This window comes from Pseudomonas viridiflava, assembly GCF_003702045.1.
Classification (GTDB): domain Bacteria; phylum Pseudomonadota; class Gammaproteobacteria; order Pseudomonadales; family Pseudomonadaceae; genus Aquipseudomonas; species Aquipseudomonas viridiflava_C.
In genome coordinates, this window is sequence record NZ_RBTP01000015.1 from 1 (window position 1) to 57,671 (window position 57,671).

General features: G+C 55.4%; 46 protein-coding genes, 2 tRNA genes and 2 pseudogenes (1 of these 50 running past the window's edge). 18 read left to right on the plus strand and 32 right to left on the minus strand.

Annotated features, from left to right (window positions below):
* Window positions 1-222: 222 nt before the first annotated feature.
* The 3 genes from mksF to mksB are packed head-to-tail and all read right to left on the minus strand — an operon-like array spanning window position 223 to window position 5,007.
* Window positions 223-3,042 (minus strand): Mks condensin complex protein MksF, encoded by a 2,820-nt coding sequence (gene mksF, locus ALP40_RS06290; protein WP_122207453.1) that lies wholly within the window; start codon window positions 3,040-3,042, stop codon window positions 223-225.
* Window positions 3,039-3,740 carry an Mks condensin complex protein MksE gene (mksE, locus tag ALP40_RS06295; RefSeq protein WP_004879893.1) on the minus strand — a complete coding sequence of 234 codons (702 nt, stop codon included), beginning with the start codon at window positions 3,738-3,740 and terminating at the stop codon, window positions 3,039-3,041. The genes mksF and mksE overlap by 4 nt, the downstream gene beginning before the upstream one ends.
* Complete coding sequence (gene mksB, locus ALP40_RS06300) at window positions 3,730-5,007, minus strand: Mks condensin complex protein MksB (RefSeq protein ID WP_122207454.1); 1,278 nt, start codon at window positions 5,005-5,007, stop codon at window positions 3,730-3,732. The genes mksE and mksB overlap by 11 nt, the downstream gene beginning before the upstream one ends.
* A gap of 144 nt (window positions 5,008-5,151) precedes the next feature.
* On the opposite strand from mksB, the gene ALP40_RS06305 reads away from it, so the two are divergent.
* Window positions 5,152-5,961 (plus strand): energy transducer TonB, encoded by an 810-nt coding sequence (locus ALP40_RS06305; RefSeq protein WP_122207455.1) that lies wholly within the window; start codon window positions 5,152-5,154, stop codon window positions 5,959-5,961.
* Window positions 5,954-6,406: a ribosomal protein S18-alanine N-acetyltransferase gene (rimI, locus tag ALP40_RS06310; RefSeq protein WP_004879887.1), complete on the plus strand. Its 453-nt coding sequence runs from the start codon at window positions 5,954-5,956 to the stop codon at window positions 6,404-6,406. The genes ALP40_RS06305 and rimI overlap by 8 nt, the downstream gene beginning before the upstream one ends.
* A gap of 19 nt (window positions 6,407-6,425) precedes the next feature.
* Here rimI and ALP40_RS06315 read toward each other — a convergent pair whose 3' ends face one another.
* The gene (locus tag ALP40_RS06315; protein WP_122207456.1) at window positions 6,426-6,833 is read right to left on the minus strand and encodes a serine kinase/phosphatase; all 408 of its coding nucleotides are present in this window, start codon (window positions 6,831-6,833) and stop codon (window positions 6,426-6,428) included.
* A gap of 204 nt (window positions 6,834-7,037) precedes the next feature.
* Here ALP40_RS06315 and can point away from each other — a divergent pair, with 204 nt between their 5' ends.
* Entirely contained in the window at window positions 7,038-7,676 is a 639-nt protein-coding gene (gene can, locus ALP40_RS06320; protein WP_122207457.1) for a carbonate dehydratase, read from the plus strand.
* Window positions 7,677-7,729: 53 nt separating this feature from the next.
* Here can and ALP40_RS26100 read toward each other — a convergent pair whose 3' ends face one another.
* The 3 genes and pseudogenes from ALP40_RS26100 to ALP40_RS06330 form a co-directional block, all read right to left on the minus strand.
* On the minus strand, window positions 7,730-8,593 hold the full coding sequence (locus tag ALP40_RS26100; protein ID WP_409077507.1) for a methyl-accepting chemotaxis protein: 864 nt from the start codon (window positions 8,591-8,593) through the stop codon (window positions 7,730-7,732).
* Window positions 8,588-9,487 (minus strand): annotated as a pseudogene (locus tag ALP40_RS26105) (MCP four helix bundle domain-containing protein); the annotation flags it as partial. The gene ALP40_RS26100 and the pseudogene ALP40_RS26105, both read right to left, overlap by 6 nt.
* 38 nt (window positions 9,488-9,525) lie before the next feature.
* On the minus strand, window positions 9,526-10,185 hold the full coding sequence (locus ALP40_RS06330; protein ID WP_122207595.1) for an HD domain-containing protein: 660 nt from the start codon (window positions 10,183-10,185) through the stop codon (window positions 9,526-9,528).
* A 333-nt stretch (window positions 10,186-10,518) separates the two neighbouring features.
* On the opposite strand from ALP40_RS06330, the gene ALP40_RS06335 reads away from it, so the two are divergent.
* The 3 genes from ALP40_RS06335 to ALP40_RS06345 all read left to right on the plus strand — a co-directional run bounded on the left by ALP40_RS06335 (window position 10,519) and on the right by ALP40_RS06345 (window position 12,926).
* Window positions 10,519-10,857, plus strand: coding sequence for a zinc ribbon domain-containing protein YjdM (locus ALP40_RS06335; protein WP_122207459.1), 339 nt, complete (start codon window positions 10,519-10,521; stop codon window positions 10,855-10,857).
* Between the two features lie 85 nt (window positions 10,858-10,942).
* Window positions 10,943-11,386 (plus strand): thiol-disulfide oxidoreductase DCC family protein, encoded by a 444-nt coding sequence (locus ALP40_RS06340; protein ID WP_122207460.1) that lies wholly within the window; start codon window positions 10,943-10,945, stop codon window positions 11,384-11,386.
* Between the two features lie 328 nt (window positions 11,387-11,714).
* Entirely contained in the window at window positions 11,715-12,926 is a 1,212-nt protein-coding gene (locus tag ALP40_RS06345) for a sugar transporter (protein ID WP_122207461.1), read from the plus strand.
* A 50-nt stretch (window positions 12,927-12,976) separates the two neighbouring features.
* Here the strand turns inward: ALP40_RS06345 and pcsA are convergent, their stop codons facing one another.
* A complete protein-coding gene (gene pcsA / locus ALP40_RS06350) occupies window positions 12,977-13,696 on the minus strand; it encodes a phosphatidylcholine synthase (protein WP_122207462.1) in 720 nt (239 codons plus the stop codon).
* An 86-nt stretch (window positions 13,697-13,782) separates the two neighbouring features.
* Window positions 13,783-15,795: an alkaline phosphatase D family protein gene (locus tag ALP40_RS06355; protein ID WP_122207463.1), complete on the minus strand. Its 2,013-nt coding sequence runs from the start codon at window positions 15,793-15,795 to the stop codon at window positions 13,783-13,785.
* 278 nt (window positions 15,796-16,073) lie between these two features.
* Between ALP40_RS06355 and ALP40_RS06360 the strand changes: the two genes are divergently transcribed.
* Window positions 16,074-17,714 carry a methyl-accepting chemotaxis protein gene (locus ALP40_RS06360; protein WP_122207464.1) on the plus strand — a complete coding sequence of 547 codons (1,641 nt, stop codon included), beginning with the start codon at window positions 16,074-16,076 and terminating at the stop codon, window positions 17,712-17,714.
* 52 nt (window positions 17,715-17,766) lie between these two features.
* On the opposite strand, the gene ALP40_RS06365 is transcribed toward ALP40_RS06360, so the two are convergent.
* The 5 genes and pseudogenes from ALP40_RS06365 to ALP40_RS06380 all read right to left on the minus strand — a co-directional run bounded on the left by ALP40_RS06365 (window position 17,767) and on the right by ALP40_RS06380 (window position 21,690).
* Entirely contained in the window at window positions 17,767-18,195 is a 429-nt protein-coding gene (locus ALP40_RS06365; RefSeq protein ID WP_122207465.1) for a GNAT family N-acetyltransferase, read from the minus strand.
* Window positions 18,196-18,287: 92 nt separating this feature from the next.
* Window positions 18,288-19,484 carry a diguanylate cyclase gene (locus tag ALP40_RS06370; protein WP_122207466.1) on the minus strand — a complete coding sequence of 399 codons (1,197 nt, stop codon included), beginning with the start codon at window positions 19,482-19,484 and terminating at the stop codon, window positions 18,288-18,290.
* A gap of 178 nt (window positions 19,485-19,662) precedes the next feature.
* On the minus strand, window positions 19,663-20,727 hold the full coding sequence (locus tag ALP40_RS26110; protein WP_409077508.1) for a methyl-accepting chemotaxis protein: 1,065 nt from the start codon (window positions 20,725-20,727) through the stop codon (window positions 19,663-19,665).
* Between the two features lie 72 nt (window positions 20,728-20,799).
* Window positions 20,800-21,309, minus strand: a pseudogene (locus tag ALP40_RS26115) (MCP four helix bundle domain-containing protein); the annotation flags it as partial.
* 304 nt (window positions 21,310-21,613) lie between these two features.
* Window positions 21,614-21,690 (minus strand) — tRNA-Met (locus ALP40_RS06380).
* A gap of 1,544 nt (window positions 21,691-23,234) precedes the next feature.
* On the opposite strand from ALP40_RS06380, the gene ALP40_RS26120 reads away from it, so the two are divergent.
* The 4 genes from ALP40_RS26120 to ALP40_RS06400 all read left to right on the plus strand — a co-directional run bounded on the left by ALP40_RS26120 (window position 23,235) and on the right by ALP40_RS06400 (window position 28,337).
* A complete protein-coding gene (locus tag ALP40_RS26120; protein WP_409077509.1) occupies window positions 23,235-24,254 on the plus strand; it encodes a methyl-accepting chemotaxis protein in 1,020 nt (339 codons plus the stop codon).
* 274 nt (window positions 24,255-24,528) lie between these two features.
* Window positions 24,529-26,718, plus strand: coding sequence for a DUF7024 domain-containing protein (locus ALP40_RS06390; protein WP_122207469.1), 2,190 nt, complete (start codon window positions 24,529-24,531; stop codon window positions 26,716-26,718).
* A 288-nt stretch (window positions 26,719-27,006) separates the two neighbouring features.
* Window positions 27,007-28,002, plus strand: coding sequence for a glycosyltransferase family 2 protein (locus tag ALP40_RS06395; RefSeq protein WP_122207470.1), 996 nt, complete (start codon window positions 27,007-27,009; stop codon window positions 28,000-28,002).
* The gene (locus ALP40_RS06400; protein WP_122207471.1) at window positions 27,999-28,337 is read left to right on the plus strand and encodes a 4-amino-4-deoxy-L-arabinose-phospho-UDP flippase; all 339 of its coding nucleotides are present in this window, start codon (window positions 27,999-28,001) and stop codon (window positions 28,335-28,337) included. Before ALP40_RS06395 ends, ALP40_RS06400 begins: the two co-directional genes overlap by 4 nt.
* A gap of 87 nt (window positions 28,338-28,424) precedes the next feature.
* On the opposite strand, the gene ALP40_RS06405 is transcribed toward ALP40_RS06400, so the two are convergent.
* Window positions 28,425-29,390, minus strand: a complete 966-nt coding sequence (locus ALP40_RS06405) for a glycosyltransferase family 2 protein (protein WP_259640682.1) — start codon at window positions 29,388-29,390, stop codon at window positions 28,425-28,427.
* 519 nt (window positions 29,391-29,909) lie between these two features.
* On the opposite strand from ALP40_RS06405, the gene ALP40_RS06410 reads away from it, so the two are divergent.
* The 4 genes from ALP40_RS06410 to ALP40_RS06425 are packed head-to-tail and all read left to right on the plus strand — an operon-like array spanning window position 29,910 to window position 37,291.
* Complete coding sequence (locus tag ALP40_RS06410) at window positions 29,910-30,728, plus strand: ABC transporter permease (RefSeq protein WP_122207472.1); 819 nt, start codon at window positions 29,910-29,912, stop codon at window positions 30,726-30,728.
* A complete protein-coding gene (locus tag ALP40_RS06415; RefSeq protein ID WP_122207473.1) occupies window positions 30,718-32,067 on the plus strand; it encodes an ABC transporter ATP-binding protein in 1,350 nt (449 codons plus the stop codon). Before ALP40_RS06410 ends, ALP40_RS06415 begins: the two co-directional genes overlap by 11 nt.
* A complete protein-coding gene (locus ALP40_RS06420) occupies window positions 32,064-36,146 on the plus strand; it encodes a glycoside hydrolase family 99-like domain-containing protein (RefSeq protein ID WP_122207474.1) in 4,083 nt (1,360 codons plus the stop codon). Before ALP40_RS06415 ends, ALP40_RS06420 begins: the two co-directional genes overlap by 4 nt.
* A 14-nt stretch (window positions 36,147-36,160) precedes the next feature.
* Window positions 36,161-37,291 (plus strand): glycosyltransferase family 4 protein, encoded by a 1,131-nt coding sequence (locus ALP40_RS06425; protein WP_122207475.1) that lies wholly within the window; start codon window positions 36,161-36,163, stop codon window positions 37,289-37,291.
* A gap of 115 nt (window positions 37,292-37,406) precedes the next feature.
* Here ALP40_RS06425 and ALP40_RS06430 read toward each other — a convergent pair whose 3' ends face one another.
* The 17 genes from ALP40_RS06430 to ALP40_RS06510 form a co-directional block, all read right to left on the minus strand.
* Window positions 37,407-38,360: a GDP-mannose 4,6-dehydratase gene (locus ALP40_RS06430; RefSeq protein WP_122207476.1), complete on the minus strand. Its 954-nt coding sequence runs from the start codon at window positions 38,358-38,360 to the stop codon at window positions 37,407-37,409.
* Between the two features lie 76 nt (window positions 38,361-38,436).
* Window positions 38,437-39,468 (minus strand): GDP-mannose 4,6-dehydratase, encoded by a 1,032-nt coding sequence (gmd, locus tag ALP40_RS06435; RefSeq protein ID WP_122207477.1) that lies wholly within the window; start codon window positions 39,466-39,468, stop codon window positions 38,437-38,439.
* A 268-nt stretch (window positions 39,469-39,736) separates the two neighbouring features.
* On the minus strand, window positions 39,737-41,128 hold the full coding sequence (locus ALP40_RS06440) for an FAD/NAD(P)-binding protein (protein WP_259640683.1): 1,392 nt from the start codon (window positions 41,126-41,128) through the stop codon (window positions 39,737-39,739).
* A gap of 5 nt (window positions 41,129-41,133) precedes the next feature.
* On the minus strand, window positions 41,134-41,724 hold the full coding sequence (gene cysC / locus ALP40_RS06445) for an adenylyl-sulfate kinase (protein ID WP_122207597.1): 591 nt from the start codon (window positions 41,722-41,724) through the stop codon (window positions 41,134-41,136).
* 384 nt (window positions 41,725-42,108) lie between these two features.
* Window positions 42,109-43,551, minus strand: a complete 1,443-nt coding sequence (locus tag ALP40_RS06450) for a mannose-1-phosphate guanylyltransferase/mannose-6-phosphate isomerase (RefSeq protein WP_122207479.1) — start codon at window positions 43,549-43,551, stop codon at window positions 42,109-42,111.
* Window positions 43,552-44,015: 464 nt separating this feature from the next.
* Window positions 44,016-44,954, minus strand: coding sequence for a glycosyltransferase (locus ALP40_RS06455; protein ID WP_122207480.1), 939 nt, complete (start codon window positions 44,952-44,954; stop codon window positions 44,016-44,018).
* A gap of 35 nt (window positions 44,955-44,989) precedes the next feature.
* A complete protein-coding gene (gene rfbA / locus ALP40_RS06460; RefSeq protein WP_122207481.1) occupies window positions 44,990-45,880 on the minus strand; it encodes a glucose-1-phosphate thymidylyltransferase RfbA in 891 nt (296 codons plus the stop codon).
* Window positions 45,877-46,782, minus strand: a complete 906-nt coding sequence (gene rfbD, locus ALP40_RS06465) for a dTDP-4-dehydrorhamnose reductase (protein ID WP_122207482.1) — start codon at window positions 46,780-46,782, stop codon at window positions 45,877-45,879. Before rfbD ends, rfbA begins: the two co-directional genes overlap by 4 nt.
* Entirely contained in the window at window positions 46,782-47,855 is a 1,074-nt protein-coding gene (rfbB, locus tag ALP40_RS06470; RefSeq protein ID WP_122207483.1) for a dTDP-glucose 4,6-dehydratase, read from the minus strand. The genes rfbD and rfbB overlap by 1 nt, the downstream gene beginning before the upstream one ends.
* Window positions 47,856-48,118: 263 nt before the next feature.
* On the minus strand, window positions 48,119-49,219 hold the full coding sequence (ychF, locus tag ALP40_RS06475) for a redox-regulated ATPase YchF (RefSeq protein WP_122207484.1): 1,101 nt from the start codon (window positions 49,217-49,219) through the stop codon (window positions 48,119-48,121).
* A 21-nt stretch (window positions 49,220-49,240) separates the two neighbouring features.
* A complete protein-coding gene (gene pth / locus ALP40_RS06480) occupies window positions 49,241-49,825 on the minus strand; it encodes an aminoacyl-tRNA hydrolase (protein ID WP_004879811.1) in 585 nt (194 codons plus the stop codon).
* 165 nt (window positions 49,826-49,990) lie between these two features.
* Entirely contained in the window at window positions 49,991-50,602 is a 612-nt protein-coding gene (locus tag ALP40_RS06485; RefSeq protein WP_122207485.1) for a 50S ribosomal protein L25/general stress protein Ctc, read from the minus strand.
* A 138-nt stretch (window positions 50,603-50,740) separates the two neighbouring features.
* Window positions 50,741-51,682: a ribose-phosphate pyrophosphokinase gene (locus ALP40_RS06490; RefSeq protein ID WP_002552145.1), complete on the minus strand. Its 942-nt coding sequence runs from the start codon at window positions 51,680-51,682 to the stop codon at window positions 50,741-50,743.
* 45 nt (window positions 51,683-51,727) lie between these two features.
* Window positions 51,728-51,802: transfer RNA gene (locus tag ALP40_RS06495), tRNA-Gln, on the minus strand.
* Window positions 51,803-51,839: 37 nt separating this feature from the next.
* Window positions 51,840-52,688 (minus strand): 4-(cytidine 5'-diphospho)-2-C-methyl-D-erythritol kinase, encoded by an 849-nt coding sequence (ispE, locus tag ALP40_RS06500; protein ID WP_122207598.1) that lies wholly within the window; start codon window positions 52,686-52,688, stop codon window positions 51,840-51,842.
* A 2-nt stretch (window positions 52,689-52,690) separates the two neighbouring features.
* A complete protein-coding gene (gene lolB, locus ALP40_RS06505; protein WP_122207486.1) occupies window positions 52,691-53,308 on the minus strand; it encodes a lipoprotein insertase outer membrane protein LolB in 618 nt (205 codons plus the stop codon).
* A gap of 4 nt (window positions 53,309-53,312) precedes the next feature.
* Window positions 53,313-55,040, minus strand: coding sequence for a tetratricopeptide repeat protein (locus ALP40_RS06510; protein ID WP_122207487.1), 1,728 nt, complete (start codon window positions 55,038-55,040; stop codon window positions 53,313-53,315).
* 226 nt (window positions 55,041-55,266) lie between these two features.
* On the opposite strand from ALP40_RS06510, the gene hemA reads away from it, so the two are divergent.
* The 3 genes in view from hemA to prmC are tightly spaced (each overlapping or abutting the next) and all read left to right on the plus strand, a layout consistent with a single transcriptional unit that may run on beyond the window.
* A complete protein-coding gene (gene hemA, locus ALP40_RS06515) occupies window positions 55,267-56,544 on the plus strand; it encodes a glutamyl-tRNA reductase (RefSeq protein ID WP_122207488.1) in 1,278 nt (425 codons plus the stop codon).
* Entirely contained in the window at window positions 56,541-57,623 is a 1,083-nt protein-coding gene (gene prfA, locus ALP40_RS06520; protein ID WP_122207489.1) for a peptide chain release factor 1, read from the plus strand. The genes hemA and prfA overlap by 4 nt, the downstream gene beginning before the upstream one ends.
* Window positions 57,624-57,671, plus strand: the 5' end (the start) of a protein-coding gene (gene prmC, locus ALP40_RS06525; RefSeq protein ID WP_122207490.1) for a peptide chain release factor N(5)-glutamine methyltransferase. 786 nt of this gene lie beyond the right edge of the window; the window shows 48 of its 834 coding nt (coding positions 1-48); it begins with the start codon at window positions 57,624-57,626; the stop codon falls past the right edge of the window.

Genomic DNA, 57,671 nt, shown 5'->3' on the forward strand with positions numbered 1-57,671 from the left:
GGTTTTGTCTTTTTGGCGTTTATAAACCATCGGTTGATTAGCCCCCTATCGTTAACCGCTTATTCATGGCTTTGGCTGACAAAAGTCCACTAACCACGTGAGCACGTGAAGGGAAGTGCATAAGCAAGTTGGAAGGGCCTGTCGCAACCCGCCATGCCCCTAAACGCGCCCACAAAAAAAGGCCGCATTCACATGCGGCCTTCTCGATACAACGTTTCAGAATTATGAAGCCAGCTCGGGAACGACCTCTTTCACCTCGTCACGACGCTGAATGTACTTCCAGTCTGCCTCATCAATGTAGATACCATTAGGCCCGCTACCGCCTTCCAGATCGATAGCCACATGGGCTGAGACCTGTGGCTTGACGCTCGCCAGGATAGGCACAAAGCCCAGCTGCAGGCTGGTTTCCAGAAGTGCCGCCTGGTTCTTCTCATCAATGTCTGCGGCTTCGTCCAGGTAGTAAGGCAAACGCACGCGTCCTGCCTGATCACGGTCCATCAAGTGCAGCAACAGGTACATGTTGGTCAGCGCTTTGATGGTCATGGTTGTACCGTTGGACGCTGCTCCATCGATGTCCGTGTGAATGACAGGTTGGCCATTGACCTTGGTAATCTCGAAGGCCAGTTCGAACAGATCCTTCAAGCCCAACTGGTTATGGTTGGCAGCCACCAGACGGGCCAGGTACTCCTTGGCCTCTTCGTTCTTGTTGTCCTGCTCGGCGCTTTGGCTCAGGTCGAAGACTGACAGTGTCTCGCCTTCCTCGTACTGACCTGCACTGTGGATAATCTGATCGATGTGTTTCAACGCTTCCTTGTTGGGTGCGAGAACGATACGGAAGCTCGCCAAGTTGGAAACCTGACGCTTGTTGATCTCGCGGTTGAACAGGGCAAGTTGATGCTCAAGGCTGTCGTAGTCGCTGCGGATGTTGCGCAGGGTACGCGCGATGTCCGTCACCGCAGCACGACGTGCCTTACCCAACGTCAATGCCTCGTCGGTTCGGTGTGCATACGCGTTGATCAGCAGGTGAAGACGACGCTCCATGTCGTCTTCACTGTCGAACTTCGCAACACCCTTGAGACGAACCTGTGCGTACAGCGCTTCAATCTGACCGTCACTGCGCAGCAAGCCCTGCCAGCTGTCCTGATAGTCGTTGAGCAGGGGCAGCAGGTTTTCCATTGAGTCGTCTATCGGGTCCATGAAAGGGATCCCGAATGGCAAGTCCGCTGGCAGCAACTGGCGACGGCGCAATGCGTCATCCAGCGTGCGCTGTTTGGATTCCAGATCACCTATCTGCCGCGCCACCAATTGCAGCTTGGCCGACAACTGCTGAACACGTTCTGTAAAGGCGTCGCTGGAGCGTTTCAGTTCGTCCTGAGCGGCTTCCATCTGCGCCAGGTCTTCAAGCTTTGAAGACTCTTCTGCGCTGAGGGTCTGGCAGCGACGGAAATCTTCCAGCGCTTTCTGTGCGTCCAACACCTGTTGATACAGTGCCTCGGTCTGCGTCTTACTCGCCGAGCGATCCGCTGCGACCGCCTGTTGGGTTTTCAGTTGTTTCAGTTCTTTTTCAAGGCGCTCTTTCTGATCACGCAGCGCCGCACGATCCGCCAAAGCCTGCAACGCAGGCGGCTCGATACTGGACAGATTGATGGTCAGGCCCGGAACAGAAAACTGATCGCCCTTGAAGCCATCCAGAATCATTTCCAGCGATTTGACCCAGGCGTCGCCATCGTCCAGCGCAATGCCCTGCTCGCCAAGCGGGAGGCTGAACAGTGCGCTGTTGAACAGGCGCATCAGACGCTCTACGTCCGGTTGCGAGAACTCTTCGCGCAGACGGGCATAACTGTTGTTGTCCGCATGATCGAGTTGCTGCTTGACCGATTTGAGGCGTTTTTCCAGATCGCGTAGTCGTTCGTCCAGGTCCTCGGCGCTGAACTGCCGAGATTGCGCCAGTGCGCCAGCCAACTCGTCGTGCGCATCCTTGGCGGCCAGCAGTTGCTGCTCCAGAACCTTGACGTCGTTGACCAGGGCAAAGCGATTCTTGAGTACGGACAGTTCGCCTACCCAACGCTGAATGCTGCTGATCTCCCGTTCCAGGCGCATGAGTTCCTGGGTACTGCTGCGCTGCTCGTTCTGCATTTCATCCTGCTGGGCACGGTAGTGCTCGGCCTGAATGACCAGCTCTTCCTTGCGTGCGCCGGAGTAGTCCGACCATGTCCCCAGCAAAGAGTCGAGAATCGGTGATAGACGGTGCAGCTTGCCGCGCAGCAGGTCACGCTGCTTGACGCCTGCGGCCAGTGCTTCGACCAGCGGACCGGCCAGCACCAGCGAGTTGTAGTCCTGTTCCATGCGACGCACGTCGCGGAAGGCTTCTTCACACGCCGCGATGTAATCGACGCTGCCAGAGCGCAAGCTGTGCTCGAAGGCATCGAGGAACAGTTGTTTAAGCTTGGCGGCAGTGATCTCACGCATGTGCAGCAGGTTGATGAACAGCGCCCGGAAGGTCTTCAGGCTCTGCTCACTGGTCGAGCGCAGCGGAATCAGCGTCAGGTCCAGCGGGATCGAGGTGTGGCCGCCCACCAGAAGACGTCGCAGTTCGTCCGGCTTGAGCTCATAAGCCTTGATGCCTTTGCTTTCGAGATTGCTGAACAGTTCTTTCTGACGCAGGCAGGTGTCGTTTTTCTGGTAATGCCCCAGATCCAGTTCACCGGCATAGGCGAAGAACTGGTGACCGAAGCCGCCGCCCGGGCCGCGACCGACCACGCCTATGACGTGCGGGCCATGAGGCAGAGAAACTTCCACCAGAATGTAGCTGGTGTCCGAGGCAAAGTAGAAGCGCCGGGATTGTTCCAGGCTGTACTTGCCAAAGCTCATGTCCGACATACGCGCCAGAATCGGGAATTGTAGGGCGTTGATCGACGCACTCTTGCCCAGGTTGTTCGCGCCATAGACCGACAATGGGTTCTCCAGCGGGAACAGCCCCAGGCTGTAACCTGCGGTATTCAACAGGGCGAAACGGCGGATACCAAAACGTTCCTGGCTCATGCGTCCAACTCCTGTTCATCGGCAATGGCGCGAGCCAGAGCCTCTTCTTCGGTTTCTTCGCTGAATTCGGCGAGGTCCAGTGGATCATCTGTTTCCAGCAGCTTTTCATCGCTGTCGTCATCGATGAGCACCGGCGTCGGCAAGGGCAGGGCACTGTGCAGGCTGGCTGCCAGGTCGCGGTCCTGTTGAACCGAAAGGCACACGTCGAGAAAGCGATGCATGGGCGGCAGGAAGCGGTAGATACCCACTTCCTCACTGGCAAAGCCAAGCTGGGTCATGCGCCGCATGATTTTCTCTTCCAGCTCTTCTTGAGTCTGAACCTCGGCCTGCAGAAACAGATCGCGGTACTTCTCCAGCATCGACGGCAGTTCGTCGCGGCCCAGGCTGCCGCCATCCAGCACCGCCATCGGGTCACGGCCCTGGTCAGCCAGATGTTCGACCAGAATGAAAGTGAACAAGGCCAGACGCTGGGCGGTCTTGTTGACCTGCGCAGCGGCAAGGTCCGGCACGAAGTAGTAGAAACCTCGGGTATCGCACACCAGCTCAAAACCCAGTGCCTTGAACAGCGCACGGTACTGATCCTGGAAGTTGGACAATTGGGCGTACAGCTCCGGATCACGGCGGCTGACGTGGTAGCCCTTGAACAGCTCGCGAAAGATCGGGGCGAGCTGGGACATTTCGGATAGATCAAGATGCATGAACAGTGCTCTCGGAATTCTCTGGCTGCATGTCTTCGGGGGCAAGCAGGGCAAAGGAGCGCAGGCTGACGCGGTGCTCCCGTGTGTAGTATTCGCGGCGCTCGAGACGTTCGCGCACAAAGCGCTTGTCACGCGACAGACGCGAGAACCAGTACAGCAACTCTTCTGTTTCGCCGTTAGGCTCCTGCTCCAGCAGCCAGGTCATGAGGTCTGGCATCGGCAGGGCGCTTTCGCAGCGTTCGAGCATTTCCTTGACGGTGCGTGGCGCACGCGGCGGTTCGCCCTTGCGCGTGGCGCTGGCCTTGGGAAAGCGAGCCGGCTTGGGCTCGAAACGCGCCAAGGCATACACATACGCTTCAACCTGGCTCGCGCTGCCCAGAAAGGTGCTTTGCGGACGCGTGAACATCGGCATCGCAGCCTGTGGCACGGCGTCCAGCCCTTTACGGCGGATGGCAGACAACGCCAGTGCTGCTCCCCGGGTCACGGCGTTATGGCGACGCGCTTCTTCACGCAGCGGCAGCAGCAACTCACGCGCATGGCGCAGGGTAAGCTGGGCGCTGGTCTGCATTTCCAGAATGCGTGCGTGGGTACGCAACAGCATGTCGTCATCGACCAGATGGCCCAGGCGCTGTTGTTCGGTCAGTAGGCGCAGCAGGACATTTTCGACCTTGCGCACGCCTTGCTCGAATGCGCCATCCGCGTTCACCAACTGAATCATCGGCTCGACATATTCATCCCAGGTCGCCAGCACTTCTGCATAACGCTGACGGAGCGGGATCTGCCGGTCGCTGGTCTTGGCCCGATCAGCGACCGCTACCAATGCCTGCTCGTCATTGGCGAGCTTTTTCAGGACGTCACGCACGCGCATGTCGAGCAATCGCAGTTGCCGGGCCAGATCGTTGGCATCGCGAATCTCGAAGGCATCCTGGATATAACCGGCCAGACGTTCCAGATGGCGCAGATAGGCTTCGATCTCCAGGCACAGGCCAAGACGGTGTTCGCGGCGCAAATACGACAGAAAGTCATGAATCTGCGCGTTGAGTTCGAAACGGTTCGGGCTTTTGGCGACAGGCACCAGAATGTCCAGACGAATCCACACGTCCAGCAGATTGGTGATGTCTTGCGGGGTGCTGTCCTGTTGTTGAGCGGCAAGCTGCAGGCGCAGCTCGCTCAGGCTCAGGGTGCCCTGGTCGAAGTGTTCGCATAAGGGCTCGAGTAGCGCCCAATGCTCGGCAAGGGCGCGCAGGACGCGCTTGGGTTCGATCATGGATAGGCCGACTGTTGGCAAATGAAAGGCGGCGATTGTACTGCATCATTCACCCAAGGTTTCACCCCGGCACGATATGCTTCAGCACGAAAAGACGAACAACGCTAGAATTGCGCGCCTAACGTATCCACAGGTGACTGACCCTTGCTCAATGAGTCCCGTCGCCGCGCCTATCTGACCGCCATGCAGGTGGTCAACTGGCTGCCGCGCACAGAACTGCCGTTCGCTGCCCCGTCGCGCCCGGAGCTGCTTGCACCGGTGCCGCCGCCGGGTGAAGTGCAGAACATCGTCCCTGCAGTTTTGTCACCTGCGCCTGTGGTTGCCGATAACGTCGTGCCGATGGAGCGGGCGCCCGAGCGATCGGTTGAGCGGCCCAAGGTCGAAGTGCCCCGGCCTTCACTGGCCAGCACGCGGACAGCCGCAACCGTGGTTGAGGAGGCCGAACCTGCGCCGCCCAAGGCGGTGGTCGTGCCGCCGCCGCGTTTCTCCCTGCAATTGCTGCGCGCCGGAAGCTGCCTGTTGTTGGTGGAGTTATCCACCGGGCAGCCATTTCAGAGTCGTGACCCTTCCTATCTGTTGCTCAAAGACATGCTGCGCGCTGCCGGACTGCCAGACAGCCCGCAGATCATTGGCGAGCCCGTGCGCTGGCCTTTACTGGTGCGCGGTCAGATGGACCAAGGGCCGGAAGCGGCGCGTGATTTTGTGCAGGGGTTCGTCGGCGCGCGGCTTGAAGACGAGCCGTGCACCTGCCTGTGGCTGGTGGGGCTGCCTGCCATGAAGTTTGCAGGCGAAGCCGATGCCGAAGCCTACAACCGCGAGCTTCAGGTAGAGGGGCTTGGTAGTGCCTGGGCATTGCCGGGCCTTGAATTACTGATGGACGAGCCTGAACGCAAGGCCGATGTCTGGAAAGCCATGCGTCGGCTGATGACGCGCTGGAAAAAAATCGATGAGTGATGCAATAAGCTTCAGGCCCATGACCGAGGCCGATCTGGATGCGGTGCTGAAGATCGAATACGCAGCCTTCAGCCACCCCTGGACCCGTGGCATCTTTCTGGACGGGCTCAAATCTTATGAAATCTGGCTGATGTTCGAAGGCGCGCAGCAGGTAGGGCATGGCGTGGTTCAAGTCATCATCGATGAGGCGCATCTGCTCAACATCACGGTGAAGCCCGAGAGCCAAGGACGAGGCCTCGGCTTGCTGCTGCTGGACCATCTGATGAAGCGCGCGTATCAACTCAATGCTCGCGAATGCTTCCTCGAACTGCGTGACAGTAACCGGCCAGCCTATCGTCTGTATGAAAACTACGGTTTCAACGAGATAGGCCGGCGTCGTGATTACTATCCGGCAGTGGGCGGTCGCGAAGACGCTGTGGTCATGGCCTGTACGCTTCTCGAATAGCCCGCCGCGGGAAGAATCCTTAACGCTTGGCGTTACTGTCCAGTGGGTCGACAATCGCCATCTCTTCTTCGTCCAGGCCGTCGCCGCCGCCAATGTCGTCTTCGTCGACAACGGTCAGGTCCAGATCGGCCGGGTTGTTCTCGCCACGTTCATTGGGCGAGCGTGCGCCATCTTCATGAATCAGGGTTTCAGGCGAAAGATCATCATCGGTAGGCTGATGATCGTCGGTGGACGCGCCAGTCATCCCGGCCTCACGCACGCGCTCATCCGGAATTTCATGTTGCAGTTCGTCTTCAGGCATAAGATCGCCAATACGGGCGGTTTCATCCTCTTTGAAATTCAGCTCTTCCATAGAGCCCATACGGTCTTCGTTGTCGTCGATGGGTTCCGGTTGAGTGGCATCGAACGGACGGCGTGAATCGTTCATGACGAATCCTCTTTGCAGGTGGTCTTGTAAGGTGGACCGGCTGCAACTTTGAAGATTCCTTCTGATTCACGGGTGGTGTGCTGTCGGGCAATTTATTTCAAACGGTTCAAAGGCATTGAGTCAGGGTGAGTAGTGGCACAAGGACGTGACTCCCGGAGTCAAAGGCCAGTCCAAGGCTGAGCATCATAAACGAGGCATCAAAGCATGAACGAGCTACAAGATCTGATTGATAACAATGCACGTTGGGCCGAGGCGATCAAACAGGAGGACCCTGACTTCTTCGCCAAGCTGGCTCGCCAGCAGACCCCGGAATTTCTTTGGATCGGTTGCTCGGATGCGCGCGTTCCCGCTAACGAGATCGTCGGCATGTTGCCCGGCGATCTGTTCGTACACCGCAACGTGGCCAACGTTGTGCTGCACACGGACCTGAACTGCCTGTCGGTGATCCAGTACGCCGTGGACGTTCTGAAGGTCAAACACATTCTGGTCACCGGTCACTACGGGTGTGGCGGCGTACGCGCGTCCATGCAGGACCGCCAGTTTGGCCTCATCGATGGCTGGCTGCGTTCGATCCGTGATTTGTATTACGAGAATCGCAACGTGCTGGCAGAGCTGCCGACCGAAGAGGAGCGTGTCGACCGCATGTGCGAGCTGAACGTGATTCAGCAGGTCGCCAACGTGGCCCATACCAGTATCGTGCAGAACGCTTGGCATCGTGGTCAGAGCCTGTCGGTGCATGGCTGCATCTATGGCATCAAGGACGGTCGCTGGAAAAGTCTGGACACTACCATTACCGGTTTCGAGCAGCTTCCTCCCCAGTATCGCCTGCGTCCGCAGGACTGATTCAGCTGCAAAATCAGGCGGTGTGCGCTTTCAACGGCGCACACTGCTGATCATCACAGCACGAATCGTTGCACCATCAGATTCAGATCCGTCGCCAGCATCGACAATGCGTTGCTGGCGATCGTGGTCTGCTGCGCGCCGGAGGCGGTCTGCGAAGACAGATCGCGAATGCTGCTCAGGTTACGGTCCACTTCACCCGCCACTTGTGCCTGTTGCTCTGCGGCGCTTGCGATCAGCAGGTTGCGGTCGTTAATGGTGCCGGTCGAGCTGATAATCACGTTAAGGGCTTCACCCGTTGCTGCGGCCTGCTCAAGGGTCAGGTTGGCTTGCGAAGCCGTATGACGGAGTGAGCTGGCAGTTTGTTGGGTGCTCTGCTGGACACTGCTGATCAAGCCTTCTATTTCCGCCGTCGACGCGCTGGTGCGTTGTGCCAGCGAGCGTACTTCATCGGCCACCACGGCAAACCCGCGTCCGGCTTCACCGGCGCGTGCCGCTTCGATGGCCGCGTTCAGTGCCAACAGATTGGTCTGATTGGCGATGGCGCGAATCACGTCCAGGATGCTGCTGATGCTCTGGGTGCGCTCGGCCAGCCCTTCTGCCTGATGCGAGGAGTCCAGTACGTTCTCGGTCAGTGCCTTGATCGAACTGATGGTCGCCGACAGTTTGACCTGGCCCTGCGCCGCCGCCTGGGTGGACGCTTCGGACTCGCTGACCGTATTGCTGGCATTGTCCGCGACCTCGACGGCGGCCTGGCTCATCTGGTTGACCGCCACCGCCGCCTGTTCGATTTCGCTGTTCTGCATGTGCAGATTGAGCGCGCTGGCTTCAGCGATGGTGCCCATTTCCTGAACCGACTGGGACAGTTGCGCGGCGGCTGCATAAATCTGGTCGATGGTGCTGTGCAGATTGGTGCGCATACGACCCAGCGTGGTCAGCAACTGCGCGGTTTCGTCCCTGCCTTCCGGAATGTCGTGACGAGTCAGGTTCCCGTCGGCAATGGTGCTGGCGATGTGCAACGCATGGCGAACCGGGCGGATGATGCTGACGCTCAAGCGCCAGGCCAGCAGAAGAGTGAGCACAAGGGCGACAGCGATGGCGGTGAGGGCGATCGTGCGCGTTTGCTCATAACGAGCGCTTGCGGCTTCGACGGCAACGGCGGCGCTCTGCTTGTTCAATTCGCGCAACAGTTGCACCTGCATGTCCATCAGGTCGCCCTGCATCGCCAGCATCGTGTTGGCCAGCATTCGTGCTTCATCCAGCTTGTTTTGCTCAATCAGCGCCATCTGGTCCAAAAGCCCGGGCATGAACGCCTTGTACGCGTCCTGCAAGGCGATGATCGAGTCATGCTCGGTGCCAGCAGTCACGCGGGCCAGGTAGTCCGCGAAGCCTTTCTCGACTTCATTCTTTAGCTGTTCAACGTTGATCTTGCTATTGATCACGGCGCCCGGATCATCAGCGTTGGCGATCAGGCGCGTGGTTTCGCTGCGCAGCTTCACCAGACCGATGGCGATGGCATCGGCCATCGCGATACTGGGCAGCGCGCCGCTTTCGACGGCCTCGCCCTGGCGTCGAATGTCCTGCATCTGCAACAAGCAGAAAGCGCCCAGGGCAACCATGAGCAGGGCCGTGACGCCGAAGCAGATCACCAGGCGTGGCGCGATCCTGAAACGACGCAGCACCGTTACCCCGGACTTTTGACGCAAGAAGCGAGGCAGGAATTTTTTCACAGCAGATGACCCCTTTGGACGGACCCTTTCGGAGAGCCGTTTATAAGGCACGTGTGTGATGTCTTTATGACATGCTTGCGGCATGTCGCATTGATGTCAGAAAGCGCCCGGTCCAATAGGCATCAGGTGAACGGGGCGCCGATTTCCTCCATCAGTTCTTCCAGATAGCGCTTCAGTCGTTCGTGCCTGACCTTTGCCAGAGACGCCCCCGTGGCGGTCTGAAAGCCATCGGCCAGGTGCAGCAGCTTGGTGTGGAAGTGATCGACTGCAAAATCCTTGTCATCGTAGGGACGCTGAGCGGCATGCGGGTCTGCCGGGTCATACAAAAAGCGGCCCATGCGCCCGGACACATAAAACACCCGCGCTACACCAACCATGCCCAACGAGTCGAGGCGGTCGGCGTCCTGCAGGATTTTTGCCTCCAGGGTCAGAGGCGTTACCTGCGCCGAAAAGCTGTGAGCCTCAATGGCGTGCGCGACCGAGGCGATGCTTTCTTCGTCCCAGCCCATCTCGGTCAACAGATCGGTGGCTCTGGCAGCCGCGAGTCGAGACGCACTGGAACGGAAGGGCGAATTCTTTTCCACCGACACACAGTCATGCAGCAAGGTCGCTGCGATGAGGACGCGGGCGTCACCGCCTTCATGGTCACGAATGGCACAGACATTGTTCCAGACGCGCAGCAGGTGCGAGGTATCGTGTGAGCCGTCGATCTTCTCGGCGTGGGTGTGCGGGATCAGCAGGCGAGCGAGGTCTTCGAAAGGGGCGAAACGGTCGGCAATCATCAAAAACTCCAGAGGCGGCTGGGCTGAACGAAGCATTACAGAAAACCAGGCGATCAGGCTACCGGGCCACGATTTCACTGATCTGTCCTGCCGGCAGTCACGCGCTATCGATCTCAGGGCGATAGCCAAGCGCCGGGTTATGAGAAATACCCGTTGGAGCGTGCTCTTGAAAAGGGACAGGCAGAAGGCAGTGACTGCGGTCCGGGACCGCTACCGCGAAGCGCAGGAATAGAGAGAAGTAATCAGTGGACGGGCCCTGTTGCGGATCGGTTTGCCCTGAAACGGGAAAAGCCCTTTATAATTCATGGTTTTTAACCCGATGCGAGAACCCCTGTGAGCTTACCGTCCTGCCCGAAATGCAATTCCGAGTACACCTACGAAGACGGCTCCTTGCTGATCTGCCCGGAATGCGCCCATGAGTGGTCCGCTGACGGCAGCGGCGAAGCGTCCGAAGACGTCAAGGTCATTAAGGATTCCACCGGAAACGTGTTGCAGGACGGGGACACCATTACGGTCATCAAAGACCTGAAAGTCAAAGGCTCCTCCCTGGTGGTCAAGGTGGGCACCAAGGTCAAGAACATCCGTCTGGTCGATGGCGATCACGACATCGACTGCAAGATCGACGGCATTGGTGCAATGAAGCTCAAATCCGAGTTCGTCAGAAAGGTTTGATTCGACGGGTCATGCGCTTTAGCCTGAACGCCTCGCCCGTCCTTCGACCGGCGAGGCGTTTTTATTCCAGCAAGAGGGCCCGCTCATGCCGAAAGCACCCGCACCCTATCTCAAGCCGGACGAATGCGTCGTGCTGTTCGACGGTGTCTGCAAACTGTGCAACGGCGTGGTGAAGTTTCTGATTCGCCACGACCCGCACCGGCGCCTGCGGCTGGCTGCCGTGCAGTCCGAAGAAGGCCAGGCGTTGCTGAAGTGGGCGGGGCTGCCGCTGGACGAGTTTCACACCATCGCGGTGATCCAGAACGGTCGCGTCTGGCTGCGTTCTGACGGTTTTCTGCACATCATGCGTCTGTTGCCAGCGCCTTGGCCGCTGTTGAGTATCCTTCGCGTGTTCCCGCGCTTCCTGCGGGACTGGGCCTACAACCGGATTGCGCGAAACCGTTATCGCCTGTTCGGCCGCTACGATCACTGCCTATTGCCTTCACCCGATCATGAAAAACGCTTCCTGGGTGCGCCGCCAGCCAAATGAGCCTGACCGGCGGTCACTTGCAAAGGGCGTGATACATGGATGTGTTGTGATCCACAGCATCGGCCCGTAGAATTCCTCTCATTCGGCTGTATCTCCCATATCGACAATAATCCACTTCGCACGCAGCGCTCGGTCAGCATCATTGAGCGGGGCGTTTTCGCGTTGGTTTTTTCGTTGGGAGATGTCGGGCATCAACGCTGCCTCGCTGCCAATATCGCGCTGCGGGTGTGCGTTTGCCAACGATGCGTCAGGTTTGTACCGGTGCCATGCGGGTTCGTGTGGCGGAAGACCCTTTGGGTCGCAACACACTTCGAGCGTTGTATATTTTTTGATGACTACACCTCCCCATGCACAGGCCGGTAGCTGGCTTGGCGTACTCGCGCTGGCGCTGGCGGCCTTCATTTTCAATACCACCGAATTTGTGCCGATCGGTTTGCTGAGCAATATCGGCAAGAGCTTCGACATGACCACCGCGCAGGTTGGCCTGATGCTGACCATCTATGCCTGGGTCGTGTCACTCATGTCGCTGCCGATGATGCTGATGACGCGCAACGTCGAGCGGCGCAAGTTGCTGATCGTGGTCTTTGCCGTGTTTGTGATCAGCCATATCGTTTCGGCGATGGCCACAAGCTTTGCGGTGCTGTTGGTCAGCCGGGTCGGCATTGCGTTTGCGCACGCGGTGTTCTGGTCGGTCACGGCGTCCCTGGCCGTGCGGATCGCGCCGCCCGGCAAGCAGGTGCAGGCGCTTGGGCTGCTGGCGACCGGTACGTCGCTGGCGATGGTTCTGGGCATCCCGCTGGGCAGGGTTCTGGGCGAAGCATTGGGGTGGCGGACCACATTCCTGGGGATCGCAGGTGTGGCTGCATTGGTTGTGTTTCTGCTGACGCGCTCACTGCCGCTTTTGCCAAGCCAGAACTCCGGCTCGTTGAGAAGCCTGCCGATGCTGTTCAAGCGCCCTAAATTGATGGCGGTCTATCTGCTGACCGTCCTGGTCGTCACGGCTCACTTCACGGCCTACAGCTACATCGAGCCGTTTACCGAAACCGTTGCCCATCTCAGCGGCGAAGTCACGACCATTCTGCTGCTGGTGTTTGGCGGTGCAGGGGTCATGGGGTCGATCATATTCAGTCTGTTCAGCGATCGTTTTCCCAACGGGCTGTTGCTCACCGCCATTGGCACCATTGCCGTGTGCCTGCTGATGATGTTGCCGTTGTCCGGCGATGCCGTAACGCTGGGTACGCTGACCGTGGTGTGGGGGATGGCGATCATGAGCTTTGGGTTGTTGCTGCAAGCCCGTGTGCTGTCGCTGGCGCCGGATGCGACAGACGTGGCGATGGCGCTGTTCTCGGGGATCTTCAATATAGGGATTGGCGGCGGGGCGCTGCTTGGCAGCGTGGTGAGCAGTCAGCTGGGTGTATCGAACGTCGGGATCGTTGGCGGCCTGCTGGCCCTGGGCGGGTTGGCGCTGTGCAGCTTTACCACGTATCACTTCGGTAAAACGGCCACGACGGCCGAGCCTCAGACCGACAGCAAATTCTGATCGGGTCCTGGCCACGCTGACCGGAACGTCCGGTCAGCGTGCGCGTTGGGTCAGGCTTTGAGCCGACCCAGCCATTCCAGCGACGTTCTCCAGATACAAATCCCCAGGAAATACGCCGACATCGCCAGCCACAGCCCCATGACTAACGGGCCGTTGTGCGGGTGGTTGATGATCAGCAGTGCGCTGGACAGCAACCAGACCGCCGTGACCGCAATGTTGATCGGCATGAAGCGACGTACCCGGAACGGGTGCAGAAACTTCATGCGGGTCAGTGTCAGCAGCGCCAGAACGATGATCGTGATAAAGGTCAGCCAGGGACTTGGCGACAGAATGTAGAGGCACAGCACGACAACGTTCCAGGCAGCAGGAAAGCCCTGGAAGTAGTTGTCCTTGCTCTTCATGTCTACGTTGCAGAAGCAGAACAGCGACGACACCAGAATGACCGACACACTCAACAGCAGCGTGTAGTCAGGCACGGGGATGTAGCGGTAGAGGAACAGTGCGGGAATGAACACGTACGTCAGGTAATCGATGACCAGGTCCAGAACCGAGCCGTCGAAGTGCGGCAGTACCGAGGTCGTATTGACCTTGCGTGCCAGCGAGCCGTCCACCCCATCCACGATCAGGGCGGCGCCAAGCCACAGCAGGCAGGCTTTCGGTTCATTGTTGAACAAGGCAATCGTCGCCAGAAACGCCAGGACCACGCCGGTGGCGGTAAAGCCGTGCGCGCCCCAGGCGTTGATTCTGGCTATGCGTTGATTGGTTATCACGGGGCGCTCTCCAGGAAATAATGCTTGTCAGGGTTGCCGTAAACCTGACCGGTAGCAACTATCGACCCGGCAATCGGCGATAAGGTTCAGCGGTGACTATCGCTCGTTTCCCTGTCGTTTTCCAGAAAACGGCGATCCTTGCCTGACCGCTCGTCTCTGTATTCTTGCGGTTCGACGAAGCAGGTAGGCGGTGCACCGTTAGCGTTGAGCTGGTTGATCAGCGTCGGTTGGCCCATATCATTGAACAAGACCTGGCCAATACCTGCCGAATTCCACAGCCGTTCACCCGCTTTACTGTGTTCTGGCGTGCGCGGGATAACCTTCATCAGGCGTCGCTTGGTGAACCAGTTCAGCGGCGAACGCGGTGAGTATAACCACCGATTGAGCCGATCAAAAGTGTCGAGTAGGCGTCGAGGGAATTCATTCTTGATCCCGCTGCTGGTGACCTGCCATATGCGCGGTCCGCCAGCGCGGTGTCGGATCAGGATTTCATAGACAAACGAGTAGTGCACATCGCCCGACAGGATCACGTAATTGCCCGGCGTTCTAGAGTGCCTGAAGATGTTCAGAATGACCTGGGCCGCGCCGCGGTGGGCCATCCAGTTCTCCGCATCCACCAGCAACGGGTAGCCGCACCAGCTGAAAATCCGCTGGATCGCCTCAATCAGCTTGACCCCGAAAATCGGCGCAGGTGACACGATGATGGCTGATTTGTGGTCGATCAGTTCCTGCTGCAGCTCGCACAGCGCCTCCCAGTCCATCAGTCCGGAGGGATGATTGAAATCCGACTCGCTGCGCCAACGGCGTGTCCGGGTGTCCAGTACCACCAGCGCAGGGTGGGTAGGCAGCACGTAATGCCATTGCTGGAATTTCAGCAGTTGATCGATCAGCGTGTCCTGAGCCGTGCTGTCCAGTTGGTTGTCCCGGCTGACCGCTTCACCGCTCAAGGCCTGCGCCTGGCCGACAAGCCCGTTCAAGGCATCGGGGTTGTTGCCCCAGCCCTGACACAACAGGTAGGCGATCAATGCATTGCCGATGATGCGTTTCGAAAAGGGGTGGCCGTAAGCCGTGTGTTCCCAGTTGGCCGACAGGTTCCAGTCGTCCGTGATGTCGTGGTCATCGAACATCATCATGCAGGGCAGGTGGGCCATCGCCCTGGCAACGCCCCCCAGGCCATCGCGAAAATCGTCGATAATCTGCTGCTCTTTGGCATAGCGCTCGCTTTCCTCGGCGTCGAGGTGCGTCGGCATGTCTGTTTCGACCAGCGTCCAGGGCACGGGTGACCAGACCAGCAGGTACATCGCCATGACTTCCGCCAGGGTGACCAGATGGTTATCTGCGGTGGCGCTGGTAAACACGGGTTTGCTGGTGCCGCCGAAGAAACGCTCACGCAGGGTGTCGTTACTCTTCAGGGCGGGCAGCAGGTCGGCACGCTGGTAGTAACTGGCCGGATGGTCATACAGGCTCTGGCTGTCGTCGACCACCGCACCTTCAAGCTGCTCGTCGAACAACCCCAGAAGGTCGATAAGTGCATGGATTTCCCGCAGCATCGGGCCTGCAACGTCGTCGGCGTAGACCTGATCGCCGCTCATCATCAACAAGGCAGGCCGTTGCAGCGGGTCGGGCGTGGCCGCCAGCAGACGATCCACGCACAGCAGCCCTTCAGCCGAACCATGATGGGGTTTGCGACACGAGCCGTGGAGCAGATGGTCAATCGTGCTGCGCACCACGAAGTTCGGGTGGCGCGCGCCGCTGTAGAGCAAATGAGGTGCCCAGTCGGCAATGCCGCTCTGTTCGTCGTCAATACGCAGGTCGTAGTCGATCAATTGGTCTTTGGGCAGCTCGCCGTCTAGGTGCACGTCAATCAGATGAACGAATGCCTGACGGCCGATCGCAACGACCTGGCAACGCTCGTCATTTAAGGCGTAGTCCGTGAACGCTACATCAGCCTGCCCACCCACCCGCAGGCGCAACGTCAACGCCAAAGGGCGCGAACCCACCAACCACAACACCAGTCGATGGGCTTCCTGGCGGCGTAGCACGGGGCCTGCAAGAACGGCGGGTAACGAGGCAAACGATGGCGCGGGCGAGGGGGGCATCCTGAATTCGGTCTCTGACTGAACAATGGCGGGAAATAGTAACGCAGCGCAGATGGAAAGTTCCGGTTACACAAAACCCATTGCTCTCAGCATGTTTCAAACCTGGCAGTGGCAAGCTGTTTGGTCGGAAAAGCCTGACGTCTTCCGAAAAAGAATCGCTCGTGCACTCCAGAGGTTTCGTACGTTGCCGATAGAGCCTTCTACAGGGAGCCTCACGTCGATGCAGCTACGCATCAAAAATGGAGCTCTACCCGGTTTCTCAGAAGTAGGGTTTTGCCATGAACTGGTTCTATAACGCTAAGCTGTCTACCAAGCTGTTTATCTCATTCGCGCTCTGTGCGCTCATCACTCTTGTGGTAGGCATCATCGGTAGCCAAGGCATCGGCGATCTTGCCAACAGCCTCAAGCTTACGTTCTCCAATAACCTGGTGTCGGTCGGCAAGACCAGCGAAGTCAAGGCCAACGCCATTGCGCAGAACCGTGACCTTTACCGCCTGCTGTCGACAGTGGCCGCCAATGCGCCCCAGAGCGTCAAGGATCAGGTCGTCACCAGTCTGCGCGAAAATCGTGCTCAGGCAGAGAAGGCCTATGCTACCTATCGCGCTACGCCGCTTGAAGATGATGAGCGCGCCGCTGGCGATCTCATGGACAAGGATTGGCCTGTCTATCAGGCTGCCGTTGATCGGGCTGTCGGCATAGCCATGACCGGTGATGTTGGAGCGGCAAGAACGCTGGTAGACGGTGAAGTTCGTGATATCTACCTCAAGATCATGAATGAGCTGAACACCATAGTCGATTCCAACGCCCGTCAGACCGGAGAAGGTGCGGTCGCTGCCGGCAAGACCGAGTCCGCCGCCAAGCTCAACCTGTACCTGGGCATCGGCGTAGCCTTCCTCGCCGCCTTCCTGCTCGGGCTGTTCATCAGCCGTGTCATCAGTCGGCCGATTGCATCCGCTCTGGTCAATGCCCAGCGCATTGCAGGGGGCGACCTGACCCAGTCGATTGTCAGCCTGCATCGCGATGAAGCCGGGCTGATGCTGTCGGCGCTGGGTGACATGCAGACCAGCCTCAAGAGCACCATCGGGCAAATCTCCAGCGCGGCCGATCAGCTCGCATCGGCTGCCGAAGAACTGAACGTTGTGACGGAAGAAAGCAGCCGTGGTTTGACGCGTCAGAACGACGAGATTCAACTGGCCGCCACCGCCGTGACAGAGATGACCGCCGCAGTAGAGGAAGTGGCGCGCAATGCCATTTCGACCTCCGATGCGTCGAAACTGACCAGCACCGAGGCTGCTACCGGCCGTGATCAGGCGCGGGAAGCGGTTGACGCGATCAATACGGTGAGCACCGAAATCAGTAGCTCGACGGCGATGGTTGAAGAGCTCGCAGGGCGTGTTCGCGAGATCGGCAAGGTGCTGGACGTGATTCGCGGCATCGCCGAGCAGACCAACCTGCTGGCCCTCAACGCAGCCATCGAGGCCGCGCGTGCAGGCGAACAGGGCCGTGGGTTCGCCGTTGTGGCCGATGAAGTGCGAGCCCTGGCGGCACGCACTCAAGCGTCGACGGGCGAAATTGAAACCATGATCAGCAGCGTACAGACCAGCGCAGACCAGGCCGTGCGTGCGATGGGCAACAGCCGCACCCTGGCCAGCAGCACTCAGTCACTGGCTCAGGCCACCGGTCAGTCGCTGGAGCGAATTGCCCAGAGCATCGCGGAAATCAACGACCGCAACATGTTGATCGCCACCGCCTCGGAAGAGCAGTCCCATGTTGCACGTGAAGTGGATCGCAACCTGATCAACATTCAGGACCTTTCCACCCAGACCGCTGCCGGTGCCAATCAGACCAGCGCATCGAGTCAGGAACTTTCACGCCTGGCGATCTCGTTCAACAACCTGGTGGGCAAGTTCAAAGTCTGACTTGCGAAAACCCGGCCAGCGTCTCCCGACGCTGGCCGCCGTTGCAATCCGTTCAGGCACTCAGGCGTTTCTGGAAAAAGAAACGCGCGTGACCGGGCGGGTAGTCCTCGATTTGACCAAACTCCGTAAAACCGTGATTGCGGTAAAAGTCCGGTGCCTGAAAGTCAAAGGTATCGAGCCACATGCCGATGCAGTTTTTCTCCCGCGCCAGGTCTTCGGCCATCTGCATCAGACGAGAACCTGTCCCTTGCCCCCGGGTTTGCTCAGGTACGACCAGCAACTCGATAAACAGCCAGCGGTAGAAGAAACGGCCGTGCAAGCCGCCGATAATTTCCCCCGTTTGCTCGTCACGCACCAGTAATGCGAGTTTCTCGGACAGACCGTCACCGGCCTTATCGGCGTTGTAGCGCCTTAAAGGCTCCAGAATCGCCAGGCGATCGTCTTCTGTCGGGTCCGTCTTGACTTCAATGTTCACGCTCATGCGGTGGCTCCCAGCCTTCGATTGCAAGCAGTCAGCGTAGAGCGCAGCGGTGATGGGGTAAAGCCCCCAGGGGCAGCGTCCGCGATGGTGCGTCAGGCCGAACGGATACAGTTACGGCCAGCATGCTTGGCGGCATACAGCGCAACGTCAGCAGCGTTGATTAGCTGATCGGCCGTGGCGTGCGGCGCCATTGCAGCGGCTACGCCCAGACTGATTGTCACCACAGCGCCTTCGCCTTGCGCCGGATGCGGCAATTTGAGCGTGGCCAGTGCAGCCTTCATGACCTCGGCAAGCGCCTTGGCCTGATTGATGCCGGTGTTGACCATCAGGATCAGAATTTCTTCGCCTCCGTACCGGAACGCGACTGCGCCATGCGTCTGCGCGTTCTGCTGGATCACTTGGCTCATCAGCTTCAGGCAGCTGTCGCCCTGAGGGTGGCCGTAGTTGTCGTTGTAGGATTTGAAGTGGTCGATATCCAGCAGGATGAAGGCCACGTGCGTGGGCGTTTCCTGAGCGCGCTCCCAGATTGAAGTGACCAGTTCGTCCAGATACCGCCTGTTGAACAGCCGGGTCAGTGCGTCGGTGCGCGCCACTTCCATCAACTGCACATGCAGCAACCGGCCGCGTAAGGCGAACAAATAGCTCAGCCGGGCACCTCGCTCGAGAAAATAAGAGGCCATCAATAGCAAGGCGACGGTGGATATGAATAACAGCGCGTTCGCTTGCCAGGTCAGGACGTCTGAGAAACCGGCCATGTCCGTCGTTACCAACTGAATGGTCAGCATGCACAGCATTGCCACGACGGCGTAGCGAAACGGCAGTTGCTGGATCATGGTGCCGTACACCATGACCAGCAGCATTCCCAGTTGGTAATGAAGTTGGTAGGGGCTTTCGCTGAAGGTCATGATCACTTGCGGCATCAACGAAGAGAGCACCGTGCCGACTGCCGCGGTCGTCTCCAGTGACCATCGAGACTTCATTCGCTGAACCATCACCAGCATGGTGATGAGCATCGGCGTGATCACGCACACCCGGCCTATCGCAACGTAGGTGAATACATCGCGCAACATCAGCCAGTCGCTGATGAGGTAGAGGTTGTAGATCAGACCGCCGACGATACCGACCGCCGTGAGGAACCGGCGTCGCTGTTGCTGGGTGTCTGCCTCATAACGCCGTTCAAGATTGCGGCTGAAGCGCAGGGCACCGACCCCGGAGGCAATGGTTCGCTCAACCTCGACAAGCGTCTGCGAGTCTTCGGCGGTTGGGCGATCAAGGGCAGGAGTGAGCATGTGGCACCGGGTTTCATCACATCGAGTCCATTAGGACAGCACGTGAGATGTCTTAGTGCCACTATTTAATGGCAGGCGGATGAAATGAGCAAGAAATCGTGTCGGTGACGAATTTTGGGGCTCAGGACTGGGGTCAGGCCAGTCCATCATTCATCGCGTTATGCCATAGCATAAACCATCAGGAATCACTCACTTTGAAAATGGCGACCTTTTGTTCAAGGCGCTCCGCCAGCAGCTCCAACGCCTTGCTGGAGGATGCAACCTGAAGCGATCCCTTGGCAGATCTCACGGTGGATTCGTGAATGCGACTGATATTGGCCGCGACATCCTCGGCCACTGCACTTTGCTGAACCGCTGCGCTGGCGATCTGGGAATTCATGTCGTTGATCGCGCCCACTTCCTTGCTGATTCTGGCCAGTGCGCTCTGGGCGTTGCGGGTTTGCGTCACGGTACGGCTGACCAGATCGCAGCAGTCACGCATGCTGTGCGCCGCCGTTTCAGTCCCGCTTTGCAGACTGCTGATCATTTCGCGGATTTCCTGCGTCGACTGCTGGGTGCGGTTTGCAAGGGATCGCACCTCATCGGCCACGACAGCAAACCCTCGCCCATGCTCGCCGGCGCGTGCGGCTTCAATGGCGGCGTTCAGAGCCAGCAGATTGGTCTGCGACGCAATGGCGTTGATCACCTCGATAACCGACTCGATGTGCTCACTGTCCTTTGAAACCCGTTCGACGGTGGTCGTGGTGTGACTCAGCGTGACGGCCAACTGCTCGATGGCCTGAGTGGTGTCGGCGACCAGTCGATTGCCGCTGTCGACTTCACCATCAGCCTCACGGGTTGCGCTGGCCGCTTTGGACGCATAACCAGACACCTCGTTGACCGTCGCTGCCATCTGCTTGATGGCCGCCGCAATCTGCTCGGCCTCACGTGTCTGAAGACTAATTTGATCGTTGTTCAGGGTGGATGTCGCCGATAGCTGACTGGAAGAGTGATTCACTTCCTGGGCAGCCATGCGTACCTGGGTAATGGTGTCTGCCAACTGACCGAGCGTGGTTTTCAGTACGCCCATCACGCTGCCGGGGTATTGAGTGACGATGGTTTGTCGCAGATCGCCTGCGGCCAGGCGCCGGATGGCTTCGGCCACTTCGACAGGCTCGGCACCCAGTGTCGATTTGACGAATCGGATGATGACAACCGCCAACAAAATGCTCAGCAGCAACGCCACACCGGTTGCCAGCAACATCAGCCCGGAAAACCGGCTGGCAGTCGTTTGCACGTCGTTGAGTTGCACCTTGATCGCTGCTTCTTCGTAATCGATCAGCGCATTGATGCGTTTCAGCCATTCGCTGTAATCGCCAGAGGTGCGGTTGAGCAGCAGCGCTTGGGCGTCAGTGATATTGCCAGCACGACGCAGATCGACAACCGCCTTGGTAGACGCCAGGGTCTTCACCTCGATTTCCTTGATGGCGCGCAGCAGCTCTTTCTCTTCCCGCGTGACGCCTGGGGCGTTGATCAACTGATCCATAGGCCGCGCTGATTCGACATAGGCTTGTTCAAGACTTGCCATCTCCGCCAAGTGAAACTCAAGGTCCCGGTCATTGTTCACCAGCACCGCATCGCGAATGGCAATGGCCCGATTGTGGACGCTGCCACGAAAGTTGATCGCGTAGCGCTGCACCTTTGCGGCGTTATCGCTGACGTTTTGCAGCGTGGAGTCAATGACATCCACACGCTGGATACCCACGGCTGTGATCAGGACGAGCAGCGACACGATAGCGGCAAAGCCGAGGCCGATACGGGTGGCGAGGCGGACGGGTGTTTTCATGGTCTTGGCTCGGGGGTGTAGGGAGATTCAAGCGATGATGTCAATGAGGCATCGCTCGAAAGCCGAGACCATACGTGAGGCTTGCAGGTCGAGCTAATTAAGAATGTGTAACCCAAGCCATAGCGAAGAATTATTGATCTATTTCGGCTGGAGGGTATCAGGCTCGGTTTTCGTCTTTATCGCCCAATGGCGAAAATGCGTGCGGGCGCAGAGGTGCGATTTGCGAAGAAAAGGGGGGGATATTCAGAAAAATAGAGACGTCAGAAACAAGAAAGCCCGCACGAGGCGGGCTTCTTGTTGAACTTGGTGGCTACACAGGGACTTGAACCCCGGACCCCAGCATTATGAATGCTATGCTCTAACCAACTGAGCTATGTAGCCAAGTGGCGCGCATTATTCGCTCGGAACGGATATGTGTCAAGCGTCTTTGTGAAAAATAATTGCGTGTGATCAACCGGTTAGGCTCCGGTCCGCTCCTGAGGCTCCTCAGAGCATTGAATTCTTCTACTCATTGCTTCTTCGCTCAACGCGGGTTAGAGGGCTGCGCAACATCGCTTGGCGAGGCTGATGGTGTCGTCGTCATCATGATGACTCCTTTAGATGAGATTCACGTTTTCAGACGCTTTCCCGAATGTCGCAGTGCATGGATCGCGACGCGTAGAGCTGGTGCGCCGCCGGTCCGGTTCTTGCTTAAAGCTATGTGCAACGCCAATAACAGGGCTTTTCGCCAAAAAAAAGAACAGGTAACCGCGCTTTTCGTACCAACTTGAAGCGATGTCTATCGCCATTGAATCAATAGCATGGCATTTTGCTGCTATCGCTTTTCAAAAAAAGACACCCGCTCGGCCTTCTTGGACGCGTGAGGTGTTCACGGGGAGTCGCTGGACATGAACAGTATTCTGTCACCGGGTATGCGCCTGATGGGGCATTTCGGTTTTGCTCGCAAGTTCCAGGTCTTGTTTCTGCTGTTCATGCTGCCACTGGTGGGCAGCCTGTGGATGATTGCCAGCGATTACCGGAACAAGCTGGCTGTGATCTCGGGCGAGCAGTCAGGCGTGCGGCAATTGCTGGCGCTCGACGATTTGAACGTCGAGCTGGCGACTCAGCGTGACAATGCTGCGCGTTGGAAGGCCGCTGACATCCTCAAAGAGCCAACTCCGGAAGCCAAGGCGGCGATGGCCAATGTTGATGCCGGTAATCCTCGCATCGCCAAAGCCCTTGAAGCCCTCGGCGCGTCCTTGAATGTGGAAGGCGCTCCCGGTGACACCATGAATCGGTACAAGACGCTCCAGGCATCTGTTACCGGGATGGATACCGCTTCGTTGCGCACGGTCGGCTGGTGGCCGGACGGTTACGACCGTTTCACCACTGCCCTGAACAACGTTCAGGCCTTGCGCGAGCAGATCGCGATGGACAGTGGGTTGATCCTGGACCCGTGGCTTGAAACCTACATGCTGATGCAGCTCTCCACGCAGCAAGTGCCCGATCTGATCGAGCGCATCGGGCGCATGTCCAGCATCGGCCAGACTTCGGTGGCCGCAGGCCAGTTCAGTCTGCAGAGCCGACTGCAAATGCGCGACCTGCGCAGCCGTATCGACGACGCCAAGGATCAGTTGCACAAGGCGGGCGCCTTGCTGATGTCCAAGCTTCCCCCGCAAATGCAACCGTGGGCCGATCAGTACGCAGCGTTCACGCAAGTGCTGAACACTGAACTGAAAGTACTTGATGAGGGCGTCTTCGGCGGCAGCATCAAGCTCAAACCGCAGGAGTTCGAGCGCAGCATCGACACCCTCACCAAAACCGTCGGTGACTTTCGTACCCAGTCACTGAACGCGCTTTATGATCGACTCGATTACTACCATGACAGCTCCAATATGGAGTTCATCCCGATGGCGGTGGTCTTTGGCACCTTAATGCTGCTGGCCATGTACCTGTTCGCCTGCCTGCAATCATCGATTCGCCACAGCGCCAGCGGCATCACCACGCTTGCCGAGTCGCTGCGTGACGGCAATCTGTGCGTCGAGGTCGCGGTTCAGGGGCGCGATGAGCTGGCAGCTATCAGCCACGCCTTAAATGTCGCGGTTGTCCAATTGCGCACCAGCCTCCTGGGCGTCAATCACGAAACTGTGCGTGTGGGGGATGCGGTGCTGACGCTCAATACCCAGTCCAGCGGTACGCTCAACGAAGTCGAAGAACAGCAACAGCAAATCAGCCAGATCGCTGCCGCCGCGACCGAGTTGGCCGCGACGTCTCAGGGTGTGGCCAGAAGCTGCGAACAGGCTTCGGCAAGCGCACGCCACACTCGCCAGATCGCCGAGCAGAGCAGCCAGGACAGCCAGCGTACGACCGACAGCATCCAGCAGTTGAACAAACGCCTGACCGACACCGCTGCCGCATTGGGGCGTGTCAGCGAGCAGGGCCAGCAGATTCAATCGGTCGTCGATGCCATTCGTGGGATCGCCGAGCAAACCAACCTGTTGGCGCTCAACGCGGCCATCGAGGCTGCTCGAGCGGGCGAGCAGGGTCGTGGCTTCGCGGTGGTCGCCGATGAAGTACGCAGCCTGTCGCAACGCACCCAGGCTTCAACCGCTCAGATTGCCGGGACTGTAGACAGCTTGCGCGCTACCGTGACCCAGGCCGTCGAATTGATGGAAGCGGCTTGCGGGCAGGCCGTTAACGACGCGCGCTCGGTGACGGGGCTCGGAGAGCGGTTGGGTGAAATTGCTTCGGCAGTGCAGGGCGTGACAGACACCCTGGTGCAAATCTCCACCGCCGTCGAGGAACAGGCGTCCACAGCCGATGAAGTCAGCAGCAACATTCAGCAGGTCGATCAGGCCGCAGGTCGCTTGCTTGAAGGTGCTCGTGCGGTGAACAGGGCGGCGGATACGTTGAGTCAGGGGAGCCGGGCGTTGAATGACAATACGGCGCGGTTTCGGTTGGGGTGAAGGCGTTCCGATGGCTAGTCGTTACCGAGACGCTAATCAACTGTAATGACGGTCGCTGTGCTTGCTCCTCAAGACCTGCATTGGATAAGCTAGGCGACCTCATTCTACGTTGAAGATGTTCATGAACAGTTACCTATCCAATGAGCGATGGCGAGTCGGTCTTCTGCACGTCTGAGCATCGAGAACACTGCTCATCAGGTCTCCCGAAGGGTGCGAGGTCTAAAATCAATTTATAAATGTCTCGTCATAAACGCACGAGCTATCGGACCTTTACATGAACATTGCGAAAAGTGAAGCGCTTCTAGAAAAAATACCGGTGTCGTTTGTGCTTTTTGCAGCCTTCATTTTTTATATGGTTAACTCCATTGTTGCCGGTTCGCCGATTTTTGCATCGGATGAGTATGTTTATTTCATCAGTGGAAAAAACGTCGACCAGCTATCAATGTTGTATGGGTTGGACCCGGCGTTACAACGTTTGTCCAATCTTATTTTCTTCCACGAAGTTAAACTATTGGCTCAGTTGTTTGGGGATCAATTCGTTCCACTGTTCCGTATTTTTCACGGCGTAGAGTATGTTTTGGCAGGGGGAATGCTGTACGCGTCCGTGAAAGAGCTCATGCCCAAGCCACACGCATTAATGGGCTTGATGGTTTTTTTGGCGTTGCCGAGTCATCTATATATTTATGCAGTGATGCCTGAAGTTGAGCTGATCTTCCTATCAGCGATGGTCGTATTTACGTTGGTCAGGTGGTATCAGTACGCACCAGTGCCGGCCGTTGCAGGGGTCGGATTAATTGTATCCGTTGCATTGTTGATCAAACCGCACACAATGGCCGTTGTGGTCGCGTTGCTTGCAGTTTTTCCTCTCTTCAATTTTCTCTATTTTAGAAAGGTATGGGTGCGAGTTAGCGCTCAGACGCTTGCCTGTTTTCTGCTTGCTCTTTACATTGGGGTGATTGGGCTGTGGGCTTTGATGGATGGAGCATTTACCTTTAATCCATCGGGCGCCTTAGGCCTGACCTTTTATGGTAAATATATTGATGGTCCCGCTGTCAGCGTGAGTCTTTTAACAAAGCTGTATCAGGTAGGTGTGTACTTTTTTGCCAACCTGACGGTTGTTTTACTGTTTTTTCTGCCGGTCTTTGTCTGGGCGGCGAGTCTGTGTGTAGAGGCGGCTAGAGGCGGTCTGAGTGTAGGCGAAGGAGATGCAAGAATATCACCTAAGATGGTGATGTTGATGTTGATAGCGATGCTCTCCATCGCTGCACATTTGCTAATGACCGCTTGGTTTACAGCGGGTGCAGCTATTTTAAGCCCCGGTGAAGCCCAACGCTTGCACGGCCGCTACCTTGGTCCTGCGCTTGCCGTGTTTCCTTTTCTGTTTTTCTATTCTATTAGCAGGCTGTCATCGTTAGGGAAGGGTATTCTGGCCGGTATGACGCTGGTCACGTTAATGCTGTCTTGCTGGTTTGTCAGTCAGTATTTCAAAATTTATCCTTGGGATAATCCTCTGTTATTCTCGTTTTTTAACGAGGCCAACTGGTATGGGTGGAATTATTTTAATTTGGGCTTCGGAGTAGGCAATGTCCTGTATCTGATCATTTTTCTAAGCTTCATCATGTCGCTTTTGTTTCGTCATCTTCAGGGTGCCATCAGTTCCGCAGTGTTATGTTTGATCGTCTTGGCAGGGTGTTTCCAAGGCTACCTATGGATGTATGTCCATTTGCATGGCAATAGTGAAATATCTCGTGCAAGCCGTCACCTCTCCGGCCTGATAGGTAGCGCTCGTCCCGGCGAAGGTATCGTCATCGGGCATGAACGCTACGGGCGTGAATCTTACCTGCTTTTCAATCTCGCCAGCGCACCCAAAGTTATCGATCGTTCAGAGGGCGCCGATATCACGCCTCAAGATATTTCGGGCCATTCATGGTTGATTACGGATGGCACTTATAATGCAAATGCGTTGGGGCGTCCAAATCTTCAGGTTGGAAGTCTGCGATATTATGCGCTTGGCCTTTCTGCCCCTATGAAACTGGACGTGCCGCAACCTGTTTTGGATTCTGCAAGTAAGCGTGTCCTCAGGCAGGCTACCAGTCTACTTATTCCGCTGGCTGACTTGCCCGTTGGCACAAATCTAGTTGGCTTCAACGGCGCGGAGGCTTGGGGCGCCTGGACTTCCCAGTCGACAGCCGAGATTGCGCTACCTGTTCAATTGAAAGGGAAAGTTCGAATAAGGCTTTTTGCTTGGACACTCGAGCAGAATCTTGTCCAGACTGTCTCGTTGCAAGTGGGGGATGTTGTCAAGCGACTGCCTATTGGTTCCAGCGGGTCTGAAATAACTGTCGATCTTGAGGTTGGGGCCGAAACTGACCGCATTTTTATAAGATCTGCCGTGGACAAGCCTTCGGATTCCGCACGGACACTAGGCGTCGCGATTGCCAGGCTGTCAGTTGAGATCCTGTAGGTCTGCAGAGCAGGGGGGCACATGACACCCTGGTTTATGTGGTTAGGGTGTCATGGCTAGGAGAACACCGGATGGTGTCACAGGCAATACCGTGTTTTTACGTGAGCTTGTGCTGCTGTAGGGTTTTTTTCTTCGAGTACCTCGGCTTGGCATTGCCACTATGAAATCGAAAGACCTAGAATGCCCCTTTATAAATTGTGCCGCCGGTCTGGCGGTACGGCCTAGCGCGGATTGTCCGAAAAAGTCGAGCAATGATTGAGCGGGTTCAGAGCAGGAAACGGCGGGAATATGACGAACTCCGATCTAAAAATTGCGGTTATTATCCCGTGCTACAGGGTAAAAGCTCATGTCTTGGGCGTTATCGCTGATATAGGCAGTGAGGTCACCAAGATTTATGCTGTTGACGATTGCTGTCCCGAGCAATCAGGTGACTTCATTGAGGAGCATTGCAAAGACCCGCGAGTCACCGTGGTGCGCAACGCTGAGAACCAGGGGGTTGGTGGCGCTGTGATGGCCGGTTACCAAGCTGCCATTAGTGACAATATGGATATTTTTGTAAAGATCGACGGCGATGGGCAAATGGATCCTGGCCTGCTACCGCGCTTTGTTGCGCCCATCATCCACGGCGAGGCTGATTATACGAAGGGCAATCGCTTCTTCGACCTGGAAGAGATTCGTCAGATGCCAAAAATTCGCTTATTTGGTAATGCAGCGCTCTCGTTTTTGACGAAGCTCTCATCAGGCTATTGGGATTTGTTTGATCCAACGAACGGTTTCACGGCGATACATCGTGATGTAGCCCGTCATTTGCCATTTCATAAAATCAGCCGCCGCTATTTTTTCGAAACCGATATGTTGTTTCGTCTTAATACGTTGCGGGCTGTTGCTGTTGATATCCCCATGGACGCCAAGTACGCAGATGAAGTAAGTAATCTTAAAATTTCCAAAATCGTAGGTGAGTTTTTCATTAAGCACATGCGTAATCTAGGGAAACGAATATTTTACAGTTATTACTTGCGTGATATGTCGCTTGCATCGCTTGAGCTGCCGTTGGGGTTGGGGCTTGTTACGATGGGCAGTCTGTTTGGTTTATCCCACTGGGCTGGCTCGGTGAGCTCGGGTGTGCCTACTTCAGCCGGAACTGTCATGCTATCTGCGCTGCCCGTTATACTGGGTACGCAGTTTATCCTTGCTTTCATCGGGCACGACGTCCAAGCGGTGCCCAAGCGTGCGTTTCATTTGCAGCGCAAGAATAGACTAGAGATAGGGCAGGATTCTAAATGATTTACTTCGTCGCGCTTATTTGCGTCTTGGGCATTGCGGCAGGCCAGATCCTGTTTAAGCTTAGCGCTGCGACCATGCAGCGTACTGGCAGCTTCTTTGATGTGGCGACGTTGACCACGTTGTTTTCCGCATTTGCGCTGTACGGTATTACGACAATTGCATGGGTATGGGTGCTCCAGAAAATCGAGCTTGGCAAGGTGTATCCGCTCATGGCGTTGGCATTTGTCATTGTGCCCATAGGCAGTCATTTTATGTTCGGTGAGCGATTTCAGTCTCAGTATTTCATCGGCGTAGCAGTTATTATTCTAGGTATCATCATCACTGTGAAGGCTTGATATAGGTCTAACAGTTACTGTACGACCGCGTTCGGAGCTCATTTTACAAATGTGCTACCGAATGCGGTCGCGCATGAGCGCTACCTGCTATAACTGTCCCAAGCAAGCTGCTATGAATAAGCTAGCGCTGCCTGCCGTCGTCTGCCGATAAACGCCTGACTTGTGCAATGCGCTTAGCCGTGCGGGAAGTCTCATCTTGCGCCCTAACGCAAAGTATTTAAGTGCCGTTCGACTGTCGTCGCTTAATCGGGGTGATAGGGTATCGAGTATCTGCAGGTTGGTATCAGTCCATTGAATAAACCGACCTGAGAGCATTTTACGGATGCGTGAGATCCGGTCGTGAAAACTCATGTTCGCTCCGATGAGATTTCCGCCGTGCTGACGGTAGTCGAGGCTCGGCGCGCTGTCGAAAACAGTATAGCCGCTGCACCCCGCGATTATCATATAGGTCAGCCAGTCATGAGCCACAATTGTGGCGTCATCCGGTATAAGGCATAACAGCTCGCGGGCCGCATGGTTGATCAGCATGGTGTTTGCGCCTGCAAGGCTTTGCACGAGCGCATTTCGAAACGATGGGGGGCGAGAAAAAAGTGGTGAGAAACCGATGACTTCGCCAGACGCATTGACCAGTCGGGTTCTCGAGCAATACAGGCTCGGCGTGTAGACGGTGGTGGCCTTGAGAGATTCTATACTGCGTTCAAGCTTGTCACTGAACCATACGTCATCCTGATCACTGAATGCGTAGTAGCTGGCCTGAACTTCTGGCCTTTTGAGTAGTGAAATAAAGTTCTTGCCAAAACCCTGGCAAGGCCCTTCGAAAGTGATGAGCCTATTTTCGCCCCATTGGCGTTGATATTCGGCCAGAATGCTGCGCGTTGAGTCAGTCGACGAGTCGTCGGATACGTACAGCGTCCAGTTCTGAAAGGATTGGGCCTGGAAGGATTCAAGCTGTTCGCGCAGATACGCTGCACCGTTGTAGGTGCACATCAGGATCGCCACATCGACAGGTCCTGAAGCTTGTTCCCCGCCTTTTTCGATCAGCTCGGTATTCAAGAAATTTTCACTAGTAAAATTCGTATTTTAACGCCTGAACCGCTGCCCGTCAGCCATTGGTTGGATAAATGTCGGACGGAGTTACGGTCCTCCAGCAATTCATGATCAGAGCATTGCTTGTGTCGTCTATGGCGTGCTGATGGGGCTCGGTTATTGCGACTCGTTACGTCCACCGAGGCTGAGTTGTGTCTGAGGCATATGACCAGGCCGGGCCCCATGCCCTAACAAGCTATGCGCGCCTTTTGAAGGAAGCGCCCGTAGGCGTTTCGGCACCTGCTTTCGGTAGCCGGAGGGGCGCTACTATGAGATGATCACCTGCTAAAAGACTGCTTGCCTTGCTCTTGGCTGAGTTTGCTAAAGGTGTTACCTGTCAAGTGTCAAGAGGTCTGTTGGAGGATGCGTGAACGGGCTGTTCTGACCAGCGCTAACGTAACAGTACTGGGGGCATGCCTGGCATGCTCCAGCGAAATGAGGAATTTGCGGAATGTTTGGGACGGGAAAAATCGGGGTCGAAGGCTAATGCAGGATTTTTCCGCATCTCCCAAAGAAATGGTTGCTAGCTTCGTACGAAATCGTCGACTGGTATGGGCTTTGATCAAGCGTGAAGTCATAGGTCGATACCGGGGATCCTTTGTAGGTATTTTGTGGTCATTCTTAAATCCTATTTTTATGTTGGCCGTATATACATTCGTTTTTAGCTTCGTTTTCAAAGCCCGCTGGGGTACCGGAAGTGATTCTAAAACGGAGTTCGCGCTGGTGCTGTTTGCAGGTCTTATAATGTTTAACCTGTTTGCTGAGTGTGTTGGGCGCGCCCCGGCGGCCATTTTAGCTAATGTTAATTATGTAAAGAAAGTAGTGTTTCCGCTTGAGATTCTCCCGTGGGTCAGTATGGGGGCTGCATTATTTCACCTGTTAGTCAGCTTAGGCGTATGGCTGATCGCCTACGCTATTTTTTTTGGTGTTCCGTCACCTACCGTTCTGCTGCTGCCGTTAGTGATGGTGCCGTTGATACTATTTATCATGGGTGTCAGCTGGGCGCTGGCCTCGTTGGGCGTTTACTTTCGTGATGTTTCACAGTTCATAGGTATCGTGATCACGGTACTCATGTTCATGTCTCCTATCTTTTATCCCGTCACTGCGCTGCCCGAAGAGTATCGCAGTATGCTTGAACTCAATCCGCTGACCCCCTCTATTCAAATGGCTCGAGAGGTATTGTTTTGGGGGCAGCTACCAGACATGGTTATGCTACTTCAGTACTACCTTGGCTCTATGGCCGTTGCGTTGCTTGGATTTGCCTGGTTTCAAAAAACAAGAAAGGGATTTGCTGATGTGCTCTGAAATCGCAATAAATGTCAGCGCGGTCAGTAAGTGTTTTCACATCTATGATAAGCCTCGTGACCGCTTGATGCAGATGCTGTCTCGTGGGACCAAGCGTTATTATCGAGAGTTTTGGGCGCTTAAGGATATTTCTTTTCAGATACAACGAGGTTCGACCGTCGGTATTGTTGGCCGAAACGGCTCCGGTAAGTCGACACTTCTGCAGCTCATTTGTGGAACGCTGAATACTACAAGCGGCGGCATCGAGACCAATGGCCGTATTGCCGCCCTTCTGGAGTTAGGGACGGGCTTCAATCCCGAATTTACGGGCCGAGAGAACGTGTATATGAACGCCTCGGTACTGGGCTTGACTCGGGAAGAAACCGATCTGCGTTTCGATGAGATTACGGCATTCGCGGATATAGGACTTTTTATCGATCAACCGGTTAAAACGTACTCCAGCGGTATGCTTGTCCGGCTGGCCTTCGCCGTGGCCATCAACGCGGATCCGGAAATTCTCATCGTAGATGAGGCGTTATCCGTCGGGGACGAGCTATTTCAGCGGAAATGTTTTGCCAGGCTTGAGGCAATCAGGAGTAAGGGAGCGACTATCTTATTCGTCTCTCATTCGGGTAGCACGATAGTTGAGTTGTGCGATCATGCAATATTGCTCGACTCAGGTGAGTTGCTCACTCAAGGCCATCCCAAGACAATTGTCAGCCAGTATCAAAAGCTCATGTACGCGCCCGCTGATAAACGCGAAAATATTCGAGCCTCCATCAAAGATGGTTTGACTGTTCAGGCGATGGAGCTCGATGCGCTTGAGTCCTCCATAACGGTTGACGATACTGTAGCAGAGAGTGAAGCGGACGATTTCTTCGATGAGAATTTGAAGTCCTCAAGTATGGTCGAGTTTGAGTCACACGGTGCTTACATTGACCATCCCTATATCACTGATATGAAGGGGAGGGCTGTGAATAATCTTGTTCGTGGTAGAGAATACTCCTACAACTATCGGGTTCGGTTTGAGCGCAGCGCTGAAAGGGTCCGCTTTGGTATGGTGATTCGTACCACGACAGGCCTTGCGCTGGGAGGCGCTCACTCCAGCACAGGAAGCCAGGCTCTTTCAATCGTTGAGTCCGGAACTGAGTTGCTTGTCAGTTTTCAATTCAACTGCCTCGTGAACCCGGGCACATACTTTGTCAACGCGGGCGTCTTTGGCACCTCCTATAATGGTCAGGAAGAGACTGTCATGCACCGACTTGTTGATGCTGTGGTGTTTAGAGTGGTGCCTGTTCAGAACAACCTCGCAACCGAACTAGTCGATTTCGGTTGCACTTCCAGTGTGACTTACCTATGAGCGGTCTTTTTTCGAACCTACTGGTGTCCTCTCCTAACGGAGGTGGATTGTTTTTTGTTAATGCTGGTAGCGTCAAGAAGCTTGACAGCTTCAACACGGTGGGCCTTTTCGCAGGGGCACAAAGGTTTATGCGCGGTATCCAGCCAGATGCGCTCTGGATATACGGTGATACAACGCTCGAAATAAGCAGTGAGACTGTATCAATCGGCGATGTGCACGATGTTCTTGAGTTTGAAGGCGATGTGTACGTTGTTGGTACTACCGGCAATGAGATCATCAAACTTGACCGTGACGGTGTGGAACGTCAGCGATGGCGTTATCCAGGCGAGGATGATTCTCGCCATGTTAACTGTTTGGGAGTCTGGAACGGGACGGTCGTATACTCAGCGTTTGGAGAGTTTACCAAGCACCGGGGCTATAAGGGGCAGTCGGACGGTCAGGGGTTCGTTAACGAATTGTTTTCAGGGAAACGGCTTATTTCTGGACTGTCCCAGCCTCATACACCTGTCGGACATGGGGCAAATCTGTTGCTTGCCAATTCTTCCTGTGGCGAGCTGCATGAATACGGCCCGGGCGGTAAGTTGATTCGGAAGAAAATATTGCCTGGTTATACACGAGGTATTTGCGTCACTGACGAGGCGATCTATGTCGGTTTGAGTAAGTCCAGAAATCTTGAGTCAGGGGGACCTGATTCTGCTGTGCTAGTGGCTCTGGACCCCGCGACATTGGAGGAGCTGGGGCAGATCGCCTTGCCTGCCGATGAAATTTATTCCGTGACGTACATTTGCAACGACGCTGCACTGTTGCGGACTGTTTCTGACATTGCCAGCCACACCACAGGTCGACTGGAGCGCAGAGTTTCAGCCTTGGTTGATCAAGCTACAGAGCAGCAGATCGAGTCTACGACGCGGCAAGAGCGCTCGGCCGATATCCGGAGCCTACTGCTTAACTGGTTGAGCCCATTCCGCGATTCCAGTGAGGGTGACCAACTGAATAGGGATGAAGCGCTTGATAGGGTGTTACAGACCCACCCAATCGAGCGATTTTTCGCAGATCATGCATTTGATAATGACAGCGCTGCGATAGCTGATATCAAATCCATGCTGGAAGCAGCTATGGCGATATCCGAGACCCAGGAAGCTTCACATCGCGACCATATCCGACATTTGGAAGTCATTGTCACCGGTTATCTTGACGCCGAGCATGCGGACAAGGAAAGGCTGCTGGAGCTCGAGAATACGCTAACCGTCTTTCAGCAGAACGAGCATGCTTACGTTGAGCGCATCAAGCAGCTTGAGGCAACGATTGAGGCTTTCGAATTTGCCGGCAGCGCCAGTCTGGAGCGCATTCAACAGCTTGAAATAATGAACGAAGCTTCAGAAGCCGCCGGCAGAGCCAGCCTGGAGAGGCTGCGGCAGCTTGAGGCTATGGTTGAAGAGTCAGAAGCCAGTAGTAACGCCAGTCTGGAGCGGCTTGGTCAACTTGAGTCGATTATTGAGACATCTGAAATCACTGGCCAATCTAGCTTGGAGCGCATTCGGCAGCTTGAGATGATGATCGAAGTCTCTGAATCCACCGGTAGGGCCAGTCTGGAGCGCCTCTGTCAGTTGGAGTCGATGATCAATGTTTCCGAAAACGCTGGAGCGGCGAACATGAGCCGCTCGCTTGAGCTTGAGGGGGCCTTGGCTGAATTGATCGCAAATGGCGACTCACAACGCCTTTGTCTGGAGCAGCAAATCCATCGTCATAAAACATTGTTGGAATTGATTCAAAAGTCTAGAACCTGGAGATGGACAGAGCCTGTGAGAAAAGCGAATGCTGATGTGTCCAATATGAAGAAAAAATTAAAAAATGGCCTTGTTAACGTTTATCGCGATTTGCCCATCGCGTCTCATAACAAGCAAAAGCTGAAGGGGACACTTTTCCGTTATTTTGGATTTGTCTTCAAAGATCTGTCCAGTTATAAATTGTGGAAAGAGTATCAGGACCGTTCGATTAGTTGGTCGGTAGCAGAAAGCCCGGAGCCGGATCTCGCCACATTGGCACCGGTGACCAGTTTGCCCAATGTCGAACTTCCAAACGCCAATGGCATCTGGGAATGGAAGGATTATCCAGAGGTACGTGCAAGGATCTCGCAGCTCAAGGCTGCTGAGCGCGCAAAGTTTCAGCCTCGGGAGCTTGATATGTTAGATATCAAGGCTTCCGCTTTCGCGGCAACGGCCTCTGGTTTCAGATTCACCGAGCCGGGTTTATCCCCGATGGTGTCTATCATTATCCCTGTTTTCAACAACGTGAAACTGACACTTGAATGTCTGTCTTCAATTCAACTGCACACGCCTCCAGAGTTGTCGGTTGAAATTATCATTGCCGATGATGCTTCCACGGATGAGACACAGGCTCTGCTTGAGCCCATCGCGAATATCAAATATATCCGCAATCAGCAGAATCTCGGGTTTCTCCTTAATTGCAATAACGCACTGGATCAAGTTACCGGCACGTTCACTGTTTACCTCAATAACGATGTACAAGTGACGGCTGGCTGGCTGGAAGTTCTGCTGTCCACGTTCGACGAGTATAAAAACGTCGGTGTGGTCGGCCCCAAGTTTGTGTACCCCTCAGGGCATCTACAGGAAGCGGGTGCATCGCTTGCCGTTGATGGCAGTGCGACCATGGTGGGTCTGAACGGCGACCCGGATGAGCCACGTTATAATTACGTAAGGCGCGTCGATTATGTATCCGGCGCATGCTTGCTTACGCCCACAGAGCTGTTAAAGAAGCTTGGCGGTTTTTCTAAAGACTTTTTGCCTTGCTACTGCGAAGACAGTGATCTTTGCATGAATATTCGCAGTGCTGGCTACGATATTTACTACAATCCTGGTGCTACGATTATCCACCACTTGTCCAAGACGACGGCGTCCGTGGATGAGTCATTCAAGATGTCGTGCATTGCTAAAAACGTTAATGTACTTTCCCGGAAATGGGCCCCGACGATAGAGAAAAAAGTTAATCCTCGGATCATCAGTTTTTACTTGCCACAATTTCACCCGATCCCAGAAAATGATCTCTGGTGGGGCAAGGGCTTTACCGAGTGGACGAATGTTAGCAAGACGCGTCCTAATTTCATTGGGCACTATCAACCTCGCATCCCTGCTGACCACGGCTATTACGATCTTCGTCTTCTCGAGGTTCTGCAGGCGCAGGCGGATCTGGCCCAGCGATATGGCGTGCACGGGTTTTGTTTTTATTATTATTGGTTCGACGGCAAGCGTTTGTTGGAGCGTCCGGTAGAGCAACTGTTGTTGAGCAAAGAGCCCGATATTCCATTCTGTCTCTGCTGGGCAAATGAGAATTGGACGCGTCGCTGGGATGGGCAGGAGCATGAAGTTCTGATGGCCCAGTCGCATACCCATGAGGACGACGTAGCGGTCATTTATGATCTGATACGATTCTTTAAGGATGATCGATACATCAAAATCGACGACCGGCCGCTCATCCTCATTTACCGAGCGACGTTGTTCCCCGATTTTGCAAGCACCGCTGCTACATGGCGCAAGATCTGCAGAGAGCAGGGGCTTGGCGAAATTTACATTGCTATGGTCGAATCGTTCGAACTTGTTCAGTCCAACACTCACCCTTCTGCGTTGGGATGTGACGCAGCAGTAGAGTTCCCACCGCAAGGTCTGGCAGAAGTTAAACAGCCAACGGGCGAGATAATAAACCCTGAATTTGTAGGGCATGTTGCAGATTACCGTGATCTTGCTGTTCGATATGCCACGCGGCCAGCGCCAGGATACACGCGATTTAAAGGTGTTATGCCTGGATGGGATAATACGGCGCGTCGTCCACACACCAGCTTCTGTTTTGAAAATGCTACGCCCGGCGCTTTTCAGGCTTGGCTTGAAGAGTCGATTGCGGATACCAAAGAGCAGAACTTTGGAGATGAGCGTCTGGTCTTCGTCAATGCGTGGAACGAATGGGCCGAGGGTGCATATCTGGAGCCTGACCGTCGTTTCGGCCACACATATCTGGAAGCAGTCAGGAATGCGACTGACGCCTCGCTTCTCCTGAAAAAAAATTGAGCGGTGGGTGATTGATGACTCGTGTAACCAACAACAGTGATGTTTGCTTGATCGGCCATCCTTACGCACCAATCGGAATGGGCGAGCATGTGCGCGCCACTTTTCGGTCGATGCGGGCGGTATACAATGCGCCCAAGCTGCATGATATTTACAAACTGGAGCACGCGGCGGCGTCTGATCTCGCTGAGTTCTCCAACGCTCTGGTAGAGACCCCTTCATCTGTCAATATTTTCCATATTAATGGGAATGAGGTGGATCAGGTGTGGAAGCACATGAATTACAACCGGCCTTGGTCGGGGTATAACGTGATCTATCCGCTTTGGGAGCTGCCTCGGTACCCGACGGAGTGGGCGACGGAACTAGACCGTTTTGACGAGATTTGGGCTCCGTCAAAATTTATCATGGAAGGTCTTAAAGAGGTTTGTACGAAGCCAGTTATCCACATGCCACTGGCAACTGAAATTAAGCTTGATTCTTTTTTGAGTCGCCGGTTTTTTGGGCTGCCTGAAACTGATTATATCTTCCTGTTTTTCTATGATTTGCGTTCTTACGCCACGCGAAAAAATCCTGAAGGTGTGTTGAACGCTTTCAATAAATTCTTGGCCAAACGACCTTATGCCAAGACGCATTTGGTCATAAAAGTTAATGGCGTAGAAACCAATCCGAAAGAGTTTGATGCCCTCAGGGATCGCGTCCAAGAACTCCACGGAAGGGTTACTTTGATTCATCAGAGTATGAGTAGTAACGAGGTCAAAAACCTGCTGAGGTGCAGCGACTGCTTCGTTTCGCTGCATCGCTCTGAAGGCTACGGCTTCGGTGTAGCAGAAGCGATGGTATTGGGTAAGCCTGCTATCGCCACAGCGTACTCAGGCAACATGGACTTCATGACGGAGGACACAAGTTTGGCGGTAAACTACCACTTAGTGCCTGTGCTTGAGGGGGAGTATCCTCACCATGAAAATCAACGTTGGGCTGAGCCGGATTATGATCAGGCAACACAGTACATGGTAGACCTGGTAGACAATCCGGCTATGGGTCGAGCGGTTGGTAGCCGGGCCAGATTGCACATGCAGGGCTATTTTGATTATCGTTCAACTGGGCTTCGCTATCGAGATCGTCTGAGTGAAATCTCTGACATAATATAACGCCTCATCTGCATGGATGGCGGTGCCACGTTTTCTCTATGCGGAATCTTGGCAAGACTGGTGGCATAAAAAAGGGCGCTCGACAATATCGGCGCCCTTTTTCTTTTCTAAAAAATTATTGTAGTGTGCCGACTTGGTGTCGCCAGTAGGTTAGAACGCTATTAAGTGTTTCCGAAAAAGCTGTATTCGGACTCCACCCTAACTCAGTATGAATACGTCTATTTGATCCAGCCGCGACCGGTATGTCCGATGGACGCAAACGCTCTGGGTCTGCTTGAACGTTGATTGAGCTGGATGTTTGGGCGAGCAACTCGTCTAGCACTGTTTGAATTTTCTGAGTCTCTCCCGACGAAATGTTATAAATCGAGTGGATGAGTTTGTTTGTACGTTGCCCTATGATTTTCACATAAGCATCGCACACATCGTTCACATTCAAAAAGTCTCTACTGGCTTCAAGATTTCCGACCTTCAAAACCGGTTCTTGTAGCCCCGCTTCGATTAGAGCGATCTGCCGAGCGAACGAAGCCGTTACAAAATCAACGCTTTGTCCTGGGCCGATATGGTTGAACGGTCTGGCAATGACGCCGTTAAGACCTTCGCGGAGGTACTGTTCAACTGCAATCTCTGAAGCAAGTTTACTGGCAGCGTACGGATTCATGGGCTTACACGCATTTCCCTCTGTAAGCAATTCCCCCGTTTTGAATGACTCACCGTAGACTTCAGACGAGCTGACAAACAGAACAAAACAGTTTGGAGCGTTCTTCTTTACCGACTCCAACAGGTTAAGCGTGCCAATAACATTCGTATTCCACGTCAGCAGTGGATCCTTGAAACTGTTTGCCACGTTAGAAATCGCGGCCAGATGAATAAGATGCGTTGGATTGACGCGTTGTACTATGCGATCAACTTCGGTGCGATCACCGATGTCCAGCGCAATGTAATGTTGCTCTTGGTCGCTTGAGGGCAGCGTTCTGACCGTGCCGAAGACCTCATGATTCTCCGCTAATAATCGCTTATGAAGCACTTTCCCAACGAAGCCAGCGGCCCCGGTCAGCAGGATTCTATTCACTAAAATGCTCCAAAATATTCATGCTAACTACTCATCCCTGGTGTTCGGGAACACTGCTGGCGTCGCAACCTTCGGTTTAAAAGGAAAAACCCTGCTCGTTTCGACGCAGATCTGCTTCAACCATCATGCGGCAAAGCTCCTCCAAACTCGTCTTTGCCTCCCATCCCAACGCATCTTTCGCTTTTTGCGGGTTGCCCAAGAGTAGATCAACCTCAGTTGGACGGTAGAATTTGGGGTTGACCGAGACGATTTTTTGGCCGGTAGCCTCATCTATCCCGACTTCGTTTTCGTCCTTGCCTGTCCAGGCAATGTTTATATCAACTGCCTTGCATGCGAGTGTAACGAAGTCACGTACCGATTCTGCGCGGTTGGTTGCGAGCACGAAGGTGTCTGGCTGATCGACTTGCAACATGCGCCACATGCCATCTACGTATTCTTTTGCGAAGCCCCAGTCGCGTTTGGCGTCGAGGTTTCCAAGCTCAAGTTGCTTTAGCTTGTTAAGCTTGATCTTGGCAATGCTGTCGGTAATTTTTCGTGTCACAAATTCACGACCGCGAAGTGGAGACTCGTGATTAAACAGAATTCCGCTCGTACCAAATATGTCGTACGATTCTCTGTAGTTGATGGTCATCCAGTGGGCAAAAAGCTTTGCAACGCCGTAAGGGCTTCTTGGGTAGAAAGGCGTGTCTTCTACTTGGGGAATGGCCTGAACCTTACCAAACATTTCGGACGTCGAGGCTTGGTAGAAACGAATCTTAGGGTTAACTATACGGATGGCTTCTAACAGATTGACTACGCCAAGCCCGGTGATTTCTGAGGTTGTCATCGGCTGATCAAAGGACACGCCTACGAAGCTCTGGGCTGCCAGATTATAAACCTCAGTCGCCTCGGTCTTTTCCAGCAGCCTGATGCAGGTTGAAAGATCAGTCAGGTCGAACTCTACCAGATGAAGGTTCGGGTGTTGTGCAACGCCCAGCTCCTCTATACGCCAGAAGTTGACTGAGCTGGTCCGGCGATAGGTGCCGTAGACGGTGTAGCCTTTATTGAGCAATAGTTCAGCCAGGTAAGCCCCGTCCTGACCTGTAATACCGGTGATAATAGCTTTCATGAAACCTCCAAACCTAAAATAGCTCCCCCGCCATCGTGGGGAAAGCAAGGGGCGGCCGCCCGAGCAGCATGATACTGGCTACGTGCGCTGAACACGAGTTGTGATAGCTCTTATGATCATGCTGTGGTGAGAAGGAGTCTGGAATAGGACGTCACTCCAAGAATGAGCAGGTGCGAGCGTACGCCGCCCAGCAGACGATACCGTCTCAGTGATGGGCTTTGGCGTTTATGTCTAGATGATCCGAAGGAATCTCGTCGGTTGCTATCTGTTATTCGACATTGTCTGCGTGATGGCAAAGTTTTTCGGCAAGCCGAATTGCATGAGCGCTGACATGCTGGCGAAGCTCTGGAACCGCAGTAGCCTCCCAGAACATTGATTTAAGCATTGGACCTACGTAGCTCAGCCATGTGACGGTGGTGTGTTCTGCTGTAACTACCGAGAGGTCTTCGTTCATCATAATGCCTAATCCCATAGGGTCGGAAACGATGAGGCCCTCATTCAGCAGTTGCTGAATGAGGGCAGACTCAGCGCTCGACACAGAGGTGTTCGGCCCCGTGCAGTTTATAACCAGGTCGAAAGCGTCCACCGTCGTCGAATGTTCGGTTGTCCTCAAAATTGTGCATGCAAGTTTATCGTCAATCACATCGGTCGCTAATAACCGGCCTTTGATCACTGTTAGCTGGCCGGATTTTTTCAAGCGGTCAAAGATTACGTGCGCTTCGGGTGCAGCACGGTGACGGTGGTTGTCCCAGTAAGGCCTTACATGACGAAGGAATCGGAGCTTCTCTGCATACGGTAGACGAGCCCACAGTTGGGCTGTACAGGGCCTCAGTGCGGCGATGATATCCCGCCAGTCGACACGAGGAGAGTCGGATATTAACCGGCGCACTGTCTTTATGTACGTGAGTGCAGTGGCCTTGACACTACACATAACCTGTCGTGTCAGGTCTGCATTTTGCTCGGTGTAATGGGAGTGTCCTCGGTGAACTTGGGGCGTTAAACCCCTTCGAGATATCGCCGTGATCTTGCCTGAATGGCCTTCCTCGGTCAGTCGGGATATGACATCCAGCGCTGTAAGGCCACTTCCAATGATGAGTACTGAATCGGAAGGGTGAAGCGTTCGGGCGGGAGCACACAAAGTACCCCATGGGGCGTCTTGATAGCCTGAATAATGCTTGATGGAAATAAAGGGCTTGGGTGTTGAAGGTGGGAAATTACCGCAAGCTAGGAGCACATGATTAACGGTCAAGCGACGTTGATTGCTCAACAGCACAGTTGCTCCACCTGTACAGGCCTTTATCTCAATAGCTTCGGCATGCACCCTCTCTACCGATAACGTGGCACCGCATGAGGAGAGCGCGGTGTCCAATAGGGAGGACAGATAGCGTCCATACTCTCGTCTAGGGACAAAATCACCCGGACCCGTTGCGAGGCCGTTGAGCAGGCAATACTCGAGAAACGAGTCGGGATGACCGTGCAGGGCCGACATGTTACCAGCCGGCACGTTCAAGACGTGGCTCTTGCTCTGATCCCCATAAGCAAGGCCTGGACCGAAGGCGCCTGTCTGTTCAACGATAATGAGTTTAGCCGGTGCACGGCATGCCCTGATGAACTCTATCGCTGCGACCGTTCCGCAGAACCCTGCTCCGACGATAGCCAAGGTCCTCAATGTTGATGCTCATCCAGGTAGTGGATTATTTTGGCGACAGCCGCTTCTATTGATTCGTTATTGGTATCTATACGAATCTCTGGGTTTACAGGGGGCTCGTAGTCAGAGCCGATACCTGTGAAGTTTTTGATCAGTCCCTGGCGTGCCTTGCTATAAAGCCCTTTGGGGTCACGTCTTTCGCATTCTTCAAGCGTCGCGTTTACGAAAACTTCAATGAATCTGTCGCTTCCCACGACAGCCCGTGCCAGTGCCCGATCCTTGGTAAACGGGGAAATAAATGCGGTTATCACGATCAATCCAGCATCGACAAACAGATTGGCGACCTCGGAAATTCTGCGAATATTCTCCACTCGGTCGTTGTCACTGAACCCCAAATCCTTGCACAAACCCAGACGGACGTTATCGCCGTCTAGTAAATACGTGTGCTTTCCTTGGGCTACAAGAGCCCGCTCGATGCCATTGGCAATCGTTGATTTACCGGCTGCGCTCAGGCCGGTCAACCAGATCACTACAGGTCGTTGATTTTTGATCGCACTTCTTTCACTTGCGGTGACGGATGACTGGTGAAGAGTGAGATTATTAAACATGACCATACCTGAACGTAATCCTGCTTCGCGTAGATGACAGGGATCCTAGCACTACAAGCATGGGTTGACGACATTTCTTGGCTGTTTGAAGTTGCTTGTGACGGAGGGGATGGCGGCTTCGGATTTTGCCAGCATATAGCTATTACGGTTTTTGCACTGACGCTCAGCGCGCTCAGGCGTCAGCAACCGCCGACCTCGCCTGTGCAGAAAAACTGATCGCTGCTCAGCTTTTACTCGATACGTGTCGCCGTCCGGAATATTAAAGGTACCGAGCGTCGATTAACGTTCATTCATACTGTTTAAAAAGGCAGGCCCCGGGTGAGTTTTTGATGCTCAACAGTGTGTAATGGGGCCTTGCTTCTGAACGAATGGCTACATCTGAAACTATGAACTCGCTCGCCCGTAGATATCTTCCAGCCGTACGATGTCGTCTTCCCCTACATAGTCTCCGCTCTGTACCTCTATAAGCACCAAATCGATGACACCGGGGTTGCTTAAGCGATGTTTATGGCCCGCACGAATGAACGTGGACTCGTTCGTATTGAGCATAAGCTCCTGCTCATCGTTCACCACCACAGCCATACCGCTTACGACGATCCAGTGTTCACTGCGATGATGGTGCAATTGCAGTGACAACGATGCTTTGGGTTTTACAACGATACGTTTGATCTTGAAGCGCTCACCGCTTTCAAGCGTCGTGTAGGTTCCCCAAGGGCGGTGTACTGTCCGATGGAGTTGGTGAAGGGTATGACCGGAGTCTTTAAGTTTCGCAACGATGTGCTTAACGTCTTGTGCGTGGTTTTTATCGACGATCATGAGCGCGTCAGGGGTGTCAATCACGATCAGGTTTTCAACGCCTACAAGTGCTGTCAGCCGGTCCTCGCTTTTCACATAGTTATTACGAGAGCTATGAGCAAGTACCTCACCTTCAAACCGGTTGCCGTCTTCGTCTGGAGGCGTCAGTTCGCTTACCGCGTTCCAGGAGCCGATATCGCTCCACCCTATATCGCACGGCACCGTAGCGACCTTGTCGGAGCGCTCCATGAGTGCATAGTCGATCGAAATCCCAGGAACGTCTGAAAAAGTCTCCGGGTCTATGGCAAGGCAATAGTAGTCATTACTTTGGCTGAGTCGTGACTGCTCGAGGACGCGAGCCACAGCCACCAGTACGTCAGGCGCATGTTTTTCGAATTCGGCCAGTACCATTCCGACTTGAAAGCAAAACATCCCCGAGTTCCAGAGATAATTATCAGCCGCGACATAAGACTCTGCTGATTTCAAATCAGGTTTTTCAACGAAGCGTAAAACTTTCACCCCCACTTCAAGGTCGAGGGAAGTATCCGTTTCAATATAACCAAAACCTGTTTCAGGATAATGAGGCTTTATGCCAAAGGTGACGAGCCATCCCTGCTCAGAAAGTATGAGCGCATTATCAACCGCCTCAGCAAACGCTTGCTCATTCTGAATCAGGTGATCGGCAGCCAGCACGAGCATGTGCGCGTCCGGTCCTTTAAGTTCTTTGATTTGTAGTGCGGCCATAGCTACTGCCGCCGCAGTGTTTCGGCCAAAAGGCTCTAGGATGAAACCTTGGGCGATCCCGGTTTTGTTGATGCTGCGATATTCATCTTCTGTTTTGAACAGCAGCTCACGATTGGTGACGGTGAGGATTTGTGAAACCCCTTGCAGCCGTGAAGCGCGCAGAAAGGTTTTTTGAATCAGGTTCTGACCGTCCGGCAGCGTCATGAACGGTTTCGGGTGTGTCTCGCGAGACACGGGCCAGAGTCGGCTACCGACGCCGCCGGACAAAATTACGGGTATCAAATCCATCAACTATTCACATCCTCTTGCGTATCTGGAAGGCAACCAATGACGGAGCTCAGCCGGCCCACGTTGTCTGCCAGAGCGCGGTACTCGGTGTTTCGAAGCGTCGTGTTCAGCCACTGTCAAAGGCTAGAATATCAGAGAAATTGTACGAAGGACGGCTGTTTTCTTGCTCGCAAGGCGCTGACATCCGTACCTGGTTTTCACTGCAATTGCCTCCATGTAATTGACACTATTTATCGTACAACTGAGCTTAAGCAAAATGATCGCGAGTGGGTTAACTATTAATTCATCTATGCTAACGGAAGTGGGTTGTGACGCGGGCTCGAGATCGTCATGGGGCGGCGACGGGTGCTGATTAATTTCGCGAGTATGGCGCACCCATGCGCATGATCATGCACAAAGTGTGCTGGGCAGCGTTAATACAGCAATTCAACGTATCCGACGGATGTCTCGCAGGGCAAAAAGTCTCAGGCGACTTTAGGTGACGCGGGCCTTAATAGCAGACGTAACACTGCTACCAGACAGGCAACTACGAACAGAAACTTATCACGTCGCCGCCTGCGGCATTGTCCGGATTTAAAGATCAGCTTGAAAAAAAACAGGCGTTTGGAGTGCGCTGCAGTAACGGGTAACCGAGAATAATTGCCGGTCAGTTGGGCGATCAGCAAGACCTGCTCAGGCCACCAGCCACTGCTAATCGTCTTCAGTCTTGCGATGAAGGCGGCAATTCCTATATTGGCTCCAACCTGGTTGTTGGCGTGTTGTCGATAATCCACGCCAGGCGCTGGATCAATGAACCATTGAAAACCATGACTACGAGCGTACGCGTAGCAGTACCAGTCGTGAAGGCTGACGCTTTGAGCTGATCCCCACAGCTCTATAAGAGACGCTTTAAATGCGTCCGCGAGGCGACGATTCAATACATACGTGCAGCCTGGGCCTGCGGCCTCAAAGCAATGATCCCAGCGAACCTGAGGCTGTGCTTTGTCGAGCAACAGGCGATGCCCACAAGGCCAGAAGGCCGTAACGTTGCTTGAGTATGCGTCGGAATTTTCCGACCGTAACCGCTGTGTAGCTCGCTCAAGCTTGTCCACATGCCAGATGTCATCCTGGTCAGAGAACGCGACGAAATCGAATGCCGAAAAATCGACATCCCTGATTAGCCGGAAGAAATTACGCGAAGCTCCGCCAAATCGCCCTGCTGATGAAAGCAAGGTCACGTTTGTGTGCGCTTGTGCATAGGACGCGCACCATGTCTCAGTGTCGTCCGTAGATGGGTCGACACTGATGAACACACTGACGCGTACATTCGCTTGCTTCAAAATGGAATCAAGCTGTTCTTCAAGCCATGACATGCCGTTATAGGCTGCCAGAAGTACCGCTATTCTTGGTGATTTAGCGCACATACGTTTTACAGCTTTGCGATAGTGACCACACTGGCCTAGAAAGAACCTAGATCCAGCAATTTTTGCAGGTACTGACCGTAACCGGTTTTCTTGAGCTTCTGAGCTTGTGCGCCCAATTGCTCTGAAGTGATCCAGCCATTGGTGTAGGCGATCTCTTCCAGGCAGGCGACTTTCCAGCCCTGGCGTTGCTCGATAGTGTGGACGAAGTGACTGGCTTCCAGCAGCGATTCGTGGGTGCCAGTGTCCAGCCAGGCAAAGCCGCGACCCAGGATTTCCACGGTCAGGCTCTTCTGTTCAAGGTAAGCACGGTTCACGTCAGTGATTTCCAGCTCGCCGCGCTCGGAAGGCTTGATGTTCTTGGCAATCTCGACAACCTGGTTGTCGTAGAAATACAGGCCGGTTACCGCGTAGCTCGACTTGGGGGCCGACGGCTTTTCTTCGATACTTAGGGCACGGCCGGTTTCGTCGAACTCGACGACACCAAAACGCTCCGGGTCGGAAACGTGGTAGCCGAAGACGGTCGCGCCGCTGGTCTGCTGGCTGGCCGAACGCAGGTTTTCCGAGAAGTGCTGGCCGTAGAAAATGTTGTCGCCCAGGATCAGGCAGCAAGGGTCTTCGCCGATAAACTGTTCACCGATGATGAAGGCTTGCGCCAGACCATCCGGAGTCGGTTGTTCAGCATAGTTGAGCTGGATGCCGTACTGGCTACCGTCGCCCAGCAGCTTGCGGAAGGAGGGCAGGTCTTCCGGTGTCGAAATGATCAGGATTTCGCGCATCCCGGCCAGCATCAGGACCGACAGCGGGTAGAAAATCATCGGCTTGTCGTAGATCGGCAACATTTGCTTGGACACGCCGAGTGTCAGGGGGTGTAGACGAGTCCCCGAGCCGCCGGCCAGGATGATGCCTTTACGATTAGTCGTGGTCATTTATTCAAAGATTCCATGAGCATGCGGGTTACGCCGCTTTGCCAGTCCGGCAAATGCAGAGAGAAGTTGTGACGCAACTTTTCTGTATTTAGGCGCGAATTCAGTGGGCGTTGCGCAGGTGTCGGATATTCGGTTGTGGCGATTGGATTGATCGTTTCCACAGCCAGCGGTTCCCCGTTCGCTCGAGCAAAGTCGATGACGAATTGGGCGTAGGCGTGCCAGGAAACTTCTCCAGCGGGCGCCAGGTGATAAATGCCGCAAAGTTCAGGGCGAACCAGCGCTTGCTGCAGTGCAGCGGTTGCGATGTCTGCCAGGAGTTCGGCGCCTGTTGGTGCGCCGATCTGGTCTGCGATCACGTTCAGGCTCGGACGATCCTTGGCGAGGCGCAACATCGTTTTCGCGAAGTTGTTGCCTCGTGCGGCATAGACCCAGCTGGTGCGGAAGATCAGGTGCTTGCAGCTCGAGGCGACAATCAGCTGTTCGCCTTCAAGCTTGGTCGCGCCGTAGTAATTGACCGGTGAAACGGTGTCAGTTTCTTTCCAGGCCTCGCTGCCTGAGCCGTTGAAGACGTAGTCGGTCGAGTAATGGACCAGCAGCGCACCCAGTTGAAGCGCTTCTTCTGCCAAGACCTGACTGGCAAGGGCATTGACCGTATGGGCAAGCTCACGCTCAGTCTCAGCTTTGTCCACCGCGGTATAGGCGGCGGCATTCACGATCACGTGAGGCTGAACGCGACGAATCGTTTCACGCAGCGCATTCAGGTTAGAGAGGTCGCCCGACACGTCGCCATAAGCGGTTAAAACCGTTTGGCGGTCGAGGGCGATGACTTCACCCAGTACGGCTAGTGAGCGTTGCAGCTCCCATCCCGCCTGACCGTTTTTACCCAGCAGAAGAATTTTCATTATTGATCGGCACGTGCGGTGTAGTTCTTGTCAATCCACTGCTGGTAGCTGCCGCTTTTCACGTGAGCAACCCACTCGGGATTGTTGAGGTACCACTCGACAGTCTTGCGGATGCCGGACTCGAAGCTTTCTTCGGGCACCCAGCCCAGCTCGCGCTGAATCTTGCTGGCGTCGATGGCGTAGCGCAGGTCGTGGCCAGGGCGGTCCTGAACATAAGTGATCAGGCTGGCGTGTGGCAGGTGAGCCGAATCCGGACGCAGTTGATCGAGGAGGGCGCACACGGTGTGAACGACTTCGATGTTCTGCTTTTCGTTATGGCCACCGATGTTGTAGGTCTCGCCGATCTCGCCCTCAGTCACGACTTTGTAAAGTGCGCGTGCGTGATCTTCGACATACAGCCAGTCACGAACCTGGTCGCCCTTGCCGTAGATAGGCAGAGGCTTGCCTTCCAGTGCATTGAGAATGATCAGCGGGATCAGTTTCTCAGGGAAATGGCATGGGCCGTAGTTGTTCGAGCAGTTTGTCACCAGCGTAGGCAGGCCATAGGTTCTGCTCCAGGCACGCACCAGGTGATCGGAACTGGCCTTGCTGGCCGAGTAGGGCGAGCTTGGCTGGTACGGCGTGGTTTCGGTGAACAGATCTTCCGGGCCTTCCAGGTCGCCATACACTTCGTCCGTCGAAATGTGATGGAAACGGAAGTTGCTCTTGCGCGCTTCGTCCAGTGAGTTCCAATAGGCACGTGCAGCTTCAAGCAGCGTGTAAGTGCCAATGATATTGGTCTGGATGAACTCGGACGGGCCGGTGATGGAGCGGTCTACGTGAGACTCGGCTGCCAGGTGCATGATTGCGTCGGGCTGGTGCTCTTGAAATACCTTGTCGATCGCTTCACGGTCGCAGATGTCCACATGCGCAAACGCATAGCGCTCGCTGTGTTCTACCGACTGAAGCGACTCGAGGTTGCCTGCGTAGGTCAGCTTATCGACGTTGATAACCGAATCATTTGTATTGGAAATGATATGGCGGATAACTGCCGAGCCAATGAAACCAGCGCCACCTGTTACTAAAATCTTCAAGAGAATATGCACCTTGGTTCAAGACAAGGCTTTGCCCGGTCCGTGGAGATTGATCTGGATTATGTCGCAATTATTGAGCATCTGCCTGAATGATCGTTCATGCTGGCGTATGTACGGCGACCATAAAGTGCGCATTTTACATAGAAAGATATGTCATCCCCATCAAATAATTCAGGGAGTTCAGAAATATGAAAGCCCCGGAGTCCGGGGCTTTTTGCTGGACACTCAAATGAATGTTCAGGACTTCGAATGGCTTTCTTTGCTTACACGTTGAAGCGGAAGTGCATCACGTCGCCGTCCTTGACGATGTATTCCTTGCCTTCCAGGCGCCATTTACCGGCTTCCTTGGCACCCGGTTCGCCCTTGTACTGGATGAAGTCGTCGTAGGCGATGACTTCGGCGCGGATGAAGCCTTTCTCGAAGTCGGTGTGGATCACGCCAGCCGCCTGGGGGGCGGTTGCGCCGACGCGTACGGTCCAGGCGCGGACTTCTTCGACGCCGGCGGTGAAGTAGGTCTGCAGGTGAAGCATTTCGTAGCCTGCGCGAATCACGCGGTTCAGGCCGGGTTCTTCGAGGCCCAGAGCTTCGAGGAACATGTCCTTTTCTTCGCCGTCGTCCAGTTCGGCAATTTCCGCTTCGATCTTGTTGCAGACCGGCACCAGCATTGCGCCTTCTTCTTCGGCGATGGCGCGAACCACGTCCAGCAACGGATTGTTCTCGAAACCGTCTTCAGCGACGTTGGCGATGTACATGACCGGCTTGGTGGTCAGCAGGTGGAAGCCGCGAATGACTGCTTTTTCGTCATTGCTCATGGACTTCATCAGGCTGCGGGCCGGCTTGCCTTCGGTGAAGTGGCTGATCAGCTGCTCCAGCAGGCCTTTTTGGACGACGGCGTCCTTGTCACCGCCCTTGGCGTTGCGGGCCACTTTCTGCAGCTGTTTTTCGCAGCTGTCGAGGTCGGCGAAGATCAGCTCAAGGTCAATGATTTCGATATCGCGTTTGGGGTCGACACTGTTGGAGACGTGAATCACGTTCTCGTCTTCGAAGCAGCGCACCACGTGAGCGATGGCGTCGGTTTCGCGAATGTTGGCCAGAAACTTGTTGCCCAGGCCTTCACCTTTCGAAGCACCGGCAACCAGGCCTGCGATGTCGACGAATTCCATCGTGGTCGGCAGGATGCGTTTCGGATTGACGATGGCAGCCAGGGCTGCAAGACGTGGATCCGGCATCGGCACGATGCCGCTGTTCGGCTCGATGGTGCAGAAGGGGAAGTTCTCGGCCGCGATACCGGATTTGGTCAGGGCGTTGAACAGGGTGGACTTGCCGACGTTAGGTAGGCCGACGATGCCGCAATTGAATCCCATGGTGTTTCCCCTCGAGTGATGTCAGGCCTTCTGGCTGTGCAGGTTTTTCATCGCCCGGTTCCATTCACCGGCGAAGATATCCGGCAGCACGCCGAGGGCAAAGTCGATACTGGCGTCCAGCTTTTCCTGTTCGGCGCGTGGCGCTCGACCCAGGACAAATCCGGATACCTTGCTGGCATCGCCTGGGTGGCCGATGCCAAGCCGCAAGCGATGAAAAGTGTTCTGGTTACCGAGCTGCGCGATGATGTCGCGCAGGCCGTTGTGACCGCCATGACCGCCGCCCACTTTGAGTTTGGCAACGCCCGGAGGCAGATCGAGTTCGTCGTGCGCCACCAGTATCGAGTCGACCGGGATGCGATAGAAGCCGGCGAGTGCCGCCACGGCCTGGCCGCTGCGGTTCATGTACGTGGTGGGAATGAGCAGACGAACATCCTGACCCTGATGCGAAAAGCGTCCGGTCAGGCCAAAAAATTTGCGCTCGGGAACGAGATTGACTCGTTGCGCCGCAGCAATGCGCTCAACGAAAAGAGCCCCTGCGTTATGCCGGGTCTGTTCGTATTCAGCGCCTGGATTTCCCAGGCCAACGATCAGTTGTATGGCGGTCACGACAGGGGCCCTTCCTTTGGAGTTGTGGTTCAAACCGCTTGCGACAGCGGCATTACGAACGAAATGTGCTCATTTACCATGATGTAAACTCCGCGATCTCGCCCGCTTTGCCTGCTATCGCTCGCGATGTTTCCTGAGCAACTCCGACTCTGCACAGTAATTGAATTACTCTGCAGCGCCTTCTTCTGCTTCTTTGTCGTCTTCTGCAACAACACGCGGCGCGTGGACGTTGGCGATTGCCAGGTCATTGCCGTGTGCCAGTGCAACGAACTCAACGCCTTTAGGGGCTTTCAGTTCGGACAGGTGAACGTTGTCACCGACTTCCAGCGCGCCCAGGTCAACTTCGATGAACTCAGGCAGGTCTTTTGGCAGGCAGGTCACTTCCAGCTCAGTGGTAGTGTGCGAGATCTCGCCGCCTTTCTTGACCGGAGCTTCTTCGTTGATGAAGTGGATCGGCACGATAGCGGTCAGTTTCTGGCCGGCGATTACGCGCACGAAGTCAGCGTGCATCACGTGGCCTTTGGCCGGGTGACGCTGCAGAGCCTTGATCAGAACGTTTTGCTTTTTACCAGCAACGTTCAGTTCGATAACGTGGCTGAAAGCAGCTTCGTTTTCGAGCAGTTTTGCAACTTCTTTGGCCAGCATGCTGATGGACTCAGGGGCTTTGTCGCCACCGTAGACAACAGCTGGAACCAGGCTAGCGAGACGACGCAGGCGGCGGCTCGCACCTTTCCCCAGGTCGGAACGCTGTTCAGCATTCAGAGTAAAATCGTTCATGTTGTTTCTCCAAAATAACCACATTCACAATGGCGTTTGCGACCAGCGCCAGAGCGATATGGGCAAAAAAGCCCCGCCCTGACCGGATGTCAGGGCGGGGCGCTTTTCGTCGACGAGATGCAGGCTTAGGGAAAACCCTTAGCGGAACATCGCGCTGATCGATTCTTCGTTGCTGATGCGGCGAACCGCTTCGGCGACTACCGGTGCGATATCCAGCTGTCGGATACGGCTACAGGCTTGTGCAGCAGCGGACAACGGAATGGTGTTAGTCACCACCAGTTCGTCCAGCACGGAATTTTCAATGTTTTCGATCGCCCGACCCGACAGCACAGGGTGTGTGCAGTAGGCAAAGACCTTGGCAGCGCCATGCTCTTTCAGGGCCTTGGCCGCGTGGCACAGTGTGCCGGCGGTATCGACCATGTCGTCGACCAGAATACAGGTACGCCCTTCGACATCACCGATGATGTGCATCACTTCAGAGTGATTGGCTTTCTCACGGCGTTTGTCGATGATACCGAGATCGACACCCAGGGACTTGGCAACCGCACGTGCACGCACGACGCCGCCGATGTCCGGGGAAACGATCATCAGGTTTTCAAAGCGTTGATCTTCGATGTCATCCACCAGAACGGGGGAGCCGTAGATGTTATCTACCGGAATGTCGAAGAAACCCTGGATTTGGTCAGCATGAAGATCAACCGTGAGGACACGGTCGATACCCACCACGGTCAGCATATCGGCAACGACTTTCGCGCTGATAGCAACACGTGCGGAACGCGGACGGCGGTCCTGACGGGCATAACCAAAGTAAGGAATCACAGCAGTGATTCGGGACGCTGAGGAGCGGCGGAAGGCATCAGCCATCACGACGAGTTCCATCAGGTTGTCATTTGTCGGAGCGCAGGTCGGCTGAATGATAAAGACGTCTTTACCGCGGACGTTTTCATTAATCTCAGTGCTGATTTCGCCGTCGGAGAACTTACCAACAGAAACATCACCCAGTGGGATATGCAGCTGACGTACTACACGCCGTGCGAGATCGGGGTTAGCATTCCCCGTAAAGACCATCATCTTGGACACGCGCAGTACCTAGAGGCTGAGGGTAACCTGGATGAGTATAGAAAATGGCAGGGGCGGCTGGATTCGAACCAACGCATGGCAGGATCAAAACCTGCTGCCTTACCGCTTGGCGACGCCCCTGTATTGAATCAATCGAGTGCCTGGCACTCAATTCCTGCTACAGATCTTGAAGCTTACGATGCAACATCGAGATGTTACTTCCTTTCGCTACAAACCCTGTAAGGGTCTCTGTAAGAAGGGCCGAGACTTTATCAGCTTCAGCTTTGTTTGGGAAGGCCCCAAACACACAACTTCCAGTTCCGGTTAATTTTGCTTCGGTAAAATTACCTAACAAATTCAAAGCGTTACGTACTTCTGGATAACGCCTCTCTACAACCGCTTTACAGTCATTTCGACTGTTTCCCTTGGGAACGGGGCGCACTTTAATGGGAGGAGAGTCGCGTGTCAACAACGGATCTGAAAAAATTTCTGCTGTACTTACAGCGACTTGCGGAACAAGCACCAAATACCAAGGTTCTTCCGGATTTACGGGGGTCAGAATTTCTCCGACGCCTTCTGCAAAAGCCGCGTGTCCACGGACGAAAACCGGAACGTCGGCACCCAGCGTCAGGCCGAGCGCTGCGAGTCGATCTTCATCCCAGCCAAGATTCCATAAGTGGTTCAGGCCCAAAAGCGTGGTCGCTGCATCCGAGCTTCCGCCGCCGATCCCGCCGCCCATAGGCAGACGTTTTTTCAGCCAGATATCCATCCCAAGCGTGCAACCTGATTGTTTTTGCAAAGCGCGGGCCGCCTTGACGATCAGGTTGCTGTCGTGAGGGACGCCGGCTACGTCGCTCTGCAAGCGGATTTCGCCGTCTTCGCGGATGGCAAAACCCAGCTCGTCACCGTAATCGAGAAACTGAAAGATCGTCTGGAGCTCGTGGTAGCCGTCGGGGCGACGCCCAAGAATGTGCAGCATCAGGTTGAGCTTTGCCGGTGCAGGCAGCAGGAGTTGGGGCGTATTCATCATCACTGCCCCAGTTTGCGAGGCTGCCAATCCTTGATGACCAGCGTGACGTCTAGGTCCTGACCGTGCAGTTTCACGCGTTCGGGGAGCCAGTAGCCGTTCTGCTCGACATAGCTCAGGTATTCAATCTGCCAGCCGTCCTGCACCAGGCTCGCCAACCGGCTGTCGCCATCCAGTGTGACCTGGCTCTTGCTGTCCGGGGCGGGAAGGCCGCGGACCCACCAGACGAGGTGCGAAACCGGCAACCGCCAGCCTAATTGATCCTGGAGCAGTTCTTCAGGTGTCTTGGCCTCGTAGCGGCCCTGGTTGGCCACTTCGAGGGCGACGGCGCCAGGACGGCCGGTCAGGCGTGCCGCGCCGCGCCCCAAGGGGCCGGAAAGACGGATGTCGTAATAGTCCTGGCGTTGCAGCCAATACAGTGTGCCGCTGCCTGAATCCTTAGGTGCGCGGATACCAACCTTGCCGTTGATCTGCCAGCCGTCGAGGCTGCTCAACTGCTGTTTGTGCTCGCGCCATTGCGCAGGGTCACCCTGGCCTTGAACCGCTTCGCGGGAAGTGAGGCCGGCGCAACCGGCGAGCAGGGCGATGAAGCTGAATACGATTACATGGCGCAAAAACATAACGTCAAAGGGTCTCTGATCCGGTCAAGCGCCGCAGAGTGCTGCGCAGAATAGGGCTGTCGGGTTGTTGTTCAAGGGCTTTGGCCCATACCTGTCGGGCTTCGCGCTGCTCACCCTTGGCCCAGAGTACTTCGCCCAGATGGGCTGCGACTTCGTGGTCGGGAAAGCGTTCGAGGGCCTTGCGCAGCAGGCGTTCGGCCTCGTCGAGATTACCCAGGCGGTAGTTGACCCAGCCCAGGCTGTCGAGTACCGCGGGATCGTCCGGGTTGATCTCGTGGGCTTTTTCGATCAGCGCCTTCGCTTCGGCATAGCGCGTGGTGCGGTCGGAGAGCGTGTAGCCCAGCGCATTCAAGGCCATTGCGTTCTCAGGCTCACGTTTGATGATCGCGCGCAGATCCTTTTCCATCTGCGCCAGGTCATTGCGTTTCTCGGCGAGCATGGCGCGCGTGTAAAGCAGGTTGATGTCGTCCGGGTACTGCTTGAGCGCCTGGCTTAGCACCTGCCAGCCACGGTCGGCGTGATCATTGCTGGTCAGCGTCTCGGCTTCGATCAGGTAAAGCTGGATGGCAAACTCGGGCTGAGCTTCCCGGGCTTCTGCCAGCCGCTTGGAGGCTTCTGCTGCGTTACCGTTGCCGATCAGGATGTCGCTCTGACGCAACTGCGCGGTCAGGAAATCGGTGCCGGGCCCGACCTGCGCGTATTCGTCCAGCGCACTTTGTGGGTCGTTACGTTCTTCGTGGATGCGGCCCAGGTTCAGGTGCGCCGAGTCGACGTGAGCGCCACGGGCGATCAATTCTTCAAGGTAGCCCGCCGCCTCATCCCAGGCCTTGGCTTCCAGGCAGACCAGCGCCAGTGAAAAGCGCAGGTCATCATCGTCGGGGTATTGCTGCAACAGGCTGGAGAACTGCACCTTTGCGTCGTTCATGCGGTTTTGTTCAACCAGCATGCGAGCGTAAGTGAGGCGCAGGCGCTTGTCGTCAGGGTATTTCTTGATGCTTTTTTCCAGAATGGGCAGCGCTTCCTTGCCGCGGCCCATGCTTTGCAGCAGTCGGGTGCGCAGCAGGATCGGCGCAACTTCGCCTTCTTTCGCAGGGTTGTCTTCAAGCAACTTGAGCGACTGTTCGGACTCGCCGTTCTGTTGCAGCAACAGTGCCTTGCCGAAGATCAGTTGACCATTGTTGGGGTATTTTCCCAGCAGCCGGTCAAAGCTCTTGAGCAAACCATTGCGTGTGTCGGAATCGGTTTCCGCCGCTGACAGGGCCAGAAAATCGAAATGCGTGTCGCCCTGTCCCTGCAAGACTTTTTCCATGTACCTCATGGAATCGTCATAGCGGCCGGAACGTGCCAGTTGAATCGCGGCGGCCCGTTGCGCTTCGAGATTCTTCGGATCGTTTTTTGCCCAAATCAGCGATGTCTCCAGCGCCGACTGATCGGCACCCATGTATTCGGCAATGCGATAGGCGCGTTCCGACACCCCAGGATCCTGAGTCTTGATCGCCTGGGTCACGTAGTTGTCCAGCGCAATGTCGAAACGGTTGCGTTGCCCGGCCAGCTCTGCGCTCAGCAGGCTGACGAAGGTCTCCTGAGTGAACGAACCGTAGACCTGCGGCTTGGGGGCGGGCGCGGGCGGGGTATCTTTCTGCGCAGTATCGGGCTGCGACGAAACGGGGGTCATTGACTGACAGCCGCCTAGAAAGGCAAGGGCAAGGAACAACGCGGAGAATCTATTCATATATAAGAAGGGCGGCTTACCTGCGGTTTGGGGCATCATGACACAAGGCTGTAGGCAAACCCACAGCCGTCGGAAAAACTACTGCAATGCTTGTTTTGACGGTGGCGCAGCCCTGCACAGACTGCCTGCGACGAGCGATTCTAGTGGGACAATAATATGCGGTGGTTGTTCTGAGCTTATTGAAGTAGGACAATTGCCGGCTTCACGTCACCACCAGCGACCCTGAATGGCCTTCCTTGCACTCGGTATCAACCATAAGACCGCCTCGGTAGACGTTCGCGAGCGCGTGGCTTTTACGCCCGAACAGTTGGTTGAGGCCCTTCAGCAGCTGTGCCGCCTCACGCACAGTCGTGAAGCGGCGATCCTGTCGACGTGCAACCGCAGCGAGTTGTACATCGAGCATGATCAGCTTGTGGCCGACCAGATTCTGGCCTGGCTTGCCGATTATCATCATCTGAGTCTGGATGAGCTGCGCGCAAGCGCCTATATCCATGAGGACGATGAGGCCGTGCGGCATATGATGCGCGTGGCGTCGGGTCTGGACTCTCTGGTATTGGGCGAGCCGCAGATTCTCGGCCAGATGAAATCGGCGTACGCTGTCGCCCGCGAAGCCGGTACGGTCGGTCCGCTGCTCGGGCGTCTGTTCCAGGCCACATTCAGCGCCGCCAAGCAGGTGCGTACCGATACGGCGATTGGTGAAAATCCGGTCTCGGTGGCGTTTGCCGCCGTCAGCCTGGCCAAACAGATTTTCAGCGATCTGCAGCGCAGCCAGGCGTTGCTGATTGGCGCGGGCGAAACCATCACACTGGTCGCCCGGCACCTGCACGATCTGGGCGTGAAACGTATCGTGGTCGCCAACCGTACACTGGAGCGCGCCAGCATTCTGGCCGCCGAGTTTGGTGCTCACGCGGTGCTGCTGTCGGATATTCCGGCCGAGCTGGTCAACAGCGACATTGTCATCAGTTCGACCGCCAGCCAGTTGCCGATTCTGGGCAAGGGTGCGGTCGAAAGTGCGCTCAAGCTGCGCAAGCACAAACCGATCTTCATGGTGGATATCGCCGTCCCTCGGGATATCGAGCCTGAAGTGGGCGAGCTGGATGACGTGTATCTGTACAGCGTCGACGACCTGCACGAAGTCGTCGCCGAGAATCTCAAGAGCCGTCAGGGCGCTGCGCTGGCGGCTGAGCAACTGGTCAGTACCGGGGCTGAGGAGTTCATGTCCCGCCTGCGCGAGCTGGCTGCGGTGGATGTATTGCGCGCCTATCGCCAGCAAAGTGAGCGGTTGCGCGACGAAGAACTGAGCAAGGCGCAACGGATGCTGGCCAACGGCAGCAATGCCGAAGATGTTCTGGTGCAACTGGCACGTGGCCTGACTAACAAATTGCTGCACGCTCCAAGCGTTCAGCTCAAGAAGCTGTCTGCCGAAGGCCGCGTGGATGCGCTGGCTATGGCCCAGGAACTTTTTGCCCTCGGTGAGGGCTCGACGGATAAAACCCCGCAATGAAAGCTTCACTGCTCAATAAGCTGGATGTGCTCAGCGACCGCTTCGAGGAACTGACGGCGCTGCTGGGCGACGCGGAAGTCATCAGCGATCAGACCAAATTTCGTGCCTATTCCCGCGAATACGCCGAAGTAGAGCCGGTTATCGCCCTCTATAACCAGCGCATCAAGCTGGTGGCCGACCTTGAAGGGGCGCAGGCACTGCTTAAGGACAGCGATCCTGACATGCGGGAGATGGCCGTCGAAGAGGTCCGTGAAACCAAGCTGCAACTGGTCGATCTGGAGGCCGAGCTGCAACGCATGCTGTTGCCCAGGGACCCGAACGACGGTCGCAACGTGTTTCTGGAAATCCGCGCGGGCACCGGCGGTGACGAGGCGGCGATTTTTTCCGGCGATCTGTTTCGCATGTATTCGCGCTATGCCGAGCGTCGCGGCTGGCGGGTGGAAGTGCTGTCCGAGAACGAAGGCGAGCATGGCGGTTACAAAGAGGTGATTGCCCGCGTCGAAGGCGAAAATGTCTACGGCAAGCTGAAATTCGAGTCCGGTGCCCACCGCGTCCAGCGTGTGCCTGAAACCGAATCCCAAGGCCGCATCCATACGTCGGCCTGCACGGTGGCCGTGCTGCCCGAGCCCGATGAGCAGCAGGCGATCGAGATCAATCCCGCAGACCTGCGTGTCGACACCTACCGTTCATCCGGTGCCGGAGGTCAGCACGTCAACAAGACCGACTCCGCCATCCGCATCACGCACTTGCCGTCCGGGATCGTCGTGGAATGCCAGGAAGAGCGTTCGCAGCACAAGAACAGGGCGCGCGCGATGTCCTGGTTATCTGCCAAACTCAATGACCAGCAGACCAGTGCCGCTGCCAATGCAATTGCCAGCGAGCGCAAATTGCTGGTGGGCTCTGGTGATCGTTCGGAGCGAATTCGTACCTACAATTTCCCTCAGGGGCGAGTGACGGATCACCGCGTCAACTTGACGCTGTATTCACTGGATGAAGTGATGGCCGGTGGCGTCGATGCAGTGATAGAGCCGCTGCTCGCTGAATATCAGGCTGATCAACTTGCGGCACTGGGTGATTAAATGACCATCATCGCCAGCCTGTTAAGAAGCGCTGAACTTCCCGATTCC

Bases quoted from the DNA above. Each gene is read 5' to 3' on its own strand.
- mksE (WP_004879893.1), bottom strand. From the start codon at position 3,740: ATGCATCTTGATCTATCCGAAATGTCCCAGCTCGCCCCGATCTTTCGC.
- ALP40_RS06355 (WP_122207463.1), bottom strand. From the start codon at position 15,795: ATGCCCCCCTCGCCCGCGCCATCGTTTGCCTCGTTACCCGCCGTTCTT.
- ALP40_RS06340 (WP_122207460.1), top strand. From the start codon at position 10,943: ATGCCGAAAGCACCCGCACCCTATCTCAAGCCGGACGAATGCGTCGTG.
- ALP40_RS06400 (WP_122207471.1), top strand. From the start codon at position 27,999: ATGATTTACTTCGTCGCGCTTATTTGCGTCTTGGGCATTGCGGCAGGC.
- gmd (WP_122207477.1), bottom strand. From the start codon at position 39,468: ATGAAAGCTATTATCACCGGTATTACAGGTCAGGACGGGGCTTACCTG.
- ALP40_RS06450 (WP_122207479.1), bottom strand. From the start codon at position 43,551: ATGGATTTGATACCCGTAATTTTGTCCGGCGGCGTCGGTAGCCGACTC.
- ALP40_RS06410 (WP_122207472.1), top strand. From the start codon at position 29,910: ATGCAGGATTTTTCCGCATCTCCCAAAGAAATGGTTGCTAGCTTCGTA.
- ALP40_RS06485 (WP_122207485.1), bottom strand. From the start codon at position 50,602: ATGAACGATTTTACTCTGAATGCTGAACAGCGTTCCGACCTGGGGAAA.
- ALP40_RS06390 (WP_122207469.1), top strand. From the start codon at position 24,529: ATGAACATTGCGAAAAGTGAAGCGCTTCTAGAAAAAATACCGGTGTCG.
- rfbA (WP_122207481.1), bottom strand. From the start codon at position 45,880: ATGACCACGACTAATCGTAAAGGCATCATCCTGGCCGGCGGCTCGGGG.
- ALP40_RS26100 (WP_409077507.1), bottom strand. From the start codon at position 8,593: ATGCGCACCAATCTGCACAGCACCATCGACCAGATTTATGCAGCCGCC.
- rimI (WP_004879887.1), top strand. From the start codon at position 5,954: ATGAGTGATGCAATAAGCTTCAGGCCCATGACCGAGGCCGATCTGGAT.
- mksB (WP_122207454.1), bottom strand. From the start codon at position 5,007: ATGATCGAACCCAAGCGCGTCCTGCGCGCCCTTGCCGAGCATTGGGCG.
- prfA (WP_122207489.1), top strand. From the start codon at position 56,541: ATGAAAGCTTCACTGCTCAATAAGCTGGATGTGCTCAGCGACCGCTTC.
- ALP40_RS06415 (WP_122207473.1), top strand. From the start codon at position 30,718: ATGTGCTCTGAAATCGCAATAAATGTCAGCGCGGTCAGTAAGTGTTTT.
- ALP40_RS06365 (WP_122207465.1), bottom strand. From the start codon at position 18,195: ATGAGCGTGAACATTGAAGTCAAGACGGACCCGACAGAAGACGATCGC.
- ALP40_RS06395 (WP_122207470.1), top strand. From the start codon at position 27,007: ATGACGAACTCCGATCTAAAAATTGCGGTTATTATCCCGTGCTACAGG.
- ALP40_RS06510 (WP_122207487.1), bottom strand. From the start codon at position 55,040: ATGAATAGATTCTCCGCGTTGTTCCTTGCCCTTGCCTTTCTAGGCGGC.
- ALP40_RS26110 (WP_409077508.1), bottom strand. From the start codon at position 20,727: ATGTTGCTGGCAACCGGTGTGGCGTTGCTGCTGAGCATTTTGTTGGCG.
- ALP40_RS06425 (WP_122207475.1), top strand. From the start codon at position 36,161: ATGACTCGTGTAACCAACAACAGTGATGTTTGCTTGATCGGCCATCCT.
- ALP40_RS06420 (WP_122207474.1), top strand. From the start codon at position 32,064: ATGAGCGGTCTTTTTTCGAACCTACTGGTGTCCTCTCCTAACGGAGGT.
- ychF (WP_122207484.1), bottom strand. From the start codon at position 49,219: ATGGGATTCAATTGCGGCATCGTCGGCCTACCTAACGTCGGCAAGTCC.
- lolB (WP_122207486.1), bottom strand. From the start codon at position 53,308: ATGTTTTTGCGCCATGTAATCGTATTCAGCTTCATCGCCCTGCTCGCC.
- ALP40_RS06370 (WP_122207466.1), bottom strand. From the start codon at position 19,484: ATGCTCACTCCTGCCCTTGATCGCCCAACCGCCGAAGACTCGCAGACG.
- ALP40_RS06455 (WP_122207480.1), bottom strand. From the start codon at position 44,954: ATGTGCGCTAAATCACCAAGAATAGCGGTACTTCTGGCAGCCTATAAC.
- hemA (WP_122207488.1), top strand. From the start codon at position 55,267: ATGGCCTTCCTTGCACTCGGTATCAACCATAAGACCGCCTCGGTAGAC.
- ispE (WP_122207598.1), bottom strand. From the start codon at position 52,688: ATGAATACGCCCCAACTCCTGCTGCCTGCACCGGCAAAGCTCAACCTG.
- mksF (WP_122207453.1), bottom strand. From the start codon at position 3,042: ATGAGCCAGGAACGTTTTGGTATCCGCCGTTTCGCCCTGTTGAATACC.
- ALP40_RS26120 (WP_409077509.1), top strand. From the start codon at position 23,235: ATGTACCTGTTCGCCTGCCTGCAATCATCGATTCGCCACAGCGCCAGC.
- cysC (WP_122207597.1), bottom strand. From the start codon at position 41,724: ATGTTTAATAATCTCACTCTTCACCAGTCATCCGTCACCGCAAGTGAA.
- ALP40_RS06330 (WP_122207595.1), bottom strand. From the start codon at position 10,185: ATGATTGCCGACCGTTTCGCCCCTTTCGAAGACCTCGCTCGCCTGCTG.
- can (WP_122207457.1), top strand. From the start codon at position 7,038: ATGAACGAGCTACAAGATCTGATTGATAACAATGCACGTTGGGCCGAG.
- ALP40_RS06315 (WP_122207456.1), bottom strand. From the start codon at position 6,833: ATGAACGATTCACGCCGTCCGTTCGATGCCACTCAACCGGAACCCATC.
- rfbD (WP_122207482.1), bottom strand. From the start codon at position 46,782: ATGAAAATTCTTCTGCTGGGTAAAAACGGTCAGGCGGGATGGGAGCTG.
- ALP40_RS06360 (WP_122207464.1), top strand. From the start codon at position 16,074: ATGAACTGGTTCTATAACGCTAAGCTGTCTACCAAGCTGTTTATCTCA.